A 56,042-nucleotide genomic window follows, 5' to 3' on the forward strand; every position below is an offset into this window, starting at 1 on the left:
TCATTCTGCGAGAATTCATTCTTTAATGATGCCAGCCTGTAATACAAACTTGCAACCAAAAAGCTTTGCCTTATCTCTGCTTTACCATCAATTATTTTATAATCGCTTTTTATTCCATCTAGAACTTTAATAAGATGCGCAGCTCTTCCTATAACGCCAGTTCTCTTTTCTAGTCTGATTTTTTGACATGATCTAGCACCTGTATTGAAAAGAACTTCTAAGTTTGTTGCTTGAGCTAATCTGGAGGCATCCTCTGCTGATTCCTTCAAGTTCTTTTTTGCTTCAGCAGCCTTTGCATCATCATTCCATATTTCGGAAGCCATTGCTCGAATATCCTTATGAATTTCAATCACACCCTCTTTTATCGGTTTATATTGAGCCACTCCAGTAATAATTGAACCTACAATACCCCAAACCGTTATTGTTGACTTTAAACTACCTTCTTCAAAATCTACAACAACATCAATATCGTTACCGAACAAAAATTTTGCTCTTGGCTCTACATAGCTCTTTATTATTCTTTCAAGATTTTCTCTTTGATTCTCGTCTTTAAAAAAATCGATATCTAAGTGAGAATAAGCTTGACCAAGGATTTCTTTTCCTTCGACTTTTGTAATGTAATCTGCCATTTGCCATCCATTTTTAAAGAAAAAATTTTATGCTTGAAAAATAATTAAAACAAAACTCATGTATGCGTAACACCACACCCTTCTAACTGCGCCGAGGCGCACAGCCTGCGGGGTGGCGTGTGTGCCGCAGGACACACACGCTGCGTACATCTGACCCGCCGCAGTTGTTTGAACGCAGCGGCACAGCCGCGCAGTGAGTTCTGCGGCGCACCCCGCAGGCGAGCACCGCAGGTTGCCCGCTTGGGTTTGGCGCAGCCAAGCCCAAAGGGACGCAGGTAGCAGGGTCGCCTTTCTTTTGGTTCCTTTTCTTTGGTGAAGCAAAGAAAAGGAACTCGCCCCGGCGCGATAAGCCGGTTCAGACATCAAAGCCCGCGCAGCGCATAAACGCAAAGCACTTTTCAATATGCATAGCTACTAGCGCAAGCTAGACAAGCGCTACAGCCACATTGGACTCACAAGTCCTTCTAGCTGTGCCGGCCGCACACCCTGGCAGGCGTGTGGATAGAAAACCGCCACTCAGTCCACCGAAGCCCCCGACTGCTTCACCGCCTGCCCCCACTGCGTGATCTCCGCCGCCACAAAGGCGTCCATCTCCGCCGGGGTGGTGGGCACGGCCTCCGAGCCGCGGTCGCTGATGAACTTGCGCATCTCGGGGCTGCGCAGGATGGCCACGGTTTCGCGGTTGAGTTTGTCGATGATGTCTTTGGGGGTGCCCTTGGGTGCCATCAGGCCCAGCCAGCCCACGGCCTCGAAGCCACGGAACTCGGACAGGCCGGATTCGGCGATGGTGGGCACCTCCGGCAACTGGCTGGATCGGGTGCTGGAAGTCACGCCCAAAGGGATGGCCTTGCCAGCCTGGATGTTGGCCAGGGCGGCGGTGACCGAATCCACCATCAGCGGCACCTGTCCGCCCAAAAAGTCAGCCTGCGCAGGGCCGCTGCCCTTGTAGGGGATGTGCTCGATCTGCAGCTTGGCGCGCGCCTTGACCATCTCGCCGCTCAGGTGCTGGGTACCGCCAATGCCGGCACTGGCGTAGTTCCAGCGCCCGGGCTCTGCACGGGCCTTGTCCACCAGGTCTTTCATGCTGCGCACGCCCACGCTGGGGTGGGCCAGGAAGACCAGGGGCACCTTGGCAATCAGGCTGATGCCCACCAGGTCCACACGCGGGTCGAAGTTCACCTTTTTGTACAGCGTCTGGTTCACGGCCATGGCGCTGCCGGCGACCAGCAGGGTGTAGCCGTCCGCGGGGCTGCGCACCACCTGCTCGCTGCCGATGTTGCTGCCCGCACCCGCCTTGTTTTCCACGACCAGGGGCTGGCCCAGGGATTGGCCCAACTTTTCAGCCAGGGCGCGGGCAAAGATGTCGGTCGCCTGCCCGGGCGGGAATGGCACGATCAATTTGATGGGTTTGTCGGGGTAGGCCGCAGCCACCGGAGCCGCAAAAGTCGTGGCCGCGCAGGTCGCAGCCGCCAGAAGCAGGGTTTTGTGCATCGTGTTGTCTCCTGCCATCCAGCTTAGTCCGTCGCCCACGCGGCCGCATCGCGACAATCCCGCAAGCGCCAGGGCAGGATGCATCCCGCAGAATTGCTGGCTGTTTTGCCACCTTGCCCCATATCAGCAGGCATCAACCGCTGTCCATCTCGCTGCGATCGACGCGACAGCGGATGGGTCACGCGGCCCTCTGATGTGTAGGGCACTTGGATTGGACGCGCCCCACATCAGCTACACCGCCGGGAGCCTCTCGACCACAGCCAGACCACCAGGCAAGTCGCCTCCAAAGCCACCCTCCACAGAACTTTTCCCTTTCCAGCCCGCCTAATACGGGCAACGTCTGCGCTTCGCCCTGGCCCGTACAGGGCCTCATCCTTCAACGCCTTCGCGAGAACCCCCACCCTATGGACTCTCTGACCCAAGCCGTGCTCGGCGCCAGCGTGACCGTGGCCGTCATGGGCCGCCGCACGTCCTTTGCCAAGGCCGCCCTGGTGGGCGCCGTGGCGGGCACGGTGCCCGACCTGGATGTGCTGATCGATCATGGCGACGATCTGCTGAACATGGTGCGCCACCGGGCCGAGTCGCATGCGCTGTTCTTTCTGACGCTGGCGGCGCCGCTGTTCGGCTGGCTGACGCATAAGCTGGTGGACCGCAAGGCCCCTGCGGGTGCGCCGAATTTGACGGCGCGCTGGAGCCTGGCCTGGCTGCTGGCGCTGCTGACCCATGTGGGCATCGACGCCATGACCAGCTATGGCACGCAGTTCCTGCAGCCCTTCACCGACCACGCGTTTGCCGTGGGCAGCGTGTTCATCATCGATCCGCTGTACACCTTGCCGCTGCTGCTGGGCCTGCTGTGGTCCGGCCTGCGCGCGCGGCGCGGGGTGGACTGGCGGGGGCCCAACCGCTGGGCGCTGGTCTTCAGTTGCTGCTATTTGTTGTGGAGCGTGGGCGCCCAGCACCAGGTGCGCAGCGTGGCGCAGCAGGCCCTGGCCGAACAAGGCGTGCCGGATGCCCAGCTGTTTGTCTATGCCACGCCGTTCAACACCGTGCTGTGGCGGGTGCTGGCGATCACGCCCACGCACAGTTACGAGGGCTTTTACAGCCTGCTGGACCAGGGGCAGCACATCCCCCTGACGGCCACGCAGCGCGGCCAGACCTACCTGCAGCGCTGGGCCAGCGTGCCAGCGGTGCAGGCCATGCAGCGCTTCACCCAGGGCCCCATCCGCATGGAGCTGCGCGACGGCCGCGTGCTGCTGACCGACCTGCGCATGGGCCATGAGCCGCACTACAGCTTTGTCTTCGACCTGGGCACGCCCACGCAGCTGGATGCGGGGCAGACGCAACCGCACAAGGTCAGCGCCGTGCTGTCGTCCGGCTTGGACCTGGCGGGCCTGGTTGATCGCATGCTGGGGCGTGATCTGCGTGCCCCCGCTGCGACGGCGCACCCATAAGCGCAGGCCGCACAGAGAGCAGTGTTTTCTAAAAAGTGAGCTGCCGACGCAGGCTGGATCAGCGCCAGCTGCCCATTTCATCCAGATTGGCGAACACCACCCTCGGTAGGCCGTGGTTGCGCCTGGCCGTACCGGGCGTACGGTCTGCGGCTTCACGCCTTGTCGCTACCGCCCACCTGTGGTGGGCGGGGTGGTGTTGGCCACGCTAACAACCTGGTCGCCCCGCCAGCGCCACCGGTTCAACACCCCGTAGCGGACATCCCAGCCCCAGCGCGTGCGCGCGCCAAGACGCGCACGCCACTGGCAGCCCTTCTGATTTCCGGCAGTGGTTTGAACGACGCGGCGCAGGCGCGCAGGGCGTTCGGCCGGGCCGCCCGCTGTCAGCGTCGTCTTGTTTTGGGTCTCCACGCACATGGCGGCGCACGATGCGTGGCACCCCGCGCAAGCGCGAACCCCGGCTTCTTTGGGTGCAGCAAAAGAAGGCGACTCGCCGCCGGGCGACTCCCAGCCTCCGCCCACACGCCCGTGCAGCGCCCAAAGCACACCCCGGACCGCATCCACGCGCCGCTGCCAACTGGTGCGGCCTGCCACAGCGCCGCCACCGCCCCAAGGCATACTCCCCCCTCTGCCCCAAACCGTCCCGCCCGCCCCCTCGCATGTCTGCCACGCCCCTGCCAACCGCAGCCCCTGCCAGCGCCAGCACCATGGCCTCCCTCAACCGCCTGGACGATTTCCTCCTGCACCCGCCGCGCCACTGGCAGCCGCGCGGGCTGCAGCGCGCGGGGCTGGAGTTTCTGTGGTTCGGCATCAAGGAGGCGCGCAGTTGCCTGTTTGTGGGCCTGTTCTTCTTGGCCGTGTTCGCCGTGCCGCGCGCGGGCGTGCTGGGCCTGCCGCGCTACGACGTGCTACTGCTGGCGGCCCTGGCCATCCAGATCGCCATGGTGGCCACCAAGCTGGAAACCTGGGACGAGCTGAAGGCCATCTCCCTGTTCCACATCGTGGGCTTCGCGCTGGAGGTGTTCAAGACCTCCAGCGGCATCAAGTCCTGGGCCTACCCCGACTTCGCCTACACCAAGCTCTGGGGCGTGCCGCTGTTCTCGGGCTTCATGTACGCGGCCGTGGGCAGCTACATCATCCAGGCCTGGCGCCTGTTCGACCTGCGCATCCGCCACCACCCGCCGCACTGGATGGCGGCGCTGATCGCGGTGCTGATCTACGCCAACTTCTTCACCCACCACTACATCGGCGACTACCGCTGGTACCTGGCCGCCTGCGCCCTGGGCCTGTACGCGCGCACCACCGTGGTCTTCCGCCCGCTGGACCGCGACCGCCAGATGCCGCTGCTGCTGGCCTTTGTGCTGATCGGCTTCTTCATCTGGCTGGCCGAGAACATCTCCACCTTCGCCGGGGTCTGGAGCTACCCCAACCAGCTGGGCGCCTGGTCGGCCGTGCACGTGGGCAAGTGGAGTTCGTGGTCCATGCTGGTGGTGATGACCTTCACCATCGTGGCCAACCTCAAGCACATCAAGACCAAGATCCACGTGCCGCACTGAGGCGCTGCTGCGCATCTGGAATGGCCGTGGGTCCGGCCACCCGCGTGGATGGTGTGCTGCAAAGTTCTTTTCAGCCACCGCCGGCGCGGTGGCGCGCGACGACCCGGTTAGAGGCCAAGGGACTGGTTCCTTGTCGGACCGGCTGCAAAGGGCTTTGCAGCAGGCATGCCCCAGCGCATGGGCGTGCCAAGACACCCTGGCGCCAGGCGGTTCTTTGTCCTGGAGGCGGTTTGTCTGCAGGCCGTACCGCCGCAGTGCAGTCCTTCCCACGGCACTGCCTGCGGCCACCGTTGTGTGGTCGGGGACCCTCACACGTGCGGCGGCGCATTCGGCATTCCCCCCCGCGCCAGGGCGCCCTGGGGTCTGTGGACACCGCTTCAGCCATCGGGGTAGCGCCAAGCGTTTGCCTTGTTCGCTCCACCCCATCGCGCCACAGCCACCAGCTCCGGCACGGTGGCCCACCCACAGGCATCACACGGACCACGTCCTGCGCCCGGTCACTGACACGCATGCCATGGCCTGGACCCGCGCTGAGGGAGATACCGACCACCGCTCGCTTGCCAAGCCCTGCGCACCCGCCACAGAATCGCCGCATCTTCATCCCGAAAGCCACCGTGGAACTGATCTTGCTGCGCGCCCAGGATGCGCACCCGCTCTGGGTGTTGGAAACCACGCACCGCGCCTACTTCGAAAGCTGGGTCAATCCCCGCCCCGACAACTTCTACACCCCCGTCGGCTTTGACCACGCCCTGCAGGCGGCCCTGCAGCTGCAGGCCGCAGGCCAGGCCTTCCACTACCTGATCTGGCTGGGTGGCGAGCTGGCAGGGCGCATCAACCTGACCCAGGTGCGCCCCGCGCCGTACCACAGCGCGTCGCTGGGCTACCGGATTGCGCCCACACACAGCGGCCAGGGGCTGGCCAGCGCCGCCGTGCAGGCGGTGATGCACAAGGCTTTTCAGGTGCACGGCCTGCAACGGCTGGAGGCCACGGCGCGGCCGGAGAACCCGGCCTCGATCCGGGTGCTGGAGAAAAATGGTTTTCACCGTTTCGGCCACTCGCGCTGCAGCATCCAGCTGCACCGCCAGTGGTTCGACCTGCTGTACTTCGAGGCCCACGCCCAGCCCCAGGCGCCCGCCGCCCCGGTGTGAGCGACGCGCCCCCCCTACCCATGCCGCAGTGCCCGGGCGGGGCGGCGCGGGCCCGCGGCGCTCAGAACAGCACGCGGCAGCGGATGGTGCCGGTGATCTCGGCCAGCTGCGCCAGCGGCAGGTCCTGGGCTTCGGCGCCGATGTCCATCACCACATAGCCCAGCTTCTCGTCGGTGCGCAGGTACTGGCCGACGATGTTCAGGCCATGCTGCGCAAACACCTGGTTGATGGCCGACAGCACGCCAGGCACGTTGTGGTGCACGTGCAGGATGCGCTTTTGCCCGGGGTGGGCCGGCAGTGCCACTTCGGGGAAGTTGACGGCCGAGGTGGTGGTGCCGTTGTCGCTGTACTTGACCAACTTTTCCGCCACTTCCAGGCCAATGTTGGCCTGCGCCTCCATGGTCGAGCCACCGATGTGCGGGGTCAGGATGACGTTGTCCAGGCCACGCAGGGGCGAGGTGAACTCGTCCTTGTTGGTGCGCGGCTCGACCGGGAACACGTCGATGGCCGCCCCCAGCAGCTGGCCCGCGCGCAGGGCGTCGGCCAGCGGGTCGATCTCGACCACCGTACCACGCGAGGCATTGATCAGGATGGCGCCGGGCTTCATGGCGGCGATTTCGGCGGCGCCGATCATCCATTGCGTGGACGGCAGCTCGGGCACGTGCAGGCTGACGATGTCGCTGGTGGCCAGCAGCTCCTGCAGCGAGGCGGCCTGGCGCGCATTGCCCAGCGGCAGCTTGGTGACCACGTCGTGGAACACGACCTGCATGCCCAGGCCCTCGGCCAGCACCGACAGCTGGGTGCCGATGGAGCCGTAGCCGACGATGCCCAGGGTCTTGCCGCGGATTTCATAGGCGTTGTCGGCGGTCTTGAGCCAGCCGCCACGGTGCGCCACCGCGTTCTTGGCGGGAATGCCGCGCAGCAGCAGGATGGCTTCGCCCAGCACCAGCTCGGCCACGGAACGGGTGTTGGAGTACGGGGCATTGAACACCACCACGCCATGCTGGCGCGCCGCGTCCAGATCGACCTGGTTGGTGCCGATGCAGAAGCACCCGACGGCCACCAGCTTCTGGGCGGCGGCAAACACCTCGGCCGTCAGCTGGGTGCGCGAGCGAATGCCGACAAAGTGCACGTCGGCAATCTTGCGCAGCAGCTCCTCGGGCGGCAGCGCCCCGGACACCGTTTCGATGTTGGTGTAGCCCGCGTTGTGCAGCACCTGCAGGGCGCTGGGGTGGATACCTTCCAGCAGGAGAAACTTGATCTTCGACTTGTCCAGCGACGTCTTGGGGGTCATGACTTGGCTCCGATTGCTTAATTCCCCATTACAGCGGATTCGCGATACCGCTACGCGGGATAGGTGCTCCGCCGACCCGCCGCAGCCTGGCACAGGGGCCCGGGGCTGCTTGGAGCGGGCGGGCGTACGTTCTCATAAAAAAGAGCTGCCAGCGCTGGTGGGACAAGCGCTGGCAGCCATTTTTATGCCCAACACACCGTGCATGCCCCGAAGGGGAGATGCGGGCCATGCAGGCGGTCCAAGCTCAGAAGGTTTCCCAGTCGTCCTCGGCCGTGGTCGCCGGGGCCTTGGCCTTGCGGGCGGCAGCGGGCGCCGCTGGGGCGGGGGCGGAGGCCGCACTGGGTGCCAGGGCCGGGGACCGTGGCGTGGTCGCTGCCGCAGCGCTGCGGGCCGGCGCGGCCGGTGTCGACGGGGCCCCACGCGGCGCCAGCACCGGGCTGCGCAGCGGGTTCACGGGGCCGCCCTGCAGACGGAAGATGGAGACGGCGCGCACCAGTTCCTCGGACTGCTTGCGCAGGCCTTCGGTGGCCCCGGCCATTTCCTCGACCAGGGCGGCATTCTTCTGCGTGGTCTGGTCCATGTGGGTGACGGCCTCGGCCACCTGGGCCACACCGTTGCTTTGCTCGCCGCTGGCATGGCTGATGTCGGTGATCAGCTGGGTGACCTTCTCGATCTCGGTGATGGCCTGCTCCATGGTCTCGCCGGCGTGCGCGGCCTGCTGGTTGCCGGCATGGATTTCGGCCACGCTGTGGCTGATGAGCTGCTTGATTTCCTTGGCGGCCTCGGCGCTGCGGCCGGCCAGGGCGCGCACCTCGCCCGCCACCACGGCAAAGCCACGGCCATGCTCGCCGGCGCGCGCGGCTTCCACCGCCGCGTTCAACGCCAGGATGTTGGTCTGGAATGCGATGCCATCGATCACGCCGATGATGTCGGCAATCTTCTTGCTGCTGGCGTCGATGCCCTGCATGGTCTGCACCACCTTGCGCACGGCCTGCCCGCCTTCGGTGACCACGCGCTGGGCTTCGCGCGTGCGCTGGTCGGCGGACTGGGCGTGGTCGGCGTTGTGGGCCACGGTGGAGCCCAGCTCCTCCATGGCGGCGGCGGTCTCTTCCAGGGCGCTGGCCTCGCTTTCAGTGCGGGTGGCCAGGTCCTGGTTGGCCTGGGCGATTTCGGCGCTGGCCAGGGCCACGCTGTGGGCCTGCTCGTGCACGGTGCTGACCACGCGGGTCAGGCCGGTGCTGGTGTTGTTCATGGCCTCCAGCAGGTGGCCGATCTCGTCCTGGCGGTCGCTGCGGATGCGCACGGTGAGGTCGCCTTCGGCAATCGCATCGGCCATGCGGCTGGCTTCGTTCAAGGGGCGCACGATCATGCGGCGGATCAGCCAGAACCACACGGCCGCCAGCACCAGCACCGCACCCAGGCCCATGGCGGCGAACTTGATGATCAGCGCCTGGGTTTCGGCGGTGAATTCATCCACGTAGGCGCTGGAGGCGAACACCCAGTTCCACGGCGCGTAGTGGCCGAAAACGGCCAGCTTCTCGCGCGCCTGGCTCTCGCCGGGGTTGGTCCAGGGGTAGGTGATGCTGCCCTGCTTGCGGTCCAGCATGTCGCGGATGAAGAAATGGCCGTCGCTGTCCTGCGAATCGCTGATGTTCTTGCCTTCCTGCGCAGGGTGCACCACCAGTTGGCCGCGCTGCGGGCCATCTTCGGCGCGCAGCACGAAGTAGTAGCCGCTCTGGCCGACCTGCAGGCTGCGGATCGAGGCCTTGAGGTGGTCCAGCAGCTCCGAGAAATCCTGTCCCACAAAGGCGATGCCGACGGTGGCGCCCGCAGCGTCCTTGAGCGGACGGTAGTGCGTCATGTACTGGCGGCCGAACAGGTTGGCCAGGCCCATGTAGCTCTGCCCCGCCTGGATGGCAGCGTAGGCAGGGTGGGCACGGTCCAGCAGACTGCCCAGGGCGGCTTCGCCCTGCTCGTTCTTCAGCGTGGTGGCGATGCGCAGGAAGTCACCCTGGCCCTGGGCCGCGAACACGGTGGCCACGGCGCCGGTGCTGCGTGTGAAGCCCTGAATGTGCACGTCGTTGCCGTTGAGCAGCTCGCCATTCAGGCTGAGCAGCGGCTCGCTGCCGCTGCGGTCCAGGATGAGCGTGCCCTGCAGGCTGCGCGCCAGGCTGTCGGCCAGGAACTGGGTGCGCTGGCGCAGGTCCTTGTCGTTGGACTCAATGAAGCGGTGCAGCATCTGGATGCCTTGCTGCATCTCGCTGTGCATCTTGGACTGCAGGGAATGGCTGACGCCCCAGGCAATGCCCAGGACCAGCAGCCCCAGGATGGACGCGACCCAGACAAAATTGGTGATCGCCAGCTTGGCGCCCAGCCCTTGGCGGCGCCAAAAACGTTGGCCGATGTGCATCGGTCATCTCCTTCACGGCGTTCCACGCCGTTGTTGTGTGCGCACGGGTGTGGAATGCCGCTGCACAGCACCCCCAGTCATGCGTTTGCGCAAAAGCATGCTGACCAAGCGCAAGGCTTAGTGAATCTGGGGCTGGAGCGTAGCGAGACTGCCGCAACCCGCCCTTGATGTCGATCAAGCGGTAACCAAGTGTTGCAATCTGTGGCTCAGGGTTTGTCCGGCGCCGTTTGCAAGCTGCATGCAAGCTGGCGGAAAGCGGGCCGGTGCCGCGCCAAGGGCATCACACGCCAAATTGCGCTGCAGCGCGCGTCCTTGCTGCGCAGGGCGCTCTCAAATTGTCTCAATGCGAGCCCTGCGGCTCAGGCGGCCTCGGTCGCCACCTCATCCACGCCCACCTGGCCGGTGCCGCACTCCTTGGCCTGGTAGAGCAACACATCGGCGCGGTGCATGGCAATCGCCAGGGTGTCAGCCTCGCGCACCATGGCCAGGCCAAAGCTGGCACTGACCGGCTCCGGCGCGCCCGCCTCGGGACCCACCCAGAGTTGCTCCTGTACCTGCAGGGCGATGCGCTGCACCAGGGCCTGGGCATTGGCCATGTCGATCTGGCGCAGGGCCAGGGCAAAGGCCTCTTCGCCCAAGTGGGCCACATGGTCGCCCTCGCGCACGTTGGCGCGCAGGATCTGGGCAAACCGGCGCTGCACCTGGGCGCGCGGTCCCCGCTGCGCCGGCAGGTGCTCCACATCGCACAGCGCCAGCACGCGGATCTGGCGTTCAAACGGCCGCAGCCCGCAGGCAGCCTCGAACGCGTGCCGGTCGGCCAGACCGGTGTCGCTGGCGGAGCGGCGGTCTGCCCCCCCGCTGCGGTGGCGCGTGTCGGCCCAGACGCAGGCCAGCATGGTGGCGGTCAGCAGCCCGGCGCCGACCAACAGCTCCAGCACGCCCACGCCCCAGCCGGGCACATAGGCCAGCCCCCATCGGCCCACCCAGGGCTGGGCCAGGACGCCCAACAGGCCCAGCAGCCACACGCCCAGCAAAGCGGTATCCCCGCGGTGGCGGATGGGCGCGCGCCACGCCCCTGGCAGGCCATGGCCCAGCACCACGGTCAGGCCCAGGGCCTGCAGCTCTCCACCGGAGACACCGGGCAGCAATGGCCCCCCAAGCAGGCCCGCCAGCACCAGCGCCGCGCACGCCACGCACCCCAGCCACTGCACCTGGCGGCCAAAGCGCTGGGCCAGCGCCTGGGCCGCAGCCACCACAGCACCCAGCGCCCACAGCGACGCCCACCCAGCCACATCCCAGGCCCCCAGCACCGAGGACGGCAGCATCGACATAGCCGCCAGGCACAGGCTGGCCGCCAGCCACAGCAGTTCACCATGGTTGCGGCGCCGCCACCAGACGGTGGCACACACCAGCGCAGCCACCACCAGCAGCCCCGAAGGAACAAAAACCAGGCTCATCGTGCCTCACACTGCGCGAAACAAAAGGGACCGGCGTGCACACCGCGCAGCACACACCATCCAGCCCCAGTATTGGGGCGTGGCAAGCGTCCACGCCACGTCGCAGCAATGCCTGCCTGCACGCCAGACAAGGGCGCAACTTGGCCGCGCCAGGGCGGACGCCCAATACGGGACGGTGCGCTGCGGACGTGCATGAGCGGCCCACTGTCGCGCGACGTGGGGCCACCCCAGCCCCCTTGTGGCGAACCGCAAGCCATGCCACAGTCAAGGCCATGCCGACTTCGTTGGATTTTTTTTGAGGAGACAAGCCATGACCAGCAGCCCCGCCCCGATCAACCTCGACAAGCTGCGCAATGCCGTGCAGCGGTTTGGCCGCATGAGCTTCACCACCTCGCAACTGGCCGCGGATTACCACCGCGGCGATGAGAGCATCAGCGCCCCGGAGACGGCACTTTTTGACGAGCTGCTGCGCCGCCACGCGCCGCTGCTGGGGATTGCCCCCCAGCCATCCAGCGCCGGTGGCGATACGGTCTGGCTGGCCTTGTAAGCCCGCCTGCGGTTTTCATGGGCATGCCCGCGCGGCATGCCTTTTTTATGGGCGCGGCGGCGTGCCCGCCTGCGGGTTCCACAGCGGCTGCAGGCGTTGCAGCTCGGCATCAAAGCGGTTGTGCATGCGCCGGACATCGTCCTGGTGGCCCTGCAGCAACAGGCGCTGCTCCTGCATTTCCTGATCGACCTCCTGCATGCTGGTGCGCAGGCGGGCCGGCGCCTTGCCGGGGTCCTTGGCGTAGAACTCCAGCTCCTGCTGCAACTGCACCTGCTCGCGGCCCAGCAAGCCCAGGCGCTGCTGCACCATGGCCTGCTGCTCCTCAATGGTCTGCAGGCTGTCGCGTCGCGCCGCATCATGGCTGCGGCGGTCTGGGTAGCGCGCCAACAGGGCCGCATCGCGGCGGCGCTGCTCTTTTTCACGTTGCTGTAGCAAGGCAGCCTGGCGGCGCTGCTCCTGACGCTCCGCCATCTCGGTCTCGGTCAGCGCCGGGCCGAGCCGTGAGCGCTCCATGCCGCTGGGGCCCAGCACGCGCTGTTCACGGTCCTGGCACTGTGGGATGGGGCGGTCCGAGGTCAGGTGCTGCCCCGAAGCGTCCGTGCAGGTGTAGACGCTGGAGCTTGGCGCTTTTTGCGCCATCGCCGCGGCCGTCAATCCAAGGTTCCAGAAAATCAGGCATCCAATGTATCGAGCAAGCCGCATGCGGTGATGAAGGTGTATCAGTCGTTCACTCCATAGCGCTGGCGGTAGGCGAGCACCCGTTCGTGGTGCTGTGCCATGTCACCCTCGCCCCCCCGGGCCCCCAGGAAGGACAGCAGGTCCGACAGCGTGGCAATCGCGCAGACTTGCAGGCCCAGCTGGTTGCGCACGTATTGCACGGCACTGTGGTCCACATCTTTGCCATTCTCGGTGGCTTTTTCCTGGCGGTCCAGCGCAATGGCCACGGCGTGTGGCGTGGCGCCTGCAGCCTGGATCAAGGCGATCGATTCGCGGGCGGCCGTGCCCGCGCTCATCACATCGTCGATGATGAGCACGCGGCCGCGCAGCGGGGCACCGACCAGGGTGCCACCTTCGCCATGGTCCTTGGCTTCCTTGCGGTTGTAGGCAAACGGCACGTTCTTGCCCAGGCGCGCCAGCTCGACCGCCACGGTGGCCGCAAGGGGGATGCCCTTGTAGGCGGGACCAAAGACCATATCGAATTCCATGCCGCTGGCCACAATGGCTTTTGCATAGAATTCGGCGAGACGTGCCATCTTGGCACCGTCGTCAAACAAGCCGGCATTGAAGAAATACGGGCTCATGCGCCCTGCCTTGGTCTTGAATTCACCAAACCGCAGGACCCCTGCATCCACCGCAAACTGCACAAATGCTTGCGCCAGTTGATCGTTCTGTTCCTGCTGCGCGCCACTGATAGACATGGATTCTTCCCTTTTCAAATTGACCAGCCTCAACCTCAACGGCATCCGCTCTGCCGCGTCCAAAGGTGTGGAGGACTGGATCGCGGCGACCGGCCCGGATTGTATTTGCGTGCAAGAGGTCAAGGCCCAAGCTGTGGATATCGAGGGCAAGTTCGACACCCTGGCAGGCATGCCCGGGGTGTTCCATTTTGCGCAGAAGAAGGGCTATTCCGGCGTCGGCATCTACAGCCGCCACGAGCCCAGCGATGTGATCGTCGGCTTTGACCCCGAAGAGTTCGATGCCGAAGGACGCTACGTGGAAGCGCGTTTCGACACCCCTGCGCGCAAGCTGTCCATCATCAGCAGCTACTTTCCCAGCGGTTCGTCCGGCGAAGACCGCCAGGCCGCCAAGTTCCGCTTTCTGGCCAAGATGCACGCCCACCTGATGCGCCTGAAGGGCGAGCGGGAATTCGTGCTGTGCGGGGACATCAACATTGCCCACCGCAAGGAAGACCTGAAGAACTGGCGCAGCAACCAGAAGAACAGCGGCTTCACGCCCGAAGAGCGCGCCTGGATGGATATGCTGCTGGCCGAGACCGACACCGGCGGCATCAAGGACGTCTACCGCTGCCTGCAACCCGATACCACGGACACCTGCTACACATGGTGGAGCAACCGGGGCCAGGCCTATGTCAACAACGTGGGGTGGCGGCTGGACTACCACCTGGCCACCCCGGCCCTGGCCGCCCTGGCCCGCGCCGAGTCGATCTACAAGGGCGAGAAGTTCTCAGACCACGCGCCGGTCACGGTGGGTTACGACCTAAGCCTTTGACACCAAGGCCTTGATCCGATTGATCTGCTGGCGCAGCCAAACACGGATCTTGGATTTCTTTTTATTGGCGTTGGGGTTGGCCATGCTCACGCCTTCGCCAATGTGCGTACACAGGCTTTGCGTCGCATACGCCACAAAGTGCCCATGCTTCTTCATATGCTCAGAAACATGGCGTTCTTTCTTGAATCGAACAAAATCGCCAATATTTCTTATTTTCTCTATCTTGATCAAATGGGGATTAAAGCTGTAGCCATACCATTCTGGATGCACGTGGCCTAGATTGTAGTAATTAACGTCTTGTGCAGACTCTGCGTTTATTTTATTTCGTTCTGTCTCTTGCAAAAAATCGGCGGGATTTCTCAAGCAATAAGACGTCACTTTTTTATTGGCATCCAAGAATTTCTTGATTTTCTCAAATGAAATTTCATCAGAAAAAATCCAGTCATCTTCGGTGTGAAAAACATAGGGCGTCTGGATGCCAGCATACAGTTTATCAATCGCGCCATGGTGCCCGCGTTTGATGCCGTCAGACAGCAGGACACCATTCGGATAGATGGACTTGAAAACATGGTCACAGCGTGGATCTGCAAAATCATTGATGGCCACCACCTGCGCAAACTGCCATTTCTCCTGAATGCTTCTCAAAGACTGCTCCAGCAAATCTGGACGTCCTCCCATGGTGAGGCACAGCGTAATATCTGAAAAATCTTGAGGCTTAGGCATTTTTGACGTTCATCTCCAAAGATTTCATGGCAGAGAAGAAAAACACCATGGAGAATATGTAAAACATATGGCCGATGCTGAGATCAAAAAAAGTCTCCGTCAATCCATAGATCACATAGCATACGGGCACGGACAAACCGGCAATCCGTAAAGCCAGATAGTGCGGTCTATCCTGCAATGCCACCTTGGCCAACCGCTGTCGTGTGGGATAGAAAATAAATGCTGGCACCGCATAAATCCCCAACAGCATCAGCACACCCAACGCGCCGCGACGTGACCACATTTCTAAAAATTCATTGTGCGAATGCGCCATTTCCAGCATATACGGGTGCGCTTCCCCGCGCTCCACATAGGCGCGCTTGCCTTCTTTGACGCCTTTGTCGCCCCAACCCATCAGGGGTTTATCCAGCCCCAGCTGCCAAGACAATCGCCAATGCTCAAGGCGAGCCCCCACAGAAGTTTGTGCCTGCTCTCCACCTTTTTCAACATAGCTCTGCACCTCCTTGACCCCCGCCTGGACTCGGATCTCTATGCTGGGCACTTGCAATGCCGCCCAACACATCAGCACCACACCCACCATCAAGCACAGCCCCAACTTGATTCTTGTCTGGATTTTTTCTACGAACAAGATCCATAGCATAGGAAAAACTGCCAGCACCAACCACCCCCCACGGGACAAGGAGAGCAGCGAAGCCAGACACGCGGCCATCGCACCGACCACCAACAGCAAGCGCTCCCAAGTTGGCTGATTTCTCAACGTCGCGAAACAGGCACAAGCAAACGCAATCGAAAGGGCGATATCACCAAAACGAATCGCATTCGTAAAGCCCTCAGCACGACCCACAGTTTGATGCTGAAAAATCGCCAACACGGCAGCCCCTAGGGCGCCGACGATCAGCCCCCAACGAAGAAACTTGGTGTTGACAAAGATTGCGCTGCTGGCGACCAAACACAACGCTCCCAAACCATACCGCAGCCCAGCATCGTTGTTGCTGCTCCAGGTCCACCATCCATCAAAAGAGTGGCTCCATAGCACCCCCACGGCCAAGAAAAAAAACAGAAACAACTTGGCATCGGCATCTAGTGTTTTTTTACGCCATGTGGGAATACCACACACGGCCGCCAGTACAGCGACCAAAGCGCCGACCGAATATCCGCCCGGCAAAGACAGGCACAATGCAAAAAATAAAAAAACTGCACTGTTTTGCAAAAAACTCAAATTATTGATCGACATACTTGGATTCACTTAGCCACGTTTTTTGGCTTGCTCCAGAAAATCTCGATCAATCTCGAGCGCAACATATCGGAAAAAGCACTCCAGGGCGACAAAGAAACTGTGCAAAAACCCCGCACGCCCACACAAAAATCCTCGGTGGAAGAAATACAGGCGAATGAAATTGGCGATCGCTGAACCTATGCCACGCAGCACGCCCCCGCGTTTGCCGGCCTGCATGCGTTTGTAGGCGCCCAACTGCACATACTGGGCCAGTTTCTGCAGACTGCCGTAAATCGTCTCGCGCGAGTAATGCGGCAGGCGCTGTTTCAGCAGGCGCACCGGCAGCGCCGGGTCTTTCAGCTTCGCGCCTTCGTGCACCACGCCTTCGAATTGCAGGATCTGCGCCCGCGGGAACAGGCGCGGGATCCCGCCCGAACTGCGCATGCGGCCCAGCGACTGGCCATAGGCGATCTGCTCCCAGGCCACCTCCCACACACACGCCACATTCGCATCGACGATGGCACGCATTTCCTGCGCCAAGGCCGGCGTGACCACCTCGTCGGCATCGAGAAAGAAAATCCAGTCCCCGGTGGCATGCTGCAGGATGCGGTTGCGCTGCACCGCAAAGCCCTGCCAATCGGGATAGCTGTAAACCTCCACGCCCTTCGCCGTGGCGATCTCCACCGTCGCGTCGCTGCTGCCGCTGTCGACCACAATGATCTGGTCGGCAAATGCCGCGCTGTCAATGCACGCCGCAATGCGACGCTCCTCGTTCATGGTGAGGATGCCAATGGTCAAAGTTGCCATGTGAAATTTTTGTCAGTAACGGGTGGGCGCGCCCCACAGGCCGCGGATGCGCCCCCACAGGCGCGAGACATGCTTGGGCGAAGGGGCCACAATGCGCAGCGCCAGCAGCGCGAGCGCGCCGGTCAGCGATTGCAGGCGGTGCGCCGCCGCCGCTTGGGGCCCCTGGTGCTTGGCCGTGAACAGCACCTTGGAGCGGGCATGGTGGTAGCCACGACCATACTCCACGCGCAGCGGACGCGGGCCACGCACCGAGCCGCGGTTTGAGTGCGCCACACGCACGGCGGGCTGCACGATCACCGGCTTGCCGGCATGCAACAGGCGCAGGCACATGTCCTCATCCTCGTAGTAGAGGAAGAAGCGCTCGTCGAACCAGCCTTCGGCCGGGGCCTGGTCCATGCGCAGCAGCATGGCCGCACCACAGGCATTGCCGACACAGGTCACGCCTTCGGCCGCCGGTCCCTTGGACGACCACCAGTCACGCACCCAGCCGTAGTTGACCTGCAGCCGGCCGTCACTGCCCACCAACTGCGGCACGACGATGGCGGCATCCGGCCATTGCTGCGCCGTGTCGAACAGGGCCTGGGCATCGTCCGACTGCAAAGCGCAATCGGGATTGATCATCAGGCAGTAGGGCGTGGTCGCCGCCTGGAACCCGCGGTTGTTGGCCACGCCAAACCCCATGTTCTGCGGCAGGGCGATGATCTGCGCCTGCGGCAGCACGGCGCGCATGCACTCGGGCGTGCCGTCGGCGCTGCCGTTGTCGACGATGGTGACATGCGGCCAGCCGCGCAGCTGGGCCCCCAGGGCCTCGGCACAGTGGGCGCTGTTGAAGGTCACGATCACCGCCGTGATGTGCGCCAAAGCAGGACAGCGCTCCCTGAGAGCGCTGTCCTGAAAATCTGTCACGGGGTGCGTAGCAGCGGTCATTGAAAAAGCTTAGTGGCCACCGGCAAACACTTCGCCGGCCTTGAGCTTGTAGACCGTGCCGCAGTACGGGCACTTGCCTTGGCCGTCGTGCGCCACATCGATGTACACCTTGGGGTGGCTGTTCCACAGCTTCATGTCGGCCTTGGGGCTGGGGCAGTAAACACCGCCTTGCTGGTTCAGGTCCTTGGCAGCCAGTTCGACGACGGCAGTAGTACTCATGGTGGGTGTCTCTCTCGCAGGTGGCGCCGCTGGTGCGTGCCAGCGGCTTGAACGTCAAAATCGGTGGGGTCGGACCCCTTCGGCCGGGATTTTAAAGGCCTTGGGCGCCGTCTGGTTGCTTGTCGGCCTGCCCCGCCTCGGCGGGGCTGGGACGCACCAGGGTCCACTGCACCAGGCGACCGTGCACGAACTCACAGGTCACATGGGAGTCCGTGCCGTCGGTCCAACGGTAGATTTCCGGGTCTTGCCCCTCTTCGGACAGGCGCTGCCCCAGCGAACGGGTCATGGCCACCACGTGCATCAGGTTCACCTTGGGCTTGAGCTTGGCGTTCAGCATCACGGCGCTGCCGACATAGCCCATGGGCCGCTCGGAGGCCCGGCGCATCACCGTCATCAGCCGCGTGAAATGCAGCAGCAGCCACATCACGATGCCGCCGCCCACGGCGGCCACGCCCATCCAGCCCAGCGCGTCATAGGCCAGGTACAGCAGGACCGCCAGGCCCAGGGGAATCACAACATTGCGCATATTCATGGGCGTTATTGTCTTATGGAGCGCGCAGGCCCTGCGTGCGGGCAGTGCGTATGGGGTTTTACGCCCTGCCGGCGCGCTGGCGTCAGCCCATGGCGCGCACGATGTTCATGGCCTCGTCCACGCGCTCCACGGCGTGCAGGGTCAGGCCGGGGATGGGCTTCTTGGGCGCATTCGCCTTGGGCACCACGGCCACGGTGAAGCCCAGCTTGGCGGCTTCCTTGAGCCGGTCCTGGCCGCGCGGCGCGGGCCGCACCTCGCCGGCCAGGCCGACTTCGCCAAAGGCGATAAAGCCCTTGGGCAGCGCCTTGCCGCGCAGGCTGCTGGTGATGGACAGCATCACCGCCAGGTCGGCCGCTGGCTCGCCAATGCGCACCCCACCCACGGCGTTGACGAACACGTCCTGGTCGGCACAGGCCACGCCGGCATGGCGGTTGAGCACCGCCAGCAGCATGGCCAGCCGGTCCTTGTCCAGGCCCACCGACAGGCGCCGCGGCGCCGGGCCGCCGCCATCGACCAGGGCCTGGATTTCCACCAGCAGCGGGCGCGTGCCTTCCAGCGTCACCATCACGCAGCTGCCGGGCACGGGCTCGGTGTGCTGGCTCAGGAAGATGGCGCTGGGGTTGCTCACGCCCTTCAGCCCTTTTTCGGTCATGGCGAAGACGCCGATCTCGTTGACTGCACCAAAACGGTTCTTGATGGCGCGCACCAGGCGGTGCGGGCTGTGGGTGTCGCCCTCGAAGTACAACACCGTGTCGACCATGTGCTCCAGCACGCGTGGACCGGCCAGCGCGCCTTCCTTGGTGACGTGGCCGACCAGGATCACCGTGATGCCCGTGCCCTTGGCCATGCGCGTCAGGTGGGCCGCACACTCGCGCACCTGGGCCACCGAGCCGGGGGCGCTGGTCAGCTGGTCGGAATACATGGTCTGGATGGAGTCGATGACCACCACGGCGGGCTGCGTGGCCTCCACCGTGGCCAGGATTTTTTCCAGCTGGATCTCGGCCAGCAGGTTCACCTGGCTGCCGTCGATGCCCAGCCGCCGCGAGCGCAGCGCCACCTGGGCGCCGCTTTCCTCGCCGGTCACATACAGCGTGGGCAGGCCGGCGCGCTGCAGTGCGTCCATGGCCTGCAGCAGCAGGGTGGACTTGCCGATGCCGGGGTCGCCGCCGATCAGCACCACCCCGCCCTCCACCACGCCGCCACCCAGCACGCGGTCCAGCTCCTCGATGCCGCTGGGCGTGCGCGCCACGTCCTGGGCCTCGATGGCGGCCAGCGGCGTCACGGGCTGGGCATTGGCCAGGCCGGCATAGCCCTGGGGGGCGCTGAGGCGGTTCTTGCCGCCCGAGGCGGCCTCGGGCACGCTTTCGATCAGGCTGTTCCAGGCGCCGCAGTTCGGGCATTTGCCCAACCAGCGCGGCGTGGTGCCGCCGCAGGCGTTGCAGGTGTAAATGGTTTTGTCTTTGGCCATGCCCGCACTATATCGGCGGCACCCAGTAGCGCTGGGCTGGCAACGGGTACCCCGACGGGTCGCACCGATGGAGCGGCGGCAGGGGCGGGCGCCGCCGGGTACGGCCGTGTCTGCGCACGCTGGCGGGCGCCAATTTCTAAAAAGAGAGCGGATTGCGCAAGTGCTCTGCGACTTTCAGCAACCAAAGTCCTGCAAACAATGATTGGGCAAGCGCCAGGCGCTCTCCTTTGGGGAGTGGCGTGTGAGGACGGATGGCGTGCCGCCTGGACCGCACCCCGCTCAGGGCCGCAGCGCGTCCTCGTCGCTGACCACGGGCACGCGCGCGGCCACGGCGCACATCAGCTCGTAGCCCACGGTGCCCGCGGCGGCGGCCACTTCGTCGATCGACAGCACGCTGCCGTGGCGCAGCGAGCGCCCCCACAGCACCACCTCGCTGCCCAGCTGCGCGTCGGGCACGGGCGTCAGGTCCACACAGACCATGTCCATGCTGACGCGGCCCAGCAGGCGGGTGCGCACGCCATTGACCAGCACCGGCGTGCCGGTGCCGCACAGGCGCGGATAGCCGTCGGCATAGCCGCAGGCGACCACGCCCAGGCGCAGGTCGCCCTCGGCCGTGAAGGTGGAGCCATAGCCCACGGTGTCGCCGGCATGCAGCTGCTGCGTGCCGATGATCTGGCTGGTCAGGCTCATGGCCGGCTGCAGGCCCCAGTGGTCCGCCGTGTGCGTGGGGTAGTCGGGCGAGCTGCCGTACAGCACGATGCCGGGGCGCACCCAGTCGCCGCGCACGGCCTCGCGCGTGCCCTGCAGCAGGGCCGCGGCGCTGTTGCTCAGGCTGCGCTCGCCGGGCAGGTCGTGCGTGGTCTGCTCGAACACCTGCAACTGGTGCGCCGTGCCGCGCGGGCCGTCGGCGTCGCTGAAGTGGGTGATGAAGGAGATCTCCTCCACCTGCGGCAGCGCGTTGAGGCGCGCCCAGGCGCTGCGAAAGCGCTCGGGCGTGAAGCCCAGGCGGTTCATGCCGCTGTTCATCTTCAGGAACACGCGGTGCGGCACCTGGGTCTTGTGCGCGGCCAGCCAGTCGATCTGGGCATCGCAGTGCACCGTGTGCCACAGGCCCAGGCGCGAGCACAGCTCCAGATCGCGCGGCTCGAACACGCCCTCCAGCAGCAGGATCGGGCCGCGCCAGTCCAGGGCACGCAGGCGCTGGGCCTCGGCGATCTCCAGCACGGCAAAGCCATCGGCCGCACGCAGGCCCTGGAAGGCATGCTCCACCCCATGGCCATAGGCATTCGCCTTGGCCACGCACAGCAGCTGGGCGTCCGGCGCGGCGCGGCGCACCTGTTCCAGGTTGTGGCGCAGGGCTTGGGGGTGGATGGTGGCGAGAATGGGGCGCGGCATGGCGAAAAGTTTCCTGAGGGCAAACGACAGGCATTCTGGCACTGATGGCTAAGGGCTGCGTGATATAACCGCCAGTCGTTTGCCACTGGGACAACCCTTTTTCGTGCACTGGCCCCCGTGGCCGCGCGTGCGCACAGCATTTCATGAAGCGCGGTTTCTACACCATCATGTCAGCGCAGTTTTTCAGCTCGCTGGCCGACAACGCCCTGTTCGTCACAGCCGTGGAGCTGCTACGCACCGGCGGTGCGCCCGAATGGCAGAGTGCCGCCCTGGTCCCCATGTTCGCCCTGTTCTACGTGGTGCTGGCGCCCTTTGTCGGCGCCTTTGCCGATGCGCTGCCCAAGGGTCGGGTCATGTTCATCAGCAATGCCATCAAGGTGGTGGGCTGCCTGCTGATGCTGTTTGGCCACCACCCACTGCTGGCCTATGCCGTGGTGGGTCTGGGGGCCGCGGCCTATTCGCCCGCCAAGTACGGCATCCTGACCGAGCTGTTGCCCCCGTCCCAACTGGTCAAGGCCAACGGCTGGATCGAGGGTCTGACCATCACCTCCATCATCCTGGGCGTGCTGCTGGGCGGCCAGCTGGTCGGCCCGGTCATCTCCGGCCACCTGCTGGCGCTGAACCTGCCCGGCGTGGACAACGCCGCCGAAGCGGCAATCGGCGTGCTGGTCTTCGTCTACGCCCTGGCGGCGGCCTTCAACCTGCGCATCCCGCGCACCACGGCGCCCCTGGTGCCGCTGCGCCAGGACCCGACCCAGGGCCTGGTCGGCAATACCCTGGCCCTGCTGCCCGACTTCCGCGACTGCAACCGTCGCCTGTGGCGCGACAAGCTGGGCCAGATCTCCCTGTCCACCACCACCCTGTTCTGGGGCGTGTCCGGCAATCTGCGCTACATCGTGCTGGCCTGGGCCGCCGTGGCCCTGGGCTATGGCACCACCCAGGCCTCGGCCCTGGTGGGCGTGGTGGCCATCGGCACGGCCGTGGGTGCGGTGATGGCCTCGATGCGCATGCGCCTGCAGCACGCCACGCGCGTGATCCCCATGGGCATTGCCATGGGCCTGCTGGTGATCTGCATGAACTTCATCAGCAACCTGTGGGTGGCCGTGCCCTTTCTGATCGTGCTGGGCGGGCTGGGCGGCTTCCTGGTCGTACCGATGAACGCGCTGCTGCAGCACCGGGGCCACAACCTGATGGGCGCGGGCCGCTCCATCGCCGTGCAGAATTTCAACGAACAGGCCTGCATCCTGGGCCTGGGCGCCCTGTACGCCCTGAGCACCCTGTGGGGCCTGTCGGCCTACGGCGCCATCACCGGCTTCGGCGTGATCGTGGCCTTCACCATGTGGCTGATCGGCCGCTGGTACCGCCACAATTGCCGCAAGCACGGCGGTGAGGTGCGGCGCCTGCTGAGCATTGCCCGCTACGATCACCACCACTGAGCGCCCCACGGCCCCTCTCCTTCATTCTTCATAGCACCCGGCGCAGGTAACACCTGCGCCGGAACCATTTTTGACATGCATTTCTGGCCCTACCTCGCCCTGTTGTTCAACGCCATGGTCTGGGGCCTGGCCTGGTGGCCGTTCCAGACCATGCGCGCCGCCGGCCTGGCCGCGCCCTGGGCCACGGGCATGATCTACAGCGTGCTGGCCCTGGGCACCATCCTGTGCCTGCGCGGCAGCCTGGCGCAGTTTCTGCGCCACCCGGTGCTGTGGCTGCTGGCCCTGTCCTCGGGGCTGACGAATGTGTCGTTCAACACCGCGGCCTCGACCGGCGACGTGGTGCGCGTGATCCTGCTGTTCTACCTGATGCCCGCCTGGACGGTGCTGCTGGCCTGGCGCTTCCTGGGCGAACGCCCCACGCCCCAAAGCCTGCTGCGCCTGGTGCTGGCCTTCAGCGGCATGGCCCTGGTCATCGTGCCGCCGGGCGCCACCTGGCGCAGCCTGACCGCAGGCCTGGGCCTGCCCGAGTACCTGGCCATCTTCGGCGGCCTGTGCTTTGCGATGACGAATGTGATCCTGCGCCGCTGCTTTCACACGCCCAGCATGGCGCGGGTGCTGGCCATGTTCCTGGGCTGCATGGGCATGGGGCTGGCGACCGCCACGGCCGGCTACCTGGGCGGCCAGTTCCCCGGCATCCCCGCGCCGGCGCCGGGCTGGATCGCCTGCGCCGTGGGCATGGCCGTGCTGGTGGCCATCGGCTCGTGGGCGCTGCAATACGGCGCCTCGCGCATCCCGACCAGCACCACCTCGCTGATCATGCTGTCGGAGGTGCTGTTCGCCAGCATCTCGGCCTGGCTGCTGGGCGCCACCGAACTCACGCCGCGCATGCTGCTGGGCGGGGCCCTGATCGTGGGCGGCGCCCTGCTGGCCGTGCTGCAGCACCGGCGCCCGCACTGAGGCGGGGCCACGGCCGCAGGCGCTGTGCTACAACCACAGTCCCCGCTTGCACCCCGAGGCCCGCATGCCCCAGCTGTCCGACTTCTCCGCCACCCGCATCGACGGCCACCCCCAGCCCCTGTCCGCTTACGCAGGCCAGGTGGTGCTGGTGGTCAACACCGCCAGCGCCTGCGGCTTCACCCCGCAGTTCGCCGGGCTGCAGCAGCTGCACCAGCGCTACGCCGGCCAGGGCCTGGTGGTCCTGGGCTTTCCCTGCAACCAGTTCGGCCAGCAGGACAAGGGCAGCAACAGCGAGATTGTCGGCTTCTGCCAACGCAACTACGGCGTGGACTTTCCCATGATGGCCAAGGTGGACGTGAACGGACCGCAGGCCCACCCGCTGTTCCAGTGGCTCAAGGCGCAGGCCCCGGGCATCCTGGGCACACAGTCCATCAAATGGAACTTCACCAAGTTCCTGATCGGCCGCGATGGCCAGGTGCAGGCCCGCTTCGCACCCCGAGACACCCCGGCCACACTGGTCGAGGCCATCGAGGCCGCGCTGGACGCGCCGGCACCCTGACCTCACAGGCGCCCGCGCGCGGCCCGTCGTGGCCCCACGCAAAGCAGTTACACTCGCTCACTATTAGGTGGCCCGTGGGCTCCAAGTGACAGTGCCCATGCGCCAGTTTTATGACTGGTCATCCCCCCCGCGCCCCCGCCGGCGGCGGTTAGTAACTCGCATGGTCCGATACCTTCTGGGCGCACAGCCGTCCACTGCCACCCTGGCAACCTCTCCCCGGGTGACCGCCCCCCTCAGCGGCGCAGCCTTGCAGGCACGCCTGCGGCTCAAACGCTCCTCGGCCTATATCCAAGCCATCACCCGCCTGGATGCCGGCGGCCATGTGCACAGTCCGGCCGCCACCCAAGCCCTGATCGACGCCATCCGCCAGGAACTGCCCGACGTGTCCGTTGACGCCCTGCCCCACGGCATCGTCGCACGCTGCTACCTGGGTGCGCCCTTTGAAGTCCACACCCTGGATTGCAGCGGCCAGATCATCCAGCACTACAAAACCCACGAGTCCCTGCCCGCGCTGCTGGAACGTGCCCGCAGCCTGGCTCTGCACCCTGGTTATGCCTTTATCGAGGTGTATGCCAGCCGCCTGATCGCCGTCAGCGCCTCCGGGCAGACCGCGATCATTGATGTTTGACCTGTCCCACCCCCTTCCATGAGTTCTGAACGCATCATCCAGGTCGCCGACCTGTCCCTGATCCTCGGTTCGCTGCGCAGCCTGCAAAGCGACATCGGCACGGTTTCCAACCAGGTGGACAACGTGGGGCGCGACCTGTCGCAGACCCGTTCCGAGTTGTCGCGCTTGGAGCAGGCCTTCGCTGATTTTGTGGAAGCCGACCTCAAAGCCAAGGAGCTGTCCTTGGCAGAAACCCGCCAGGTCAAGATCCGCCAGGAAATCGAAAACACCTTCGGTCAGAACGCCGTGGTGCGTCGCCAGGCCACCGGCATTCTGCAGGCCTCGGACATCCAGCTGGTGCGCCAGGAAACCCTGCGAGGCGCCACCGAGGAACTGATGCTGTCCACCCCCCGCTACTGGCTGGCCCCGGCCCTGGTCGCCTTGGCGGCCTGGCTGGGCGACAAGCAGGACCTGGCCCAGCGCGCCCTGGCCGAAGCCCTGCGCCGCGACGACGAAAAAACCTCGCTGTTCTTTGCCCTGATCGCCCGCCGCGCCAGCCGCAGCGAAGCCAACCGCACCTGGCTGGATCGCTATTTCGGCCTGCAAAACCCCTTCCAGCTGGACCGTCAGACCGTGGTCATGGTGGATGCCATGGCCAATGGGGTGTTCACTGCGGACACCACCCAGCTGTGTTCCAAACGCATCACGGCCTGGATCGAAGAGCTGTCACAACAGGCCGGCTTCGCGGAAACCCAGCGCAGCCAGTGGAGCGATGCCCTGCGTTCCAAAACGCCGAACGAAGACCATGCGGGCCGCTACCCCCACCTCTCGCGGTTTTCCCCGACCTGGCCTGCGCTGAACACCAGCCTGAACGCCGCCGCCATGCAAGGCGCCGTGCTGCAACACTTCGAGGGCGTATTCCAGGGCGAGATCAAACCCGCCAGCAGTGTGCTGGTGGCCGTGGACGATTTGCTCACCACCCTGGTCACCCGTTTCGACGACGAGGAACTGCCCCTGCGCCGCCAGGAAGAGCTGTGCCGCCTGATCATCGAGGAAAGTGGTGACAAGCGCGCCGCCCAGGCCCGCTACCAGCTGCAGGCCAAGACCCTGGACGAGCAGGTGGACTTCACCCAGCTGCTGACCAATGCCGCGATGCACCCCGAGACCTCGCACGTCACGCGCGCCACCCAGCGCTTTGCGATTGCACACTCGCGCGACTGGATCCTGGATGCCCACAGTGACGTCACGGCCCGCGCGCGCCAGGCCGTACCCACCCAGGTGGACATTGCCATCGAGGACTGGACAGGCCAGACCAGCCAGGGCGACAACGAGGCCGCCCTGCTGACCGACCTGGCCGCCCACCTGGACCGCCGCGAGGCCGAGGCCCTGGCAGAGGCCAAGCTGGGCCTCAAACACTGGGGTGCCATCGCCCTGGGCGTGATCCTGATCTTCATGGGCTTGGGCAGCGGCATGGTGGTCGCCCTCATGGGCCTGGCCGCCCTGGGCTGGGCCTACCTGGGCTACCGCCAAGTACAAAAACTGCGCGAGAAGATCCGCAGCGACTTTGCCCGCCTCAAGGAGCAATCGGCCCAGGCCCTGCGCGCCTGCCTGGCCGAGCTGGTGGAACTGCGCCGTGATCTGGCTCGCCGCGATGCGGTGTCCGCCGCAGTGACCGCGCTGCTCGAAGGCATCAGCCCCGAGCAGCACCTGCTGTCCAGCCACGACAGCGTGCGCCGTGTGATGGCCGCCGCCTAAACCCAGGAGATTGACCCATGGTCCGTGAAATCTTGCCCCCCTCCAACCCCAGCGATACCGCCCCCACGCCCCCCGCGCAGCCCCCCCTCGCACCTGCCGCGACCGTCCAGCCCGTGGCGCACGATGCCCTGGCCGGCGCCCTGCCCAGTTGGGACCTGCTGCCGGCCTCGCCTTTTGTGCGGCGCATCAAGTGATGTGGGGGTGGTTGCGCCGCCCGGCCTCCGGGCCAACGGACACCTCCCACACGGAGGCCGCCCCTCAGAGCTACGCCCAGTGGAGCACCTGGCTGGACCGCCTGGCCCAGGGCGATGACGATGCCCGCTGCCTGGCCCAGCTGCACCAGGGCCAGCTGTCCTGGAGCGGGGGCGTGGCTCCCTTGTTTGTGGAGCGCATCAGCACGGAAGTGCAGCGCCGCCTGGGCCTGTGCGCCGAACGCCTGACACGCAATCTGCGCCTGGGTGCCGATGAAAGCCTGGTGGTGCGGGCCTTGCTACAGGCACGGCACGAACTGGCCTTCATCCACCAGCTGTGCCTGCTGCCGGCGGTGCCAGAAAGCACCCGCAGCCAGCTCGGGGCCGAAGTGCGTAAGTTTGCCGAACGCTCCCAGCAGTCCCTGCTGGACACGGCTCAGAGCGACCGCAGCGGTCGCCTGGCTTCGCTGCTGCGCCACAACGCCCTCACGCGGTACGCCAATCCGCCCGCGCAGAACGAGCTGCACGACACCCCCGCCCCCACCACCGTGGAGACGGCCGCAGGCGCACCCCGCCGCCGCAACATTCTTTCCTAGCCTTGGTCCATGGACACCACCGAATTCAAAGCCACGCTCACGCGCTACCTCAAGGCACGCATCCCTTTCATCTCCATCCGCAGCGCCGAACGCAGCCGCGTCCTGGAATTGCTGCGCGAGGTGGGCACCAACCTGCAGGCCCCCATCTTTGTGCACACCCTGTCCCAGGGCACGCGCGAACTGGGCAGCAACCGCGGCGTGAACGACGACCGATCGGTCACCGGGGCCGTGGACTTTGCCAGCCAACAGTTTGCCCAGCGCCAGAACCTGACGGTCGTGCTGACCGAAGTCTCCGACATCGAGGACGACACGCCTGCCGCCCGCCACCTGCTGGACGTGGTCATGCTGGCGGCCGAGCACAGCGGCTCCGTGGTGGTTATCACCACCAAGCCCGTGTGGGGCCAGCTGCAGCGCGCCGGCATGTCGCTGGTGCTGTCGGCCCCCAGCGAAGACGAGATGCTGGCCATCGTGCAGGAAAACCTGTCGGCCTACCGCGCGCACTTTCCGATTGAGTGGGACGAAGCCGATGAGCGCCGCGCCGCCGCCGCCCTGGCCGGCATTTCACGCATCGAGGCCGAAAACATCATCGCCACCCTACTGGCCAATGGCCGCATCACCAAGGCCGACATGGTGGAGGTGATGCACGCCAAGGACCGCATCTTTGCCGACATTTCCGGCATTGAACGCGTGAACGTGCGTGGCACGGAATTGAACGTGGGCGGCCTGGGTGGCCTCAAAGCCTGGCTGGACAAAGAGCAGCCCCTGCTCACCGCCGATCTGCGCGAACGCGGCATCCGCCCGCCACGGGGCGTACTGCTGGTGGGGGTGCCGGGTTGCGGCAAATCGCTGTCCGCCAAGGCCATCGCCGCCAACTGGAGCCTGCCGCTGTATAGGCTGGACCTGTCCACCATCCACGGCCAGTACCTGGGCCAGAGCGAAACCCGCCTCAAGGACGCCCTGTCGACGGCCGACCATGTGGCACCCTGTGTGCTGTGGATCGACGAGATCGAAAAAGGCCTGGCCGGCGCAGGCTCCAGCAGCGACGGCGGCACGGCCACACGCCTGGTGGGGCAGTTCCTGTACTGGCTGCAGGAATCGCGCGCCCGGGTGTTTGTGGTGGCCACGGCCAACGATGTCTCGCGCCTGCCCCCGGAACTGCTGCGCCGCGGCCGCTTTGACGAGCTGTTTTTTGTGGATTTACCAACGCCGGCCGAGCGCCGCGAAATCATCGAGATCTACACCCAGCGCGGCCTGCGCCAGGCGGTGGAGCCCACCCTGCTGGACGAACTGGTGCAGTTGTCCGAAGGGTTTGCGGGCTCCGACCTGGAGTCTGCGGTGCGGGAAGTGGTCAAGGAGGCCTATTTGCGCGGGGATGCTGCGGCGACACCGGACCTGTTCCGCCGCAGCTTTGTCAATGTCGTACCCCTGTCCAAGACCGCGCCCGAACAAATCGAGAACATCCGCGCCTGGGGCCGTGAGCGAGCGGTTCCGGCCTCAGGGCAGCCGATTGGCCAGGCCAGCCCGCAAGCACGACCACGCCGCCAGGTACTCAGCTGACGCGCGCTGACGAGCTCAGGCCTCGCCAGCTTGGCGGGCCGCCTGCAGCTGTCCGGCGCGGTGCAGCTGGCGCATCACCGTGTGGGCGTTCATGCCATACATCTCGGCAAACGCGTGCACATCGCCCGAACCGCTGGCCACGTAGGCGCGGTGCACGGCTTCGGCCTTGGCGTCCTGCTCGGCCACCTCATCCAGGGCAGCGTCCAGCAGGGCCTGGGTGTCGGCATCGCGCACCTGCAGCGATTCCAGGTAGGCCTCGCGCGTCAGGCCAGAGTCGCTGAAGGCCTGGGCCATGCGGCGGCGCAGCTTGGCCTGCAGGTCCTCGCCGTCGCGCGGCTTCTTGCGCTTGAAGACCTCGACCAGGGCGTGGAACACATGGCCGGGGGCCATGGCTTCCACCACGGTGCCTTGCAGGTCGTGGCGCGGCACACCGGCGGCCACGGCGTTCAGGTAGCGGGTCGAGCGCGTGTGGATGGCCAGTGCCACCTTCAGGCCGGCCTTGTCCAGGGCTTCGCCATGCAGGGCCAGCAGGTCCTGGTAGATGCCGCGCTTCAGGGGCAGGACCGTGGCGCCGAACAGCGTGGGGTGCAGCGTGGCCAGTTGCGCCAGCACAGGGTGCACGGCGCGCGCGGGGCGGACAGCGGCCGGCGCCGCAGGGCGGCCACGGCCACCGCGCTGCTGCGGGCGACGGTCTGCGCGGGCAGGCGCTGGCGCCGAGGCACAGGGCACGGAGTTGTCAACGGTGGAGGACACGGATTCGGTCATGGGCGGGAGCCAGTGCAGGAAAAATCAAACCCGCGATGATGCCAGCATTGCACGGTCTGTGTGAACCCCCGGCACTTTGGCCGCACGCGCCGCCCCCTCAGGCCAGGGCTTCGTCCAGCACTTCCACCCAGTGGCGCACCGGCACCGGGGTGCCGCTTTGCAGGTGGACGATGCAGCCGATGTTGGCCGACAGGATCGCCGCCGGCTGCGGCGCCACCTCGTCCAGGGCCTGCAGCTTGCGGTCGCGCAGGGTCTTGGCCATGGCCGGCTGCAGCACCGAATAGGTCCCCGCCGAGCCACAGCACAGGTGGGATTCGGTGCGCGCCGTCAGCAGCTGGAAGCCCAGCCGGGAGAGCTGCGCCTCGACCACCCCCTTGAGCTTTTGCGCGTGCTGCAACGTGCACGGCGGGTGGTAGGCCATGGGCTGCGCCGGCACCCGGGTCTTGCCCTGCAGCTTGTCGGCCAGCTCGGGCAGCAGGGCAGGCAGCAGCTCGCTCAGGTCGCGCGCCAGGGCGCTGGTGCGGGCCGCCTTGTCGGCGTAGTCCGGTTCATCGCGCAGCACATGGCCCCAGTCCTTGAGCATGGCCCCGCAGCCCGAGGCATTGCTGACGATGGCCTCGACCTCGCCGGCCTCGATCAGCGGCCACCAGGCATCGATGTTGGCGCGCATCTGCGCCTTGCCGCCGTCGTGGTCATTGAGGTGGTATTTCACCGCACCGCAGCACTGCGACTGCGCCACCACCAGGGTCTGGATGCCCACCGCGTCCAGCACGCGCGCCGTGGCGTAGTTGATGTTGGGCAGCATCGCCGGCTGCACGCAGCCCTGCAGCAGCAAGACCTTGCGCGCATGGCTGCGCGTGGGCCATGCGCCGTGCTCGCCCTTGGGCGGCACCTTGGCCTGGATGGCGGCAGGCAGCAGCGTACGCACGGCCTGGCCCAGCTTCATTGCCGGGGCAAACAGTGGCGACGTCAGGCCTTCCTTCAAGGCCCAGCGCTGCAGGCGCTCGCCCAACGGGCGCGGCACCTGCGCATCGACCACCTTGCGACCGATGTCCACCAGGTGGCCGTACTGCACCCCGCTGGGGCAGGTGGATTCGCAATTGCGGCAGGTCAGGCAGCGGTCCAGGTGCTGCTGGGTGGCGCGCGTGGGCGCCTGCCCTTCCAGCACCTGCTTGATCAGGTAGATGCGGCCCCGCGGGCCATCCAGCTCGTCACCCAGCTCCTGGTAGGTGGGACAGGTGGCGGTGCAAAAGCCACAGTGCACGCATTTGCGCAGGATGGCTTCGGCCTCCTGGCCTTCGGGCGTGCCACGGTATTGCGGGGCGAGGTGGGTTTGCATGGTGGGGTGTCTCTGGAATGGTTTTGATGGGGTGCCGGGCCGTGCGGGCCCCGGTTCACGCCATGGTGCGCCCGGGGTTGAAAATGCCCACCGGATCGAAGGCCTGGCGCAGCTGGGCCTGGATGCGCTGCACCGCCGGGTTTTGCACATCAAATATCGGGCTGGCGCTGATCTGGCCTGCACTTTCAGCTCTGAATAGCGAAGCACTGCCACCCACGGACTGCGCCAGCGCCTGCAGCGCCGGGCCCTGGCTGCGCGGGGCCTGCACCCAGCGCTGGCCACCGTGCCATTCGATCAGCGGGGCGCCCACCCCGTGCGGCAGCGCCACCACCGGCGCGGTCTGCGGCACCGACAGGCGCCACAGGACGTGGTCGGCCGCGCGCTGCGCAAACCAGGGCAGGGTCTGCTCGCGGCAGGCCTGCCAGTCGGCGGCCGTGGCGGCATCGTCCAGGCGCACCCCGCCCAGGCTGCGGCAGGCGGCCTCGACAGCGGCGCGCGCGCCGCGCAGGCGCAGATACAGCGTGCCGGTGTCGGCACCCGCCGCGTCGGGCACCCAGCAGCTGGCATTCAGCGGCAGTGGCTGACCGCCCCACTGGTTCAGGCGCTGCAGGGCCTCGGCCTGCGACAGGCCGTCAAAGCGCAGCGTGGTCTCGCCCGGCGCCACCGGAAGCACCTTGAGGCTGACTTCGGTGATCAGCCCCAACGTGCCCCAGCTGCCCGCCATCAGGCGCGAGACGTCATAGCCGGCCACGTTCTTCATCACCTGACCACCAAAACGCAGCAACTCGGCGCGCCCATTCAGGATTTCCACGCCCAGCACGTAGTCGCGCACCGCGCCCACGCTGGCGCGGGACGGGCCGGACCAGCCGGTGGCCACCATGCCCCCGACAGTGGCAGCGCCGAAGTGCGGTGGCTCGAACGCCAGGCACTGGCCCTGGGCGGCAAGCACGGCCTCCAGCTCGGCCAGCGGCGTGCCGGCGCGCACCGTCACCACCAGCTCGCTGGGCTCGTAGCTGACGATGCCACGCCAGTCGCGGGTGTCCAGCAGGTCCCCCTGCAGTTGCAGGGCGTGGAAGTCCTTGCTGCCACCGCCGCGAAGCCGCAACGGGGTGTGGTCAGCAAGGGCGGCGCGTACGCGCTCGGTGATCTGGAAAAGGGCTGCGTCCATGGCCGTGCATCGTAGCCGTGCTGCCGGAATTTGCCAGTCGCCGCCGTGTGAATTTTTTGAACGCCGGGTGTGAATCAGCAGGACGCGCAGCGCCCTGGGCCTGCGGCGGCCATGCATCTCAGGCACCACGCCCCACCGCAGGCGATCACCCGCCCGCCAGGGGGGAGCTGGACCACTGGGGGCGGAGCGGCCATGAAAAAACCGCCCCGAAGGGCGGTTTCAGCTTGCGCGGGGGCGGGGGTGCCGCCCGGGCGCCTTGCTCAGCGGTTGTAGGCCGACTCACCGTGGGTGGTGATGTCCAGACCTTCGCGCTCAGCATCTTCAGCGACACGCAGACCCACCAGGACATCTGCGACCTTGAAGCAGATGAAGGAGACCACACCGCACCAGACCATGGTCACGATCACGCTCTTGAACTGCACCCAGACCTGCGCACCCATGGCGAAAGTGTCGGGGGTCAGACCACCCGTGCCGCCCAGGCTTTGCGAGGCGAACACACCGGTCAGGATGGCACCCAGGATACCGCCCACACCGTGCACGCCGAACACGTCGCAGGTGTCGTCGACCTTCAGCATCTTCTTCAGGCCCGACACGCCCCACAGGCACAGAGGGCCAGCGATCAGACCCATGACGATGGAACCCATGGGGCCCACGAAACCGGCGGCAGGGGTGATGGTCACCAGACCCGCCACGGCACCCGAGGCGGCACCCAGCATGGAGGCCTTGCCCTTGTGCAGGGCTTCGGCCACGATCCAGGACACAGCGGCGGCGCCGGTCGCCAGAATGGTGTTGATGAAGGCCAGGCCAGCGATGCCGTTGGCGGCACCGGCGGAGCCGGCGTTGAAGCCAAACCAGCCCACCCACAGCAGCGATGCACCCACCATGGTCAGTGTCAGGCTGTGCGGGGGCAGGGCTTCTTTGCCAAAGCCGATGCGCTTGCCCACCATGTAGGCGCCCACCAGGCCGGCCACGGCCGCGTTGATGTGCACCACCGTGCCGCCGGCGAAGTCCAGCGCGCCATCGGCCGCCAGCAGACCACCACCCCAGACCATGTGGGCCATGGGGATGTAGCTGAAGGTGAACCACAGCACGGAGAAGATCATCACGGCCGCGAACTTGATGCGTTCGGCAAAGGCACCCACGATCAGCGCCACGGTGATGGCGGCAAAGGTGGACTGGAAGGCCACGAATACGTATTCGGGGATGGTGGGCAGCATGGCCGACAGGGTGTCGGGCGTGATGCCGGCCAGGAACAGCTTGTCGAAGCTGCCGAAGAACTTGCCTTCACCGCCGAAGGCCAGCGAGAAGCCGTAGATCGCCCACAGCACGGTGATCAGCGAGAACACGGTGAACACCTGGGCCAGCACGGACAGCATGTTCTTGGAGCGCACCAGGCCACCGTAGAACAGGGCCAGGCCAGGGATGACCATCAGGATCACCAGCATGGTGGAGGTCAGCATCCACGCGGTGTCGCCGGCGCTCAGGACGGGGGCAGCAGGCGCGGCCGCTTCGGCGACGACTTCGGCCACCACCGCCACGGCGGGGGCAGCTTCTTGCGCAATGGCACCGGTGGCGGCGGCCAGCAGGCCCAGACCCAGTGAGATGGCAGGGAGCGATTTTTTCATGTCAGTCTCTTGCATTAGGGGGTGGGTTACAGGGCTTCCTTGCCGGTCTCGCCGGTGCGGATGCGCACGACCTGCTCCAGGTCGTAAACGAAAATCTTGCCGTCGCCGATCTTGCCGGTGCGGGCTGCGCCTTCGATGGCTTCGATCACCTGCTCGAGCACGGCATCGTCGACCGCGGCTTCCAACTTCACCTTGGGCAGGAAGTCGACGACATACTCGGCGCCGCGGTACAGCTCGGTGTGACCTTTTTGGCGGCCGAAGCCCTTCACCTCGGTCACGGTGATGCCCTGTACGCCAAGCTGTGACAGTGCTTCGCGCACCTCGTCGAGCTTGAAGGGCTTGATGATGGCTGACACCATTTTCATAAGACGTTCCTCCGGGAAGCTGGCAGTTGTAAAAAGTGTTGTGACAAGCCCTTTAAGCATGGAGCGTGCCAACCAACGGCCTTGCAGCGGAGCAGGCCCGCGTTCTACAGTGCACATCTGGAAACATCGCGCGTTGCACCACTTTAGTGCAAACCCACGGTGGCATGTGCTGCTTTTTTGTGCGCCTTTTGAGGGAGGACCGCCCCATGAGCCTGGCTTGCGTCCAAAGTCGTGCCCTTTTGGGGCTGCAAGCGCCCGCCGTCACCGTGGAAGTGCATCTGGCCAACGGCCTGCCCAGCCTGGCCCTGGTGGGGCTGGCCGACGTGGAGGTCAAGGAAGCCCGCGAGCGCGTGCGCTGCGCCATCGTCAACAGCGGCCTGGAATTTCCAACCAACAAGCGCATCACCGTGAACCTGGCGCCGGCCGACCTGCCCAAGGACTCCGGCCGCTTCGACCTGCCCATCGCCCTGGGCATCCTGGCCGCCAGCGGGCAGATCGATGCGGCGCGGCTCCACGGCTGGGAGTTCGCGGGCGAGCTGTCGCTGTCCGGCGAGCTGCGCCCGGTGCGCGGGGCCCTGGCCACCAGCCTGGCCCTGCCCTGGGGCCAGACCCCGGCACGCCTGGTGCTGCCGCTGGACAGCGCCGCCGAGGCGGCCTGCGCCCCGCAGGCCGAGGTCTATGGTGCCGCCCACCTGCTGGATGTGGTGGCGCAACTGCTGCCCCCGGGTGCCACCCCGCATGACCGCGCCAGCACGGGCTGGCAGCGCATGCTGCCGCCACCGCGCCAGGCGCCCCGGGTCCTGCTGGATCTGGCCGAGGTCAAGGGCCAGGTCCAGGCCAAGCGCGCCCTGGAGATTGCCGCCGCCGGCAGCCATGCCGTGCTGCTGGTCGGCCCGCCCGGGTCGGGCAAGTCCATGCTGGCCCACCGGTTTGCCGGCCTCCTGCCGCCCATGACCGAGCAGGAAGCCGTCGAAAGCGCGGCCATCGCCAGCCTGTGCGGGCGCTTCCAGGCCACGCAGTGGGGCCAGCGCCGCACCGCCCACCCACACCACACGGCCAGCGCTGTGGCCCTGGTCGGCGGGGGCTCACCGCCCAAGCCCGGTGAGATCTCCCTGGCCCACCATGGCACGCTGTTCCTCGATGAATTCCCCGAATTCAGCCGCAGCGCGCTGGAGGCCCTGCGCGAGCCACTGGAGACCGGCTGCATCACCATCGCCCGCGCCACGCACAGCGCGGAGTTCCCGGCGCGCTTCCAGCTGATCGCGGCCATGAACCCCTGCCCCTGCGGCTTCTGGGGCAGTGCCCAGCGCAGTTGCCGCTGCACGCCCGACCAGGTGGCGCGCTACCAGGGCAAGCTCAGCGGCCCGCTGCTGGACCGCATCGACCTGCACGTCGAGGTGCACAGCCTGCCGGCCGAGCAACTGCTGGCCAGCACCGAGGGCGAACGCAGCCAGGCCGTGCAGGCCCGCGTGGCCCAGGCGCGGGCGCGGGCCCTGCAGCGCCAGGGCTGCAGCAACCAGCTGCTGCAGGGCGACGCGCTGGAGCAGCACATGCAGCTGGAGGACAGCGCCGCCGCCCTGGTGCGCAAGGCCGCCGACCGCCTGGGCTGGTCGGCCCGCGCCACCCACCGCGCGCTGCGCGTGGCGCGCACCATCGCCGACCTGGCCGGCAGCCCCCACATCGCCAGCGCCCACGTGGCCGAGGCCATGCAGTACCGCCGCACCTTGGTGCCCGCCCGCCCCTGAGCACCGCCTCAAAAAAACCTGCCAAATTGGCCTGCAGCGCTTGCTGCGCCTTCGCAGGGCGCTATGTCATCAGGAGTTCTTCGGCTTCGGCCATGGCCTGGGTCGGTGCCACGGTCTCGTGCAGCAGCTGCACCCAGGCGCGCAGCGCGGGTGACCAGCTGGCCTCGGGGCCGGTGACCAGGCAGGTGTCCACCCGGGCGATGTCGGTCAGCCCCTGGGGCAGCGCGCAGCCCTGCACGCCAAAGCGCGCCTGCTGGGCCTGCACCACGGACTGGGGCAGCAGCGCATAGCCCATGCCGGCGGCGACGCAGCCCAGGATGGCGTCCAGCGAACCCAGCTCCATGATGCGCGCCGAGGTGATGCCCTGGCTGGCCAGCAGCAGCTCGATGCGCTGGCGGTAGCTGCAGCCCTGGCGGAAGGCCAGGAAGGGCTGCTGGCACAGCTGCTGCGGCGTGGGGAACTGCGCCAGCGGCGCGCTGCCGACCAGCACCAGGGTTTCGCGGAACACCGGCCAGGCCTGCAGCCGCGGCTGCGGTGGCTGGCCGGCGACCAGGGCGCAGTCCAGCCGACCGGCCAGCATCTCATCGACCAGAAAGGCCGTGGGGCCGGTGCGCAGCTCCATCACCATGCCGGGATGGCGGCGGTGCAGTTGGGCCAGCAGCGGCGGCAGGCGCAGCGCGGCCGTGGTCTCCATGGAGCCGATGCACAGCGCCCCCGGTGCCGCCTGGCGGCCCTGCAGCAGGGCCAGCACCTCGTCGTGCGAGGCCAGCATGTGCCGCGCATGGCCGCGCAGCAGCCGCCCGGCCGAGGTCGGCACCACCGGGATGCTGCGCTCCAGCAGTTGCGCGCCCAGCTCTTCCTCCAGCTTCTTGATGTGGGCCGTCACGTTGGACTGCACGGTGTGCAGCTGCTGCGCGGCCGCGCCGAAACTGCCGGTCTCGCACACGGCCTCGAAGATGCGCAGGGATTTGAGTTGCATGCCACCACCTCATCACGAAAGAAGATTTTCTCCTTCATTTTGAATCATTGGACAAGATGCAGCACGCCGCTAAGCTGTGGACTCCTGCCACCCGACCCTGCGCGCCGTGATCCAACGCAACGAACTTCCGCTTTTCCTCACCGGCTTTCTGGCCACGCTCAGCGGCGTCGGGCTGGCGCGCTTTGCCTACACCGCGCTGATGCCGCAGATGGTGCTGGCCGGCTGGTTCACCGGCGAGCAGGTGGCCTACCTCGGCGCGGCCAACCTGCTCGGCTACCTGATCGGGGCGCTGGCCGCCGCACCGCTGGCCGAACGCCTGGGCGCCGTGCGCGTGCTGCAGGGCTGCTGGATCGCGGTGACGCTGAGTTTTCTGGGCTGCAGCATGGCCCAGCCCATGGCCGTGTTCTTCGTCTGGCGCCTGGTGTCCGGCATTGCCGGGGCGACGCTGATGGTGCTGGGCCCCTCGGTGGCCATGGCGGCCACGCCGCTGGCACGCCGTGCGGCGCTGGGGCCGCTGATGTTCAGCGGCATCGGCGTGGGCGCGCTGCTGTCGGCCACCCTGGTGCCGGCCCTGGCCCAGCAAAGCCTGAGCGCCGTCTGGTGGGGCCTGGCCCTGGTCTGCGCGGCCACCACCTGGTGGGGCGTGCGCCAGGCGCGCCAGCTGCCGGCGCCCGTGCCCATGGCGGTGACGCCCGGCCCCCAGGTGCCGAGCCCGCCCGCCCTGGTGTGGAGCCTGCCGGTGGTGCTGGTGTTCCTGGCCTACACCACGGATGGCTTCGGCTTTGTGCCGCACACCGTGTTCTGGGTGGACTACCTGGCGCGCGAGCTGCACCTGGGCGCCGGCTATGCCTCTACCCAATGGGCCATGTTCGGCCTGGGCGCCGTGGCCGGCCCGCTGTGCGCTGCGCTGTGTGCCACGCGCTGGGGCTGGTGGCGCACCACCACCGGGGCCTACGCCCTCAAGGCGGTGGCCATCGGCCTGCCACTGGTCTGGGCCGGCTTTGCCGGCCATGCGGTCTCGGGCTTCATCGTCGGGGCGCTGTCGCCCGGCATGGCGGCCATCACCTCGGGCTACCTGATGCAGCTCATCGGCCCGGCGCGCCACAAGCGCATGTGGGGCTATGCCACCGCCGCGTTTGCGCTGCTGCAGGCCACGGCCGGCTACCTGATGGCCTATGTCTACGCCAGCACCGGCAGCTACCGCAGCCTGTTTGCCCTGGGCTGCACGGCCCTGGCGCTGGGCACGCTGCTGGTGGCGTTTTCACGACCAGAAACCGCGCCTACGCAGGCTTGACAAGCGCTGACCGCTTCTTTTTTTGCATCTCACTGAGAACCCACCATGCAACTGTTTCTGAACGCCACCTCACCCTTTGCCCGCGTGGCCCGCATTGCCGCGCTGGAGAAAGGCCTGGCCGAACGCGTGCAGCTGGTCTGGTCCGACCCCTGGAACCACGACCCGGCCCTGCTGGCCGTCCACCCGCAACTGCGCATCCCGGTGCTGGTGACGGACGAGGGACAGGCAATCGCCGAATCCCTGCTGATCGCCCAGTACCTGGACCAGATCGGCACCGGCCCGGCCCTGGTGCCCCCCGCGCAGTGCGCCGCGGTGCTGGCCCAGGCCAGCGTGGGCTACGGCCTGATGGAGGCCGCGTTTGCCGTGGTGATTGCGCGCAAGTACCAGGGCGCCGAGGCCGATGCCAGCGTGCTGGGCCAGCGCCGCCTGGCCGCCCTGGGCCGCACCCTGGCGCAGCTGGAGCAGATGCCGCCGCGCTCCGTGGGCGCTGACTTCAGCCTGGACCAGATCACCGTGGCCGTGGGCCTGGAGTACGTGCGCTTTCGCCTGCCGGCGCTGCTGCCCGCCGAGACCACCCCGCGGCTGCACGCCTGGCTGGAAGCCGCCCGCCAGCGCCCCAGCCTGCACGCCACCCGGTTTGAGTGAGGGCCTGGCCCCGGCACCGCCGCTACGGGGTGCTGTCACACCCCACCGCGCCCCATAAATCGATAGCTACTTCCGCAGGCAGCACAGGCCCTCCGGTCTTTTTTCATGCCCCCGTCTACTACACTGGCCCATTGCTAATTTTTTGGGATGGTCTTGTGTCTTCTTCTGTTTCTGCCTGCGTTTCCCGCCGCCACTGCCTGCTGGCGGGCTTGTTCACCGCCTCGGCCCTGGGCCTGGCGGGCTGCGCCACAGCGCCGGCTGACACCGCCGCCCCCACGGCCACCCCGGAGGAACTGCAGGATGCCCTGGTGCAGCGCTTCTACCGCGCGCTGGCCGATGGTGATTTCGACCGGAGCATCAGCATGGTCTCGGCACGCAGCCTCTCCAAAGAGCAACTGGCCGAGTTGACCCCCAAGCTGCGCCAGATGCTGGCTGGCGCCAAATCCAAGGTCGACGCCAAGGGCGGGCTGCAAAAGGTGGAGATCGTGGAACGCGTGCCATCTGCCACCCGAGAGAACGTCATCCAGCTGCGGGTGCTGGTCACCTACGGCGATGGCAGCACCCGCCGCGAACGCATGAACCTGTTCTTGGACGACGGCATCTGGAAAGTCGAAGTGTGAGTGCGTGGTGGCGCCACGGCGCCGCCTTCGGTCTGGCCCTGCTGGTTGGTGGGCATGTCGGGGCCACCCCGCCACAGCCCGCGCAGGCCGCTGCCGGCGACCTGCTGTTCCGCCAGGGCACAGAGACCATCAGCCACCTGGTGCGCGCCGTCGACACCGGCGACTTCAGCCACGTGGGCCTGCTGGTGGCACCGGCCGATCCCTCCGGCCCCTGGCAGGTGCTGCACGCCACCCCGTCCGAAAAGCCCGGCCAGCCCGATGCCGTGGTGCTGGACACGCTGGACTTCTACCTGGACCCGCAACGCGCCCGGGCCTACCAGCTGTACCGGGTGCCCGCCAGTGCCCCGGCCCGCCAGCAGGCCGTGGCCTGGGCCCTGGCCCAGCAGGGCCGCGCCTTCGATCTGGTGGATGCCGAACGCGGCCTGTACTGCACCACGCTGGCGGTGCAGGCCTGGCAGCACGGCGGTGTGGCCCTGGACGTGGCCTACACCGAGGTGACCCTGCCGCTGCTGCGCGGCCACTACCTGCTGCCCAGCGGCCTGCGGCGCGCGCCCCAGCTGCAGGCCCTGACGCCCGTGCTGCCGGTCACGCCGTAGCGGGCCACGGCTCAGAGGAACATGCCGCCCGAGGCCTCGATGCGCTGGGCGTTGATCCAGCCCGTGCCCGGTTGCAGCAGCGCGGCGATCACCCCGCCGATGTCGTCGGGCTGGCCGACACGGCCCAGGGCCGTCTGGCTGGCCACCATGGCATTGAGCTGGGCGTTGTCGCGCACCGCCCCACCGCCAAAATCGTTCTCGATGGCGCCAGGTGCCACCACGTTCACGGCAATGCCGCGCGCGCACAGCTCCTTGGCCATGTAGCGGCTCAGCACCTCGATGCCGCCCTTCATGGCCGCATAGGCGGCGTAGCCCGGCAGCGCAAAGCGCGCCAGCCCGGTGGACACGTTGAGGATGCGCCCGCCATCGTTCATCAGCGGCAGCAGCTGTTGCGACAGGAAGAACGTGCCCTTGAGGTGGATGTTGACCAGCTCGTCGAACTGTTCCTCCGTCGTCTCCATGAAGCTGGCGTGGATGCCGATGCCGGCGTTGTTCACCAGAAAGTCGAAGCGCTCGCGCTGCCAGTGGGAGGCCAGCGCGGCCTGCACCTGCTGGGCAAAAGCGGCAAAGCTGCGGCTGTCGGCCACGTCCAGCGGCAGGGCCAGCGCGCGGCGGCCCAGGGCCTCGATCTCGGCCACCACGGCCTGGGCCTCGGCGGCCTGGCTGCGGTAGGTCAGGATCACGTCGGTGCCGGCGCGGGCCACGTGCAGCGCAGCGTTGCGGCCCAGGCCACGGCTGCCGCCGGTGATCAGGGCGATGGGGGAAAAGCTCGGGGAGGGGGTGGTCATGGACAGCTCCTGGGGGGTGACAAGGTCGATGGCTAGACTCTATTGATGACCACCACCCAGATAAATCCCGCAAAATCGATTACATCGTTCACAACCGACGAACAATGAATCCCTTGGAGCGCATGCGCATCTTCACGCGGGTGGCCGAGCTGGCCAGCTTCACCCAGGCCGCCGACACCCTGGGCCTGCCCAAGGCCAGCACTTCCACGGCCGTGCAGCAGCTCGAAACCCAGCTGGGCACCCGCCTGCTGCACCGCACGACCCGGCGCGTGCAGCTCACCCAAGACGGCCAGGCCTATTACGAACGCTGCAAGGACCTGCTGGCCGACCTGGACGAGCTGCAGGCCATGTTCCAGCACCGCGAGGGCGGCCTGCAGGGCCGGGTGCGCATCGACATGTCCACCGGCATGGCGCGCAACGTGGTCGTGCCGCGCCTGCCCGAGCTGCTGGCGCGCCACCCCGCGCTGGAGCTGGAGCTGAGCAGCAACGAGCGCCGCGTGGACCTGGTGCGCGAGGGCTTTGACTGCGTACTGCGCACCGGCGCGGTGGTGGATGCCAGCCTCGTCGCCCGCCCGCTGGGCCAGGCGCGGCAGGTCAACTGCGTGAGCCCCGGCTACCTGCGCCAGCACGGCACCCCGCAGTCGCTGGACGATCTGGGGCACCACCGGCTGGTGCACTTCGTCAACACCCTGGGCGCACGCGCCACCGGCTTCGAAGCCGTGGTGAACGGCGCGCTGCTGGTCCTGCCCATGCCGGGCGCCATCACCGTGAACAATGCCGAGGCCTACATGGCCAGCTGCCTGGCCGGGCTGGGCATCATCCAGGTGCCGCGCCTGGGTGTGGTCGACCTGCTGGCGCGCGGTGAACTCGTGGAAGTGCTACCGCAGCACACCGCCCCGCCCATGCCGCTCACGCTGATGTACGCCACGCACCGCCACCTGCCGCGCCGGGTGCGGGTGGTCATGGACTGGCTGGCTGCGGTGGTGGCCGAGCACCTGGCGGCCGAGGCGGCGGCCGGCTGAAGGTTGCGCAAAGGCAACAAAGCGGCAGATACACGCCCGGCTGTCGCCGGCGGCGCCGCACTTTGTAACAAAGCTCCTACACTCCCGCGGCCCCTGGTCTTCTCGCTTGCTTCACCATGCCCTCCCATTCGGCTTCCTGGCTTGCCAGCACCGCCCGTGCCTTGCTCCTGGCCTCCTGTGGTCTTTTCCTCGGCGGCTGTGCCTCCGTCTATGTGGACACCGCGACCCGCGACGTCCCGGCCGCAGACATCCAGCCCCCCGCGGCGCCGGTCCCCGCCCGGTTCACGTTCGAGTTCCAGACCCAGGGGGCGCCCAATGCCCAGGCCACCCAGTTGCTGGCCGCGCAGGTGCGCGCCCAGGTGGCGGCCAGCGGCCTGTTCCAGGAACTGCGCGACACGGCCGGTGACGGCGGCTGGCTGCAGGTCACGCTCAACAACGTGCCCATCACCAAGGACGCGGCCCAGCAGGGTTTTGTGACCGGACTGACCTTCGGCCTTGCGGGCTCCGCCGTGACCGACGGCTACATCTGCACGGTGAGCTACTTGCCGCCCGCAGGCGGTGCGGCCGTGGTGGCCTCGGCCCGCCACGCCATCCACACCACCCTGGGCAATGCCTCGGCCCCGGCTGAAGCGGTCAAGGCGCAGAACATGGAAGACGCCGTGCGCACCATGGTCCGCCAGGTGCTGGCCCATGCCTTGCGCGACCTTTCGCGCGAACCGCGCTTCCAGCAACCCTGATGCGTGCACCCGCGCCTGGGTCACTGTCCATGCATTGCGCCACCCGGCGCTTCGCCCTCGCCGGCATGCTGCTCACCACCGGCTGCGCCCAGATCACCATGGTCCCGCCCCAGCCCTCCATGGAAAACACCCAGGCGCTGCGCGGCAGCCCGCTCGCGCCCGCCCAGGTGGGTGTCTTCACGCTGGAGGCCGGCAAGCCGGCGGTCATGGACCGCCGCCACGCCCTGCGCGGTACCAACTCGGTGCAATCGCCCATCCAGGGCTCCTTTGCCCAGTACCTGCGGGAAAGCCTGGTGGTCGAACTCGATGCCGCCGGCCTGTTGCGCCCCGGTGCGCAGACCGTGATCACGGGCACGCTGCTCCACAGCACCGTCGATCCGGCCATGGGCACGGGCACGGCCTCGCTGCAAGCCCGGTTTGTGGTGACGCGCAGCGGGCAGCAGCGTTACGCCAAGGAACTGGGCGCCCACGCCGAATGGGAGTCGTCCTTCCTGGCCGCGGTGGCGGTCCCGCTTGCGGCGGCCCACTACCAAGGCCTGTACCGCCAGCTGGTGGGCCAGCTCGTCAGCGACCCGGACTTCCGCCGCGCCCTCGCGCCGTGACAGCGCCCGCCGCCTAGACCCCCAGGTACTGCTGGCGCACGGCGGCATCGCCCGCCAGCGCCGCCATGGCCCCAGACCAGACGATCTGCCCCTTCTCCAGCACATAGGCGCGGTCGGCCACAGCCTGGGCGAAGGGCAGGTTCTGCTCGGACAGCAGGATGCCGATGCCCGCCTGCTTGAGCTGCAGGATGGTGCGCGCCATCTGCTCCACGATCAACGGGGCTACGCCTTCCGAGGGTTCATCGAGCAGCACCACATAGGGCTGCCCCATCAGCGTGCGCGCCACGGTCAGCATTTGCTGCTCGCCACCGCTCATGCGGCCGCCCAGGCGATCGGGCATTTCGCCCAGGTTCGGGAACAGTGCAAACAACTTTTCAGGCGTCCAGTGCGGCACCGCCGTCCCGTCGGGCCAGGTGCGCGGCGGCTGGCGGCCGACTTCCAGGTTTTCCAGCACCGTCAGCTCGGTGAAGATGCGCCGGTCCTCGGGCACATAGCCCAGGCCACGCTGGGCGATCTGGTGCGCGGCCTTGCGCGCCAGGTCCTCGCCCCTGAAAAGAATTTTTCCTTCGCGGCGCGACACCAGGGCGGCAATGCTTTTGAGCGTGGTGGATTTGCCCGCGCCATTGCGCCCCATCAGCGCCACGACCTCGCCGCGCCCGACCTGCACCGACACGCCGTGCAGGATGTGCGCGGCGCCGTACCAGGCGTGCAGGCCGTCGACCTGCAGCAAGGGTGTTTGAGGCTGTTCACGCCCGTCCTGCTTGCCCATGCTGCTCTCTATTTCCATCATTTCTGTGCCTCCAGCACCCAGCCCGTGCCCAGGTAGGCCTGCTGCACCCGCGCATCGTCGCGGATGGCCTGCGGCGTGCCTTCGGCCAGCAGCTGGCCGCGCACCAGCACGGCCACGCGGTCGGCCAGGCCAAAGACCACGTCCATGCTGTGTTCGGTGAACAGCACACCCATCTGCCGCGCCCGGGCCAGGTCGCGCGTCAGCTGCATCAGCGCCACGCGCTCGCCCGGCGCCATGCCGGCCGTGGGTTCGTCCATCAGCAGCAGCTGCGGGTCGTGGGCCAGCGCCAGCGCCAGCTCCACGCGCTTCACGTCGCCATAGGCCAGTTCGCTGCAGGGCCGGTCGGCCTGCGCCGCCATGCCCACTTGCTCCAGCAGGGTCAGCGCATCGTCCCGGCGGTGGGCGGCGGCGCGCGGCCACCAGCGGAAGGTGCGCCGGTCGTGCGACAGCAGGGCCAGCTGCACGTTCTCGACCACGCTGAACGAGGCAAAGGTCTGCGCGATCTGGAAGGTCCGCCCCACGCCCCGTCGCCAGATGGCGCGCGGCGCCAGCCCGGCGATGTCCTGGCCGCGCAGCAGCACGCGGCCACGGTCGGGCACCAGTTGCCCACCGACCATGTTGAATGTGGTGCTCTTGCCCGCGCCGTTCGGCCCGATCAGGGCCAGCATCTCGCCGGCCTGCAGCGCCAGGGACACGCCCTGCACGGCCTGCACGCCACCAAAGGATTTGCTCAGTTGTTCGACCTGCAGCAGTGTCATGCCCCACCTCCGCGCCGCGCCAGCCGGCGCCCCAGCCACTGCGCCGATCCGGCCAGCCCCTGCGGGAACAGCAGCACCAGCAGCAGCATGATGGCGCCCATCAGCGCGCGCCAGTAATCGGTGTTGCGCGCCACCGTGTCGTGCAGCCAGGTGAAGGCCGCCGAGCCGACCACCGGCCCCGCCAGGGTCTGGACCCCGCCCAGCAGCACCATGACCAGCGCATCCACGCTGCGGGTCACGCCCAGGCTGTCGGGGGCCACGCTGCCCTTGGAAAACACGAACAGCGCCCCGGCCACGCCCGCAAAGCCCGCGGCCACCACCAGGGCCGTCCACTGGATGCGGCGCACGTCCAGGCCAATCGCATCGGCGCGCACGGCGGAATCGCGCGCGGCGCGCAGTGCATAGCCCAGGGGCGCAAACAGCAGGCGGCGCAGCAGGTACAGGCCCGCGGCGCAGACGGCCAGCGCCAGCCAGTAGAAGGCCACGCCTTGGTCGGCCCAGGCCGAGGGCCAGACCCCGGTCAGGCCGTTGCTGCCGCCGGTGACCGCATCCCACTGGAACACGATGGCCCAGGTGATCTGCGCAAACGCCAGGGTCAGCATGGTCAGGTAGACACCCGACAGGCGCACGCAGAACCAGCCATACAGCAGGGCACCGGCCACGGCGGCCAGGGGGCCCAGCAGCAGGGCCACTTCCATGGGCAGATCCAGCGCCCGCACGGCCAGGGCCGCCCCATAGGCCCCCAGGCCGAAGTACGCCGCATGGCCGAACGAGTGCAGCCCACCCGGGCCCAGGATGCAGTGCAGGCTGGCCGCAAACAGCGCGGCGATCAGCATGTCGGTCAGCAGCACGGTGGCATAGCTGTCCTGGCCGGCGGCCAGCGGCAGCAGCACCAGGCCCAGCAGCAGCACAGCCCAGGCGGTGCGGCCGGCGCCCCCGGCGGGGCGCAGCGGCTGCTCGGGCGTGCCTGCCACGCGTGCCGGGGCCTGGGGCCGGCCCAGCAGGCCCCAGGGGCGCCAGATCAGCACGGCGGCCATGACCAGGAATTCCACCACCAGCGTCAGCTTGGAGAACGACACCGTCACCCCCAGCACCTCCTGCACGCCCAACCAGATGCACACGGCCTTGATCTGCGCAATCAGCAGCGCGGCGATGAAGGCACCCGGGATGCTGCCCATGCCGCCCACCACCACCACCACGAAAGCGGCGCCGATGGTGGTCATGTCCATCTCCAGGCTGGCCGGCTCGCGCGGCAGCTGCAGCGCACCGGCCAGGCCCGCCAGCAGCGTGCCCAGGGCGAACACCGCCGTGAACAGCCAGGCCTGGTTCACGCCCAGCGCGCCGACCATCTCGCGGTCCTGCGTGGCTGCGCGCACCAGGATGCCGAAGCGCGTGCGCGTCAGCAGCAGGGTCAGGCCCAGCAGCACCAGCGGGCCAACGGCGATCAGCAGCAGGTCATAGGTGGGAAAGCTGCGGCCCAGGATGTCGACTGCGCCCTCGAAGCCCGCGGCGCGCGGACCGAACAGCTCCTCCGGCCCCCACAGCCACAGGGCCGCGTCCTTGATGACCAGCACCAGCGCAAACGTGGCCAGCAGTTGGAACAGCTCGGGCGCCTGGTAGATGCGGCGCAGCAGCAGCATTTCGGTCAGCGCGCCCAGCACGCCGCAGACCAGCGGCGCCAGCAGCAGCGCCGGCCAGAAGCCCAGGCTCGGCGCCAGGGTCTCGACGCTGGTGAACGCCAGGTAGGCGCCCAGCATGAAGAACGAGCCGTGCGCGAAATTGATGGTGCGCGTGACCCCGAAGATCAGCGACAGCCCCACGGACACCAGGAACAGCGACGACGCGCTGGCCAGCCCGTTGAGCAATTGGGCCAGCAGGCCAGATGCGCTCATGCGGCAATGCTCCTCAAACTCAGGATTGCTGTGTGGCAGGTGTGAAAAAGCCACCCGGGCGCCCAGGCCCGGGTGGCTGTTCGCCCCGGTGGCTTATTGTGCGCTGGCGGGACGCAGCTTTTTGACCTCGGCGTCCGAAGGCTGGTAGTCCTTGCCATCGGCATAGTAGAAGTCCACCATCACGCCACGCTGCAGCTCCTTGCTGTAGGTGGTCTTGCCCACGTAGGCGCCCATGGTGGACTGGTGGTCCTGCGGGCGGTAGGTGATGGGGCCCCAGGGCGTGTCCACGTGCAGCCCCTGGAAGGCGCGAATCAGGGCCTCGGTGTCGGTGCTGCCGGCCTTGCGGATGCCCGCGGCCAGCGACTGGATGGCGTTATAGCCGACGATGGTACCCAGGCGCGGATAGTCCTTGTACGCGGTCTGGTAGGCCTTCAGGAAGGCATCGTGCGCCGGGGTCTTGATGGCGTACCAAGGGTAGCCGGTGACGATCCAGCCCTCGGGCGCTTCCTGGCGCAGCGCATCCAGGTACTCGGGCTCGCCCGACAGCAGGCCCACCACCTGGCGGCCCTTGAACAGGCCACGGGTGTTGCCTTCGCGCACGAACTTGCCCAGGTCCACCGAGAACAGTACGTTGAAGATGGCATCGGGCTTGGCATCGGCCAGCGCCTGCACCACCGCGCCGGCGTCAATCTTGCCCAGCGGGGGCGCCTGCTCGGCGACGAACTCGATGTCCGGCTGGGCCTGCTGCATCAGCTGCTTGAAGGTGGCCACGGCCGACTGGCCGTACTCGTAGTTGGGGTAGACGATGGCCCAGCGCTTCTTGTTCAGCTTCTTGGCCTCCTGCACCAGCATCGCCGTCTGCATGTAGGTCGAGCCGCGCAGGCGGTAGGTGTAGCGGTTGCCATTGGCCCACACCACCTTGTCAGTCAGGGTTTCGGAGGCCAGGAAGAAGCGCTTCTTCTGCCCGGCGTAGTCGGTCAGCGCCATGCCCACGTGCGACAGGAAGGAGCCGGTCAGCACGTCGATCTTTTCACGCGTGTACAGCTCTTCGGCGGCGCGCACGGCGTCGCCGGGGTTGCCGTTGTCATCGCGCACCACCAGCTCCACCTTCTTGCCCAGCAGCCCGCCCGCGGCGTTGATCTCCTGCACCGCCAGGTCCATGCCCTTCTTGTAGGGCTCGAGGAAGGCCGGCATGGCCTTGTAGCTGTTGACCTCCCCAATCTTGAGCACCCCCTGCGCCCAGGCAGGAACAGCGGCCAAGGCCATCAAGGGCAACGCCCAGCGCTTTTGCATATGTCGTCCTCCACGGCGCCACCCGGTGCAGCTCTGCGCGTCTGCTGACGGATGCCACCAATTAATACTCAAATTGAGTATTTATGACCAAAAAAAAGTGCCGCCACGGCGTGCACGGGCATTTATGCTAATTCCGAGCATTAATCCTTGTCAACCCAGACAGGCAGGTGCTTATTACTAATCCATATCAAATCTAGGACGGCAACCGCACCCGTGGGACCGCATTTCTCGGACAATAGCGGTCTACCTTATAAGAAGCCGGCCCGCTATACCCGCTGTGCATATGCGCAGCACCCAAGGTTCGCCACCTGGCTGCTAACGCTCGGGCAGGCTGTGCCCATTTTTGCTTTACCCGTCTTTTGTCATCATGAGTGCTTTCCTCGAAGAACGCGTCCTGTCCGTGCACCACTGGACCGACCGCCTGTTTTCCTTCACCACCACCCGCGACACGTCGCTGCGCTTTTCCAACGGCCACTTCACCATGATCGGCCTGAAGGTCGACGGCAAGAATCTGTTGCGCGCCTACTCCATCGCCAGCCCCAACTACGAGGAGCACCTGGAGTTCCTGTCGATCAAGGTCGAGGACGGCCCCCTGACCTCGCGCCTGCAGCACATCCAGGTCGGTGACACCATCATCGTCGGCAAGAAGCCCACGGGCACGCTGCTGATCGACTACCTGCTGCCCGGCAAGAACCTGTACCTGATCGGCACCGGCACCGGCCTGGCGCCCTGGCTGGCCGTGGCGCGCGACCCCGAGACCTACGAGAAGTTCGACAACGTGGTCGTGGTGCACGGCGTGCGCGAGGTCAAGGAACTGGCCTACCAGGAGATGTTCGAGCAACTGCCCGAGCATGAATTCCTGGGCGAGATCGTCAAGGGCAAGCTGCACTACTACCCCACCGTGACGCGCGAGCCCTTCCGCAACCAGGGCCGCATCACCGACCTGATCAACAACAACGTCTTCCCGCAGAACCTGGGCCTGCCCGCGCTGAACCCCGAGACCGACCGCGTCATGCTCTGCGGCAGCCCCGCCATGCTGGCCGATCTGAAGCACATGATGGAAGTGCGCGGCTTCAAGGAAGGCAACACCACCACGCCCGGCGACTTCGTGATCGAACGCGCCTTCGTCGAGAAGTAATCCCGCTCTCTCTGCCCAAGGCCCGCCGCGGTTCGCCGCGGCGGGCCTTTTTGTTGGCGAAAGCCCTGTGGCGCCGCGCGCCGGGGGTTTCCATAATCCAGGGCATGCCTGCCCTTCGCGACCCGGCCCTGCCCGCCGCCCCCGACCGCAACTACATCACCGCCCTGGCACGCGGCCTGGAGGTGCTGTCGTGCTTTCGTTCCGGCGAGAAACTGCTGGGCAACCAGGACATCGCGCGCCGCTGCGGGCTGCCCAAGTCCACGGTCTCGCGCCTGACGCACACGCTGACCGCGCTGGGCTACCTGATCCACGTGCCCGAAGAAGGCAAGTACCGCCTGGGCACGGCCACGCTGGCCCTGGGCAGCGCCATGCTGTCGGGGCTGGATGTGCGCAAGATCGCACGGCCGCTGATGCAAAAGCTGTGCGACCTGACGCAGGCCGAGGTGGCCCTGGCCGCGCGCGACCGGCACAGCATGGTCTACATCGAACACTGCCCCAGCCCGCTGCCCATGGACTCGGACCTGGACATCGGCACGCGCCTGCCGCTGGGCACCACGGCCGTGGGCCGCGCCTGGCTGGCGGCCTGTCCGGTGAAGGAACGCCTGCAGGCGCTGGATTACCTGCAGGCCCATGCGCCCGAGCAGTGGGCCGCCGTCCAGCCCCTGGCGGCACAGTGGCCGCAGCACCAGGAGCGCCCCCACCCCTGGCTGACCACCTCCTTCGGCGACTGGCTGCCGCACGTCAACGCCATCGCCCTGGCCTTCTCGCCGGGCCGTGGTCTGCCGCTGATGGCCATCAGCTGCGGCGGCCCGGCGCGGCTGATTTCTGCCGACCTGCTGATGTCCCGCGCCCGGCCCGAGCTGGAGCGCATGGTGCGCCGCCTGCAGCAGGCCATCTACCAGGCCTAGCGCTGCGCCGGCGACAGTTACCGAGACGACAGCGCCGCCGCGCCGCCTCTCCTAGGATGTTTGCTGGAGCGTTCCGCGCTGCGGCCCCTCCAGTCCACACCAACAAGCAAGGAGACACGGCATGAGCGTCCGACAACTGTTCAACCTGGCCGGCAAGACCGCGCTGATCACCGGGGGCTCGCGCGGCCTGGGCCTGCAGATGGCCGAGGCCCTGGGCGAGATGGGGGCCCGCCTGGCCATCACGGCGCGCAAGGCCGACGAGCTGGCCGCCGCCAAGGCCCACCTCGAAGGCCTGGGCATCCAGGTCGCCACCTTCACCAACGACCTGCAGCAGTTCGACGCCATTCCGGCGCTGGTCGATGCCGTGCTGGCCGAGCTGGGCACCATCGACATCCTGGTGAACAACGCCGGCGCCACCTGGGGCGCCAAGGCCGAGGACTACCCCGACGCAGCCTGGCACAAGGTCATGAACCTCAACGTCTCCGCGCCCTTCTTCCTGACGCGCGAGGTGGCCAAGCGCGTGATGATTCCCAAGGGCCAGGGCAACGTCATCATCACGGCCTCGGTGGCGGCCTTCAAGGGCACGCCACCGGGCATGCACACCGTGGCCTACAACACCTCCAAGGCCGCCGCCGTGCACCTGGCGCGCACCCTGGCGTCCGAGTGGGGGCCGTACGGCATCCGCGTGAACGCCATCTGCCCGGGCTTTTTCCCCAGCAAGCTGGCCAACGGCCTGATCGACCAGCTGGGCGACCAGTTGATCGCGCGGGCACCGCTGCGCCGCATCGGCGGCGAGGAGGACCTGAAGGGCGCGGCCGTCTACCTGGCCTCGGACGCCTCGCGCCACATGACCGGCCAGGCCCTGGTGCTGGACGGCGGCGCCAGCCTGATCTGATTGAAATTAGGAGCAGTTAGCGCTTACCATTCAACGATTTCAGACACAAAACACTTTGAAATCATGGTGGGACAAGCGCAAACTGCTCTTCTTAATGAATATTCCATGGTCGTGATGGCCCAACAAAAAGCGCACCGAGGTGCGCTTTTTGTTGGGGTGTGACCGACCCGTCGGTTTATTTCTTGTCGGTGCTGATCACGGTGATCTTGCCGTCCTGCACCGCCCCACCGCGCTCGCGGGTCAGGGTGCCGCCCTTGTCGTCCACGCCCAGCACGCCGCCGGGGTTCACCTGGGGCGACAGCGCCTTGTAGCCCGCATCCAGCTTGGCGTGGATGGCCTTGGCATCGGTGGCCGAGCCGGCCAGCTGCATGGCCTTGGCCGTAGCGTGCACGGCGGTGTAGTTCCACAGGGCCTCGGAGCCGGGCACGCGGCCCGCGAACTTCTGGCCGAAGCGCGCGATGAAGGCTTGGTTGTCGGGCGAGGGGTCGGCCGACACGGGCAGCACGCCGATGGCGCCTTCCAGCACCTCCAGGCCGCCGACGACGCGCGCCATCTCATCCAGCTTGGCCTGGTCCATGACCAGAAAGCCACCCTTGAAACCCAGCTCGCGCGCCTGCTTGACGACCAGGGCCGTGGGCTCGGAGGCCCCGCCGACAAACAGCACATCGGGCTTGGCCGCCAGCGCCTTGCTGACGCCGCTGTAGAAGTCGGTGGCGCGGTTGTAGCTCATGGGGTTCTCGGCCACCACGCTGCCGCCCAGCTTTTCCCAGCCGGGCTTGAAGGCCGCGGCCCAGGCCTTGGCGTAGTCGTGGTCCGCTCCCACCATGGCCACCTTCTTGCCGTAGCGCTGCATCAGGTAGCTGGAGAAGGGCTCGATGTAGGTGGTGAACTCCGGCGGAATGCGCAGCGTCAGCTTGTTGCCGCGGTTGGTGATCTGCGGCACCGAGCTATAGGCCAGCACGATGAAGTTGCTGCGCTCGTTGGTGGTCTGCACCGCGAAGATGCCGCCGGAATGCGGCACCAGGATGGCCGCCGTCTTGTGCTGCTGCACCAGGCGCTGGGCGTTGATGGCGGTCTCCGACGGGTTGTACTTGTCGTCCAGCGGCACGATCTCGAACTTCACCTTCTTGCCGCCCACCTCCAGGTTGGCGGCATTGAGTTCGTCGGCCGCCAGCAGCATGCCGTCCAGCGCATTCTTGCCGTACTGCGCGGCACCGCCCGACAGCGGCCCCGAGTAACCGATCTTGACCACGTCCTGCGCCATCGCCGGCGCAGCCCAGGTGGCCGCACAGGCCAGGGCCAGCCCGGTCAGCTGGCGGCGATTGAGTCGAGAAAATGCACGCATGGTTGTCTCCTTGTGTGTGGTGTGTCTTGCGTTGCGGAACCAGAACTGCGCACCTCGGCGCAGTGAAAATCACTCACTTTCGCGGGGGACATCGCGCCGGGGCCGCCCCGCAGCGCTGGTGTCGTCCCCCTTGGGCGGGCCCCACCAGAGCGGGGGAAGGCACCCAGCGCCTCAGGGGGGGTCATGCCCCGATGTACGCCTTGCGGATCGAGTCATCGGCCAGTAGCGCCGCGGGCGCGCCTTCGCGCACGATGCGGCCGTTTTCCAGCACGTAGGCGCGGTGGGCGATCTTCAGCGCCGCAAACGCGTTCTGCTCGGCCAGCAGCACCGTGGTGCCGGCTGCATTGATGCGCTGTATGACCTCGAACATCTGCTTGATCACCAGCGGCGCCAGGCCCAGCGAGGGTTCGTCCAGCAGCAGCACCCGGGGGCGGCCCATCATGGCGCGGCCGATGGCCACCATCTGCTGCTGCCCGCCCGACAGCGAGCCGGCCGGGTCGTGCTGCTTGTCGCGCAGGATGGGGAACAGGGCGAACACCTCCTCCAGCGTCTGGCGGCTGGGGCTGGGGTCGCGGCGGTGCACGTAGGCGCCCAGCTCCAGGTTCTTGCGCACGCTCATCTGCGGGAACAGCTTGCGCCCCTCGGGGCACTGCACCACGCCGGACTGCACGATGGCCGAGGGCTTGCGGCCCACCAGTTCCTGGCCGTTCCAGGTGATAGAGCCGCCGGCGGCCTTGTGGATGCCGCTGGCCGTCAGGAACAGCGAGCTCTTGCCGGCGCCGTTGGCGCCCAGCAGCACCACCAGCTCGCCCTGGCCGGCATGCAGGCTGACCTGGTCCAGCGCCAGGAAACTGCCGTATTTCAGCGAGACGTTCTCAAACTTCAGCATGCTCGCTCCCCAGGTAGGCGTCGATCACCGCCGGGTTGCGGCGGATCTCGTCGGGCGTGCCTTCGGCGATCTTCTCGCCATAGCTCAGCACCAGGATCTTGTCGGCCAGGCTCATGATCATGCCCATCTTGTGTTCGATCAGCGCCACCGTCATGCCGTGCCGCACGAACTTGCGGATCAACTGGGCCAGGCCCTCGGTCTCCTCCGGGTTCACGCCGCCGGCCGGCTCGTCCAGCAGCAGCAATTGCGGGTCGGTGGCCAGCGCCAGCGCAAAGGCCACGCGCTTGCGCTCCTCCTGCGTGATGTCGCCCGCCAGGCGGTGGGCGATGTGCGACAGGCCGACGAAGTCCAGCGCATCGCGCGCCTTCTCGCGGCACACGCGCTCCTCCTCGCGCAGGCGGCTGGAGCCGCGCAGCACATCCCACAGCCCGGAGCGCGTGCGCAGGCGGTGGCCGACGATCAGGTTGTCCAGCACCGAGGCCTTGTCGAACAGCGACGTGGCCTGGAAGGTGCGCGCCACGCCCAGCTGCGCCACCTGGTCCGGGCGCAGCGAAGTCACATCGCACCCGTTGAAGGTGATGGTGCCGCTGGTGGGCTTGTGCATGGAGCTGATCAGGTTGAAGAACGTGGTCTTGCCAGCACCGTTGGGGCCGATGATGGCGTTGATCTTGCCGGCCTCGATCACGGTGCTGACGTCGTTGACCGCCGCCAGCCCGCCGAAGCGCTTGGTCAGGTGTTCAATCTTGAGCATGGGGCCGGCCCTCCTTGGCCGCACGGCGCGCGCGCCACGCCAGAAAACTGCCCACGATGCCGTGGGGCAGGAAGATGACCAGCGCCACCAGGATGGGGCCAAAGACGATGAAGCGGTACTCCTGCAGGAACTGCAGCGACTGCGTCAGCCACGGCATGCCGATGGCGCCCAGCAGCGGGCCCAGCACCGTGCCCAGGCCGCCGACGATCATGAAGATCATCATGTCGAAGGTGTGGTGCGTGCCGGCCAGGTCCGGGCCGATGAAGCGCACGAAGCCCGCGTACAGCCCGCCCGCCATGCCGGCGTAGAACACGCTGAGCATGAAGGCCAGGGTCTTGTTGCGCATCAGGTTGATGCCCAGCGCCTCGGCCAGCTCGTCGCTGTTGCGGATGGCGATGAAGGTGCGCCCCAGCAGCGACTTGACGATGCGGCGCATGGCCCAGACGGCCAGCACCAGAAAGCCCAGCGTGAGGTAGTACAGCGCCAGCGGGGACTCGAAGCTGATGGCGCCGATTGGCTCGGGCGCGGGGATGCCCATGATGCCCACCGTGCCGTGCGTCAGGCCCTCCCACTTCTCGATGATGAGGAACATGATGTAGCCCACGCACAGGGTGAAGATGGCAAAGAAGTGCCCCTTCAGCCGCAGCGACAGCAGGCCCACGCCATAGCCCAGCACCACGTTCACCACCCCCGCCATGGGGAAGGCGGCCCAGAAGCTCCAGCCATGGTCCACGGTCAGGATGCCCACGGTGTAGGCACCGACGGCCATGAAACCGGCATGCGCCAGGTTGAGCTGGCCGGTGTAGCCCGTGATCAGGTTCAGCCCCAGCGTGGCGATGGCGAAGATGTAGGCCGTGCTCATCACCGTCAGGTGGTAGTCGTTGCCCGCCACCCAGGGGAAGGCCAGGCTGGCTGCCAGCAGCAACCCCCAGGCCAGTTTGCTATCGATAAAAGATTGCATCTCAGCGCCCCCTCTTTGCAAACAGGCCCTCGGGGCGCATCGACAGGATCACCACCAGCAGCACGAAGGCGATGATGTCCTTGTAGTCGGTCGAGATGTAGTAGGCGCCGAAGCTCTCGGCAAAGCCGATGATCAGCCCGCCCACGATGGCACCGGGAATGCTGCCCATGCCGCCCAGGATGATGATCACGAAGGCCTTGGTGATCACCAGATGGCCCATGGCCGGGTAGACCAGGTTGATGGGCGCGTACAGCGTGGCCGCCACGGCCGCCAGCACGCCGGAGATGGCAAAGGTCAGCATGGCCACGCGCTGGGCGTCGATGCCGACGATGGAGGCCCCGTCGCGGTTCTGCGCCATGGCGATGATGGTCGAGCCCACCACCGTCCGCGTCAGGAACAGGTGCAGCGCCACCATCAGCGCAAAGGCCGCGGCAATGATCAGCAGGCGCTGGGCCGGCGCGGTCACGCCGCCCAGGTCGATGATGCTGGTGTAGGGCGTCTGCATGCGCTGGAAATCTGCGCCCCAGAGCGCCTGGGCCGCCGCCTCCAGGAACAGCAGCACGCCGATGGCGGCCACCATGGGGTGGATGCCCGAGGCGTTGCGCAGCGGCGTGAAGACCAGCCGCTCGCTGACCACGGCCATCGCCGCCACCACGCCTGCGGCCACCAGCATCGCCAGCCAGTAGCCCAGGCCCCAGGCGTTCATCGCATGGAAGGCGACGAAGGCACCGACCATGTAGAACGCACCGTGCGCGAAATTGGGCACGTGCAAGATGCCGTAGACCAGGGTCAGCCCCAGCGCCACCAGCCCGTAGATACCGCCCAATGTCAGGCCATTGAGCACTTGCTGCAAAAGAACGTCCATCACGCCCTCCTGCCCTGGTGGCCGTCGCGCACGCCTGCGCCAACGGCCGTGGTGTTGTTCTGCATCCCTGTCTCCTTGATCGGTTGGCAGCGATGGCCGGCACCCCGCTGTCA

The 56,042-nt window shown here is 66.8% G+C and carries 55 protein-coding genes; 24 read left to right on the forward strand and 31 right to left on the reverse strand.

Annotated elements, in window-relative coordinates; translation table 11 throughout:
• Both CA2_RS17850 and CA2_RS01355 read right to left on the reverse strand, forming a co-directional pair.
• Nucleotides 1-629, reverse strand: a 629-nt coding sequence (locus tag CA2_RS17850; protein WP_217997615.1) for a hypothetical protein, incomplete at its 3' end; no start/stop codon positions are given.
• A 516-nt stretch (nt 630-1,145) separates the two neighbouring features.
• Entirely contained in the window at nt 1,146-2,120 is a 975-nt protein-coding gene (locus CA2_RS01355) for a tripartite tricarboxylate transporter substrate binding protein (RefSeq protein WP_042411860.1), read from the reverse strand.
• Nucleotides 2,121-2,524: 404 nt separating this feature from the next.
• On the opposite strand from CA2_RS01355, the gene CA2_RS01360 reads away from it, so the two are divergent.
• The 3 genes from CA2_RS01360 to CA2_RS18210 all read left to right on the forward strand — a co-directional run bounded on the left by CA2_RS01360 (nt 2,525) and on the right by CA2_RS18210 (nt 6,272).
• Nucleotides 2,525-3,571 carry a metal-dependent hydrolase gene (locus CA2_RS01360; RefSeq protein WP_042411862.1) on the forward strand — a complete coding sequence of 349 codons (1,047 nt, stop codon included), beginning with the start codon at nt 2,525-2,527 and terminating at the stop codon, nt 3,569-3,571.
• Between the two features lie 656 nt (nt 3,572-4,227).
• Entirely contained in the window at nt 4,228-5,124 is an 897-nt protein-coding gene (locus tag CA2_RS01365; protein ID WP_245620855.1) for a DUF817 domain-containing protein, read from the forward strand.
• 614 nt (nt 5,125-5,738) lie between these two features.
• Nucleotides 5,739-6,272 (forward strand): GNAT family N-acetyltransferase, encoded by a 534-nt coding sequence (locus tag CA2_RS18210; protein ID WP_042412117.1) that lies wholly within the window; start codon nt 5,739-5,741, stop codon nt 6,270-6,272.
• Between the two features lie 61 nt (nt 6,273-6,333).
• Here CA2_RS18210 and serA read toward each other — a convergent pair whose 3' ends face one another.
• From serA to CA2_RS01385, 3 genes are all read right to left on the reverse strand, one after another.
• Nucleotides 6,334-7,566, reverse strand: coding sequence for a phosphoglycerate dehydrogenase (gene serA / locus CA2_RS01375; protein WP_042411866.1), 1,233 nt, complete (start codon nt 7,564-7,566; stop codon nt 6,334-6,336).
• Nucleotides 7,567-7,810: 244 nt separating this feature from the next.
• The gene (locus CA2_RS01380; protein WP_042411868.1) at nt 7,811-9,976 is read right to left on the reverse strand and encodes a methyl-accepting chemotaxis protein; all 2,166 of its coding nucleotides are present in this window, start codon (nt 9,974-9,976) and stop codon (nt 7,811-7,813) included.
• 359 nt (nt 9,977-10,335) lie between these two features.
• Nucleotides 10,336-11,433, reverse strand: a complete 1,098-nt coding sequence (locus CA2_RS01385; protein WP_042411870.1) for a GGDEF domain-containing protein — start codon at nt 11,431-11,433, stop codon at nt 10,336-10,338.
• 310 nt (nt 11,434-11,743) lie between these two features.
• Here CA2_RS01385 and CA2_RS01390 point away from each other — a divergent pair, with 310 nt between their 5' ends.
• Complete coding sequence (locus tag CA2_RS01390) at nt 11,744-11,980, forward strand: hypothetical protein (RefSeq protein WP_042411873.1); 237 nt, start codon at nt 11,744-11,746, stop codon at nt 11,978-11,980.
• 45 nt (nt 11,981-12,025) lie between these two features.
• Here the strand turns inward: CA2_RS01390 and CA2_RS01395 are convergent, their stop codons facing one another.
• Nucleotides 12,026-12,634 carry a DUF4124 domain-containing protein gene (locus CA2_RS01395; protein ID WP_156105930.1) on the reverse strand — a complete coding sequence of 203 codons (609 nt, stop codon included), beginning with the start codon at nt 12,632-12,634 and terminating at the stop codon, nt 12,026-12,028.
• A 65-nt stretch (nt 12,635-12,699) separates the two neighbouring features.
• Nucleotides 12,700-13,398 (reverse strand): orotate phosphoribosyltransferase, encoded by a 699-nt coding sequence (gene pyrE / locus CA2_RS01400; RefSeq protein ID WP_042411876.1) that lies wholly within the window; start codon nt 13,396-13,398, stop codon nt 12,700-12,702.
• Here pyrE and CA2_RS01405 point away from each other — a divergent pair.
• On the forward strand, nt 13,397-14,209 hold the full coding sequence (locus CA2_RS01405; RefSeq protein WP_042411878.1) for an exodeoxyribonuclease III: 813 nt from the start codon (nt 13,397-13,399) through the stop codon (nt 14,207-14,209). The genes pyrE and CA2_RS01405 overlap by 2 nt on opposite strands.
• Here the strand turns inward: CA2_RS01405 and CA2_RS17855 are convergent.
• The 8 genes from CA2_RS17855 to alr form a co-directional block, all read right to left on the reverse strand.
• Complete coding sequence (locus CA2_RS17855) at nt 14,198-14,932, reverse strand: hypothetical protein (RefSeq protein WP_156105931.1); 735 nt, start codon at nt 14,930-14,932, stop codon at nt 14,198-14,200. The two genes, CA2_RS01405 and CA2_RS17855, sit on opposite strands and share 12 nt — an antisense overlap.
• Nucleotides 14,925-16,166 (reverse strand): O-antigen ligase family protein, encoded by a 1,242-nt coding sequence (locus CA2_RS01415; RefSeq protein WP_081888820.1) that lies wholly within the window; start codon nt 16,164-16,166, stop codon nt 14,925-14,927. Before CA2_RS01415 ends, CA2_RS17855 begins: the two co-directional genes overlap by 8 nt.
• A 12-nt stretch (nt 16,167-16,178) precedes the next feature.
• On the reverse strand, nt 16,179-16,955 hold the full coding sequence (locus CA2_RS01420; RefSeq protein WP_042411881.1) for a glycosyltransferase family 2 protein: 777 nt from the start codon (nt 16,953-16,955) through the stop codon (nt 16,179-16,181).
• 12 nt (nt 16,956-16,967) lie between these two features.
• On the reverse strand, nt 16,968-17,816 hold the full coding sequence (locus tag CA2_RS01425) for a glycosyltransferase family 2 protein (protein WP_245620856.1): 849 nt from the start codon (nt 17,814-17,816) through the stop codon (nt 16,968-16,970).
• A gap of 75 nt (nt 17,817-17,891) precedes the next feature.
• Complete coding sequence (locus CA2_RS01430; protein WP_042411883.1) at nt 17,892-18,101, reverse strand: zinc-finger domain-containing protein; 210 nt, start codon at nt 18,099-18,101, stop codon at nt 17,892-17,894.
• A gap of 91 nt (nt 18,102-18,192) precedes the next feature.
• Nucleotides 18,193-18,633, reverse strand: coding sequence for a hypothetical protein (locus CA2_RS01435; protein ID WP_042411885.1), 441 nt, complete (start codon nt 18,631-18,633; stop codon nt 18,193-18,195).
• An 82-nt stretch (nt 18,634-18,715) separates the two neighbouring features.
• Nucleotides 18,716-20,101, reverse strand: a complete 1,386-nt coding sequence (radA, locus tag CA2_RS01440; RefSeq protein WP_042411887.1) for a DNA repair protein RadA — start codon at nt 20,099-20,101, stop codon at nt 18,716-18,718.
• A 279-nt stretch (nt 20,102-20,380) separates the two neighbouring features.
• The gene (gene alr, locus CA2_RS01445; RefSeq protein ID WP_042411888.1) at nt 20,381-21,496 is read right to left on the reverse strand and encodes an alanine racemase; all 1,116 of its coding nucleotides are present in this window, start codon (nt 21,494-21,496) and stop codon (nt 20,381-20,383) included.
• Nucleotides 21,497-21,639: 143 nt separating this feature from the next.
• On the opposite strand from alr, the gene lplT reads away from it, so the two are divergent.
• The 8 genes from lplT to CA2_RS01480 all read left to right on the forward strand — a co-directional run bounded on the left by lplT (nt 21,640) and on the right by CA2_RS01480 (nt 29,154).
• On the forward strand, nt 21,640-22,932 hold the full coding sequence (gene lplT / locus CA2_RS01450) for a lysophospholipid transporter LplT (protein WP_042411890.1): 1,293 nt from the start codon (nt 21,640-21,642) through the stop codon (nt 22,930-22,932).
• Nucleotides 22,933-23,007: 75 nt separating this feature from the next.
• Complete coding sequence (locus CA2_RS01455) at nt 23,008-23,889, forward strand: DMT family transporter (protein ID WP_042411892.1); 882 nt, start codon at nt 23,008-23,010, stop codon at nt 23,887-23,889.
• Between the two features lie 64 nt (nt 23,890-23,953).
• On the forward strand, nt 23,954-24,448 hold the full coding sequence (locus tag CA2_RS01460; protein WP_042411894.1) for a glutathione peroxidase: 495 nt from the start codon (nt 23,954-23,956) through the stop codon (nt 24,446-24,448).
• 160 nt (nt 24,449-24,608) lie between these two features.
• A complete protein-coding gene (locus CA2_RS01465; protein ID WP_052369786.1) occupies nt 24,609-25,076 on the forward strand; it encodes a hypothetical protein in 468 nt (155 codons plus the stop codon).
• An 18-nt stretch (nt 25,077-25,094) separates the two neighbouring features.
• Entirely contained in the window at nt 25,095-26,810 is a 1,716-nt protein-coding gene (locus tag CA2_RS01470) for a hypothetical protein (protein WP_042411896.1), read from the forward strand.
• A gap of 17 nt (nt 26,811-26,827) precedes the next feature.
• Nucleotides 26,828-27,004 carry a hypothetical protein gene (locus CA2_RS17860; RefSeq protein ID WP_156105932.1) on the forward strand — a complete coding sequence of 59 codons (177 nt, stop codon included), beginning with the start codon at nt 26,828-26,830 and terminating at the stop codon, nt 27,002-27,004.
• Nucleotides 27,004-27,597 (forward strand): hypothetical protein, encoded by a 594-nt coding sequence (locus tag CA2_RS01475; RefSeq protein ID WP_052369787.1) that lies wholly within the window; start codon nt 27,004-27,006, stop codon nt 27,595-27,597. The genes CA2_RS17860 and CA2_RS01475 overlap by 1 nt, the downstream gene beginning before the upstream one ends.
• 9 nt (nt 27,598-27,606) lie before the next feature.
• On the forward strand, nt 27,607-29,154 hold the full coding sequence (locus CA2_RS01480) for an AAA family ATPase (protein WP_042411898.1): 1,548 nt from the start codon (nt 27,607-27,609) through the stop codon (nt 29,152-29,154).
• 15 nt (nt 29,155-29,169) lie between these two features.
• Here the strand turns inward: CA2_RS01480 and CA2_RS01485 are convergent, their stop codons facing one another.
• From CA2_RS01485 to CA2_RS01505, 5 genes are all read right to left on the reverse strand, one after another.
• Nucleotides 29,170-29,919, reverse strand: a complete 750-nt coding sequence (locus tag CA2_RS01485) for a ProQ/FINO family protein (RefSeq protein WP_052369788.1) — start codon at nt 29,917-29,919, stop codon at nt 29,170-29,172.
• A gap of 97 nt (nt 29,920-30,016) precedes the next feature.
• The gene (gene glcF, locus CA2_RS01490; protein ID WP_042411902.1) at nt 30,017-31,258 is read right to left on the reverse strand and encodes a glycolate oxidase subunit GlcF; all 1,242 of its coding nucleotides are present in this window, start codon (nt 31,256-31,258) and stop codon (nt 30,017-30,019) included.
• A 55-nt stretch (nt 31,259-31,313) separates the two neighbouring features.
• Nucleotides 31,314-32,426, reverse strand: a complete 1,113-nt coding sequence (gene glcE, locus CA2_RS01495; RefSeq protein ID WP_042411904.1) for a glycolate oxidase subunit GlcE — start codon at nt 32,424-32,426, stop codon at nt 31,314-31,316.
• Nucleotides 32,427-32,686: 260 nt separating this feature from the next.
• On the reverse strand, nt 32,687-34,051 hold the full coding sequence (locus CA2_RS01500) for an ammonium transporter (protein ID WP_081888822.1): 1,365 nt from the start codon (nt 34,049-34,051) through the stop codon (nt 32,687-32,689).
• A gap of 26 nt (nt 34,052-34,077) precedes the next feature.
• Complete coding sequence (locus tag CA2_RS01505) at nt 34,078-34,416, reverse strand: P-II family nitrogen regulator (protein WP_042411906.1); 339 nt, start codon at nt 34,414-34,416, stop codon at nt 34,078-34,080.
• Between the two features lie 206 nt (nt 34,417-34,622).
• Here CA2_RS01505 and CA2_RS01510 point away from each other — a divergent pair, with 206 nt between their 5' ends.
• Entirely contained in the window at nt 34,623-36,161 is a 1,539-nt protein-coding gene (locus tag CA2_RS01510; protein WP_042411908.1) for a YifB family Mg chelatase-like AAA ATPase, read from the forward strand.
• Between the two features lie 61 nt (nt 36,162-36,222).
• Here the strand turns inward: CA2_RS01510 and CA2_RS01515 are convergent, their stop codons facing one another.
• Nucleotides 36,223-37,140, reverse strand: a complete 918-nt coding sequence (locus CA2_RS01515; protein WP_042411909.1) for a LysR family transcriptional regulator — start codon at nt 37,138-37,140, stop codon at nt 36,223-36,225.
• Nucleotides 37,141-37,216: 76 nt separating this feature from the next.
• Between CA2_RS01515 and CA2_RS01520 the strand changes: the two genes are divergently transcribed.
• From CA2_RS01520 to CA2_RS01535, 4 genes are all read left to right on the forward strand, one after another.
• The gene (locus CA2_RS01520) at nt 37,217-38,434 is read left to right on the forward strand and encodes a YbfB/YjiJ family MFS transporter (RefSeq protein WP_245620857.1); all 1,218 of its coding nucleotides are present in this window, start codon (nt 37,217-37,219) and stop codon (nt 38,432-38,434) included.
• Nucleotides 38,435-38,479: 45 nt separating this feature from the next.
• Nucleotides 38,480-39,079, forward strand: a complete 600-nt coding sequence (locus tag CA2_RS01525) for a glutathione S-transferase family protein (protein ID WP_042411910.1) — start codon at nt 38,480-38,482, stop codon at nt 39,077-39,079.
• Nucleotides 39,080-39,234: 155 nt separating this feature from the next.
• Complete coding sequence (locus CA2_RS01530; protein WP_042411911.1) at nt 39,235-39,699, forward strand: DUF4878 domain-containing protein; 465 nt, start codon at nt 39,235-39,237, stop codon at nt 39,697-39,699.
• A complete protein-coding gene (locus tag CA2_RS01535) occupies nt 39,696-40,295 on the forward strand; it encodes a YiiX/YebB-like N1pC/P60 family cysteine hydrolase (RefSeq protein WP_081888823.1) in 600 nt (199 codons plus the stop codon). Before CA2_RS01530 ends, CA2_RS01535 begins: the two co-directional genes overlap by 4 nt.
• 11 nt (nt 40,296-40,306) lie before the next feature.
• On the opposite strand, the gene CA2_RS01540 is transcribed toward CA2_RS01535, so the two are convergent.
• A complete protein-coding gene (locus CA2_RS01540) occupies nt 40,307-41,083 on the reverse strand; it encodes an SDR family NAD(P)-dependent oxidoreductase (RefSeq protein WP_042411913.1) in 777 nt (258 codons plus the stop codon).
• A gap of 104 nt (nt 41,084-41,187) precedes the next feature.
• Here CA2_RS01540 and CA2_RS01545 point away from each other — a divergent pair, with 104 nt between their 5' ends.
• The 3 genes from CA2_RS01545 to CA2_RS01555 all read left to right on the forward strand — a co-directional run bounded on the left by CA2_RS01545 (nt 41,188) and on the right by CA2_RS01555 (nt 43,444).
• Nucleotides 41,188-42,105, forward strand: a complete 918-nt coding sequence (locus tag CA2_RS01545; protein ID WP_042411915.1) for a LysR family transcriptional regulator — start codon at nt 41,188-41,190, stop codon at nt 42,103-42,105.
• Between the two features lie 116 nt (nt 42,106-42,221).
• Nucleotides 42,222-42,842, forward strand: a complete 621-nt coding sequence (locus CA2_RS01550; RefSeq protein ID WP_042411917.1) for a hypothetical protein — start codon at nt 42,222-42,224, stop codon at nt 42,840-42,842.
• Nucleotides 42,843-42,907: 65 nt separating this feature from the next.
• Nucleotides 42,908-43,444, forward strand: coding sequence for a hypothetical protein (locus CA2_RS01555; RefSeq protein ID WP_052369789.1), 537 nt, complete (start codon nt 42,908-42,910; stop codon nt 43,442-43,444).
• Between the two features lie 13 nt (nt 43,445-43,457).
• On the opposite strand, the gene CA2_RS01560 is transcribed toward CA2_RS01555, so the two are convergent.
• The 4 genes from CA2_RS01560 to CA2_RS01575 form a co-directional block, all read right to left on the reverse strand.
• Nucleotides 43,458-44,234: an ABC transporter ATP-binding protein gene (locus tag CA2_RS01560; protein WP_042411920.1), complete on the reverse strand. Its 777-nt coding sequence runs from the start codon at nt 44,232-44,234 to the stop codon at nt 43,458-43,460.
• Nucleotides 44,231-44,992, reverse strand: a complete 762-nt coding sequence (locus CA2_RS01565) for an ABC transporter ATP-binding protein (protein WP_042411922.1) — start codon at nt 44,990-44,992, stop codon at nt 44,231-44,233. Before CA2_RS01565 ends, CA2_RS01560 begins: the two co-directional genes overlap by 4 nt.
• Nucleotides 44,989-46,884: an ABC transporter permease gene (locus CA2_RS01570; protein ID WP_042411924.1), complete on the reverse strand. Its 1,896-nt coding sequence runs from the start codon at nt 46,882-46,884 to the stop codon at nt 44,989-44,991. The genes CA2_RS01565 and CA2_RS01570 overlap by 4 nt, the downstream gene beginning before the upstream one ends.
• 93 nt (nt 46,885-46,977) lie before the next feature.
• The gene (locus CA2_RS01575) at nt 46,978-48,177 is read right to left on the reverse strand and encodes an ABC transporter substrate-binding protein (RefSeq protein WP_042411926.1); all 1,200 of its coding nucleotides are present in this window, start codon (nt 48,175-48,177) and stop codon (nt 46,978-46,980) included.
• Nucleotides 48,178-48,544: 367 nt separating this feature from the next.
• Here CA2_RS01575 and CA2_RS01580 point away from each other — a divergent pair, with 367 nt between their 5' ends.
• The 3 genes from CA2_RS01580 (at nt 48,545) to CA2_RS01590 (ending at nt 51,118) form a co-directional block, all read left to right on the forward strand.
• Nucleotides 48,545-49,315 carry a ferredoxin--NADP reductase gene (locus CA2_RS01580; RefSeq protein WP_042411928.1) on the forward strand — a complete coding sequence of 257 codons (771 nt, stop codon included), beginning with the start codon at nt 48,545-48,547 and terminating at the stop codon, nt 49,313-49,315.
• Between the two features lie 104 nt (nt 49,316-49,419).
• The gene (locus tag CA2_RS01585; RefSeq protein ID WP_042411930.1) at nt 49,420-50,223 is read left to right on the forward strand and encodes an IclR family transcriptional regulator; all 804 of its coding nucleotides are present in this window, start codon (nt 49,420-49,422) and stop codon (nt 50,221-50,223) included.
• A 121-nt stretch (nt 50,224-50,344) separates the two neighbouring features.
• Entirely contained in the window at nt 50,345-51,118 is a 774-nt protein-coding gene (locus CA2_RS01590) for an SDR family oxidoreductase (protein ID WP_042411932.1), read from the forward strand.
• Between the two features lie 175 nt (nt 51,119-51,293).
• On the opposite strand, the gene CA2_RS01595 is transcribed toward CA2_RS01590, so the two are convergent.
• The 5 genes from CA2_RS01595 to CA2_RS01615 form a co-directional block, all read right to left on the reverse strand.
• Entirely contained in the window at nt 51,294-52,463 is a 1,170-nt protein-coding gene (locus CA2_RS01595; protein ID WP_042411934.1) for an ABC transporter substrate-binding protein, read from the reverse strand.
• A gap of 181 nt (nt 52,464-52,644) precedes the next feature.
• Nucleotides 52,645-53,352 carry an ABC transporter ATP-binding protein gene (locus tag CA2_RS01600; protein WP_042411936.1) on the reverse strand — a complete coding sequence of 236 codons (708 nt, stop codon included), beginning with the start codon at nt 53,350-53,352 and terminating at the stop codon, nt 52,645-52,647.
• Nucleotides 53,339-54,103 (reverse strand): ABC transporter ATP-binding protein, encoded by a 765-nt coding sequence (locus CA2_RS01605; RefSeq protein ID WP_042411937.1) that lies wholly within the window; start codon nt 54,101-54,103, stop codon nt 53,339-53,341. The genes CA2_RS01600 and CA2_RS01605 overlap by 14 nt, the downstream gene beginning before the upstream one ends.
• Nucleotides 54,090-55,064 carry a branched-chain amino acid ABC transporter permease gene (locus CA2_RS01610; RefSeq protein ID WP_042411938.1) on the reverse strand — a complete coding sequence of 325 codons (975 nt, stop codon included), beginning with the start codon at nt 55,062-55,064 and terminating at the stop codon, nt 54,090-54,092. Before CA2_RS01610 ends, CA2_RS01605 begins: the two co-directional genes overlap by 14 nt.
• Before the next feature lies 1 nt (nt 55,065).
• On the reverse strand, nt 55,066-55,929 hold the full coding sequence (locus CA2_RS01615) for a branched-chain amino acid ABC transporter permease (protein ID WP_042411940.1): 864 nt from the start codon (nt 55,927-55,929) through the stop codon (nt 55,066-55,068).
• Between the last annotated feature and the right edge of the window lie 113 nt (nt 55,930-56,042).

The sequence above is a fragment of the Comamonas aquatica NBRC 14918 genome, assembly GCF_000739875.1.
In the GTDB taxonomy this organism is placed as follows: Bacteria; Pseudomonadota; Gammaproteobacteria; order Burkholderiales; family Burkholderiaceae_C; genus Comamonas; species Comamonas aquatica.

Coding starts and splice junctions, on each gene's coding strand:
- CA2_RS01355 (WP_042411860.1), bottom strand. CDS start 2,120: ATGCACAAAACCCTGCTTCTGGCGGCTGCGACCTGCGCGGCCACGACT.
- CA2_RS01360 (WP_042411862.1), top strand. CDS start 2,525: ATGGACTCTCTGACCCAAGCCGTGCTCGGCGCCAGCGTGACCGTGGCC.
- CA2_RS01365 (WP_245620855.1), top strand. CDS start 4,228: ATGTCTGCCACGCCCCTGCCAACCGCAGCCCCTGCCAGCGCCAGCACC.
- serA (WP_042411866.1), bottom strand. CDS start 7,566: ATGACCCCCAAGACGTCGCTGGACAAGTCGAAGATCAAGTTTCTCCTG.
- CA2_RS01380 (WP_042411868.1), bottom strand. CDS start 9,976: ATGCACATCGGCCAACGTTTTTGGCGCCGCCAAGGGCTGGGCGCCAAG.
- CA2_RS01385 (WP_042411870.1), bottom strand. CDS start 11,433: ATGAGCCTGGTTTTTGTTCCTTCGGGGCTGCTGGTGGTGGCTGCGCTG.
- CA2_RS01390 (WP_042411873.1), top strand. CDS start 11,744: ATGACCAGCAGCCCCGCCCCGATCAACCTCGACAAGCTGCGCAATGCC.
- CA2_RS01405 (WP_042411878.1), top strand. CDS start 13,397: ATGGATTCTTCCCTTTTCAAATTGACCAGCCTCAACCTCAACGGCATC.
- pyrE (WP_042411876.1), bottom strand. CDS start 13,398: ATGTCTATCAGTGGCGCGCAGCAGGAACAGAACGATCAACTGGCGCAA.
- CA2_RS17855 (WP_156105931.1), bottom strand. CDS start 14,932: ATGCCTAAGCCTCAAGATTTTTCAGATATTACGCTGTGCCTCACCATG.
- CA2_RS01415 (WP_081888820.1), bottom strand. CDS start 16,166: ATGTCGATCAATAATTTGAGTTTTTTGCAAAACAGTGCAGTTTTTTTA.
- CA2_RS01420 (WP_042411881.1), bottom strand. CDS start 16,955: ATGGCAACTTTGACCATTGGCATCCTCACCATGAACGAGGAGCGTCGC.
- CA2_RS01430 (WP_042411883.1), bottom strand. CDS start 18,101: ATGAGTACTACTGCCGTCGTCGAACTGGCTGCCAAGGACCTGAACCAG.
- CA2_RS01435 (WP_042411885.1), bottom strand. CDS start 18,633: ATGAATATGCGCAATGTTGTGATTCCCCTGGGCCTGGCGGTCCTGCTG.
- radA (WP_042411887.1), bottom strand. CDS start 20,101: ATGGCCAAAGACAAAACCATTTACACCTGCAACGCCTGCGGCGGCACC.
- alr (WP_042411888.1), bottom strand. CDS start 21,496: ATGCCGCGCCCCATTCTCGCCACCATCCACCCCCAAGCCCTGCGCCAC.
- lplT (WP_042411890.1), top strand. CDS start 21,640: ATGAAGCGCGGTTTCTACACCATCATGTCAGCGCAGTTTTTCAGCTCG.
- CA2_RS01455 (WP_042411892.1), top strand. CDS start 23,008: ATGCATTTCTGGCCCTACCTCGCCCTGTTGTTCAACGCCATGGTCTGG.
- CA2_RS01460 (WP_042411894.1), top strand. CDS start 23,954: ATGCCCCAGCTGTCCGACTTCTCCGCCACCCGCATCGACGGCCACCCC.
- CA2_RS01465 (WP_052369786.1), top strand. CDS start 24,609: ATGGTCCGATACCTTCTGGGCGCACAGCCGTCCACTGCCACCCTGGCA.
- CA2_RS01470 (WP_042411896.1), top strand. CDS start 25,095: ATGAGTTCTGAACGCATCATCCAGGTCGCCGACCTGTCCCTGATCCTC.
- CA2_RS17860 (WP_156105932.1), top strand. CDS start 26,828: ATGGTCCGTGAAATCTTGCCCCCCTCCAACCCCAGCGATACCGCCCCC.
- CA2_RS01475 (WP_052369787.1), top strand. CDS start 27,004: ATGTGGGGGTGGTTGCGCCGCCCGGCCTCCGGGCCAACGGACACCTCC.
- CA2_RS01480 (WP_042411898.1), top strand. CDS start 27,607: ATGGACACCACCGAATTCAAAGCCACGCTCACGCGCTACCTCAAGGCA.
- CA2_RS01485 (WP_052369788.1), bottom strand. CDS start 29,919: ATGACCGAATCCGTGTCCTCCACCGTTGACAACTCCGTGCCCTGTGCC.
- glcF (WP_042411902.1), bottom strand. CDS start 31,258: ATGCAAACCCACCTCGCCCCGCAATACCGTGGCACGCCCGAAGGCCAG.
- glcE (WP_042411904.1), bottom strand. CDS start 32,426: ATGGACGCAGCCCTTTTCCAGATCACCGAGCGCGTACGCGCCGCCCTT.
- CA2_RS01500 (WP_081888822.1), bottom strand. CDS start 34,051: ATGAAAAAATCGCTCCCTGCCATCTCACTGGGTCTGGGCCTGCTGGCC.
- CA2_RS01505 (WP_042411906.1), bottom strand. CDS start 34,416: ATGAAAATGGTGTCAGCCATCATCAAGCCCTTCAAGCTCGACGAGGTG.
- CA2_RS01510 (WP_042411908.1), top strand. CDS start 34,623: ATGAGCCTGGCTTGCGTCCAAAGTCGTGCCCTTTTGGGGCTGCAAGCG.
- CA2_RS01515 (WP_042411909.1), bottom strand. CDS start 37,140: ATGCAACTCAAATCCCTGCGCATCTTCGAGGCCGTGTGCGAGACCGGC.
- CA2_RS01525 (WP_042411910.1), top strand. CDS start 38,480: ATGCAACTGTTTCTGAACGCCACCTCACCCTTTGCCCGCGTGGCCCGC.
- CA2_RS01540 (WP_042411913.1), bottom strand. CDS start 41,083: ATGACCACCCCCTCCCCGAGCTTTTCCCCCATCGCCCTGATCACCGGC.
- CA2_RS01545 (WP_042411915.1), top strand. CDS start 41,188: ATGAATCCCTTGGAGCGCATGCGCATCTTCACGCGGGTGGCCGAGCTG.
- CA2_RS01550 (WP_042411917.1), top strand. CDS start 42,222: ATGCCCTCCCATTCGGCTTCCTGGCTTGCCAGCACCGCCCGTGCCTTG.
- CA2_RS01555 (WP_052369789.1), top strand. CDS start 42,908: ATGCTGCTCACCACCGGCTGCGCCCAGATCACCATGGTCCCGCCCCAG.
- CA2_RS01560 (WP_042411920.1), bottom strand. CDS start 44,234: ATGATGGAAATAGAGAGCAGCATGGGCAAGCAGGACGGGCGTGAACAG.
- CA2_RS01565 (WP_042411922.1), bottom strand. CDS start 44,992: ATGACACTGCTGCAGGTCGAACAACTGAGCAAATCCTTTGGTGGCGTG.
- CA2_RS01570 (WP_042411924.1), bottom strand. CDS start 46,884: ATGAGCGCATCTGGCCTGCTGGCCCAATTGCTCAACGGGCTGGCCAGC.
- CA2_RS01575 (WP_042411926.1), bottom strand. CDS start 48,177: ATGCAAAAGCGCTGGGCGTTGCCCTTGATGGCCTTGGCCGCTGTTCCT.
- CA2_RS01580 (WP_042411928.1), top strand. CDS start 48,545: ATGAGTGCTTTCCTCGAAGAACGCGTCCTGTCCGTGCACCACTGGACC.
- CA2_RS01585 (WP_042411930.1), top strand. CDS start 49,420: ATGCCTGCCCTTCGCGACCCGGCCCTGCCCGCCGCCCCCGACCGCAAC.
- CA2_RS01590 (WP_042411932.1), top strand. CDS start 50,345: ATGAGCGTCCGACAACTGTTCAACCTGGCCGGCAAGACCGCGCTGATC.
- CA2_RS01595 (WP_042411934.1), bottom strand. CDS start 52,463: ATGCGTGCATTTTCTCGACTCAATCGCCGCCAGCTGACCGGGCTGGCC.
- CA2_RS01600 (WP_042411936.1), bottom strand. CDS start 53,352: ATGCTGAAGTTTGAGAACGTCTCGCTGAAATACGGCAGTTTCCTGGCG.
- CA2_RS01605 (WP_042411937.1), bottom strand. CDS start 54,103: ATGCTCAAGATTGAACACCTGACCAAGCGCTTCGGCGGGCTGGCGGCG.
- CA2_RS01610 (WP_042411938.1), bottom strand. CDS start 55,064: ATGCAATCTTTTATCGATAGCAAACTGGCCTGGGGGTTGCTGCTGGCA.
- CA2_RS01615 (WP_042411940.1), bottom strand. CDS start 55,929: ATGGACGTTCTTTTGCAGCAAGTGCTCAATGGCCTGACATTGGGCGGT.